Source organism: Citrobacter sp. Cb023 (assembly GCF_030336805.1).
Lineage (GTDB): Bacteria > Pseudomonadota > Gammaproteobacteria > Enterobacterales > Enterobacteriaceae > Citrobacter > Citrobacter braakii.
Window position 1 is genome coordinate 1 of the sequence record NZ_JAOWCV010000030.1, and the last position, 57,671, is coordinate 57,671.

Annotated in this window: 54 protein-coding genes and 4 tRNA genes (1 of these 58 running past the window's edge); 13 read left to right on the forward strand and 45 right to left on the reverse strand. The window is 53.7% G+C overall.

Annotation, left to right across the window (positions count from 1 at the left end):
• Nucleotides 1-100: 100 nt before the first annotated feature.
• From hemG to pepQ, 4 genes are read right to left on the reverse strand one after another with little or no spacing between them, the layout of a single operon-like run.
• Nucleotides 101-646 (reverse strand): menaquinone-dependent protoporphyrinogen IX dehydrogenase, encoded by a 546-nt coding sequence (gene hemG, locus OGW44_RS05755; RefSeq protein ID WP_016155152.1) that lies wholly within the window; start codon nucleotides 644-646, stop codon nucleotides 101-103.
• An 11-nt stretch (nucleotides 647-657) separates the two neighbouring features.
• Complete coding sequence (gene trkH, locus OGW44_RS05760) at nucleotides 658-2,109, reverse strand: Trk system potassium transporter TrkH (protein WP_003017848.1); 1,452 nt, start codon at nucleotides 2,107-2,109, stop codon at nucleotides 658-660.
• Nucleotides 2,110-2,147: 38 nt separating this feature from the next.
• Entirely contained in the window at nucleotides 2,148-2,762 is a 615-nt protein-coding gene (locus OGW44_RS05765; protein WP_047499555.1) for an IMPACT family protein, read from the reverse strand.
• Nucleotides 2,762-4,093 (reverse strand): Xaa-Pro dipeptidase, encoded by a 1,332-nt coding sequence (gene pepQ / locus OGW44_RS05770; RefSeq protein WP_016155150.1) that lies wholly within the window; start codon nucleotides 4,091-4,093, stop codon nucleotides 2,762-2,764. The genes OGW44_RS05765 and pepQ overlap by 1 nt, the downstream gene beginning before the upstream one ends.
• Nucleotides 4,094-4,282: 189 nt before the next feature.
• Between pepQ and fadB the strand changes: the two genes are divergently transcribed.
• Nucleotides 4,283-6,472, forward strand: coding sequence for a fatty acid oxidation complex subunit alpha FadB (gene fadB, locus OGW44_RS05775; RefSeq protein ID WP_046274896.1), 2,190 nt, complete (start codon nucleotides 4,283-4,285; stop codon nucleotides 6,470-6,472).
• A 9-nt stretch (nucleotides 6,473-6,481) separates the two neighbouring features.
• A complete protein-coding gene (fadA, locus tag OGW44_RS05780) occupies nucleotides 6,482-7,645 on the forward strand; it encodes an acetyl-CoA C-acyltransferase FadA (protein WP_016155148.1) in 1,164 nt (387 codons plus the stop codon).
• 213 nt (nucleotides 7,646-7,858) lie between these two features.
• Here the strand turns inward: fadA and OGW44_RS05785 are convergent, their stop codons facing one another.
• The 4 genes from OGW44_RS05785 to ubiD form a co-directional block, all read right to left on the reverse strand.
• Complete coding sequence (locus OGW44_RS05785; RefSeq protein ID WP_185655129.1) at nucleotides 7,859-8,839, reverse strand: LacI family DNA-binding transcriptional regulator; 981 nt, start codon at nucleotides 8,837-8,839, stop codon at nucleotides 7,859-7,861.
• Between the two features lie 7 nt (nucleotides 8,840-8,846).
• Nucleotides 8,847-9,761, reverse strand: a complete 915-nt coding sequence (locus OGW44_RS05790) for an ROK family protein (RefSeq protein ID WP_047416484.1) — start codon at nucleotides 9,759-9,761, stop codon at nucleotides 8,847-8,849.
• Between the two features lie 233 nt (nucleotides 9,762-9,994).
• Entirely contained in the window at nucleotides 9,995-10,696 is a 702-nt protein-coding gene (gene fre / locus OGW44_RS05795; protein WP_003828903.1) for an NAD(P)H-flavin reductase, read from the reverse strand.
• Nucleotides 10,697-10,736: 40 nt separating this feature from the next.
• Nucleotides 10,737-12,230 carry a 4-hydroxy-3-polyprenylbenzoate decarboxylase gene (gene ubiD, locus OGW44_RS05800; protein WP_185655128.1) on the reverse strand — a complete coding sequence of 498 codons (1,494 nt, stop codon included), beginning with the start codon at nucleotides 12,228-12,230 and terminating at the stop codon, nucleotides 10,737-10,739.
• A gap of 204 nt (nucleotides 12,231-12,434) precedes the next feature.
• Between ubiD and rfaH the strand changes: the two genes are divergently transcribed.
• Nucleotides 12,435-12,923, forward strand: a complete 489-nt coding sequence (gene rfaH / locus OGW44_RS05805; RefSeq protein WP_047358740.1) for a transcription/translation regulatory transformer protein RfaH — start codon at nucleotides 12,435-12,437, stop codon at nucleotides 12,921-12,923.
• A gap of 5 nt (nucleotides 12,924-12,928) precedes the next feature.
• Here rfaH and tatD read toward each other — a convergent pair whose 3' ends face one another.
• From tatD to udp, 9 genes are all read right to left on the reverse strand, one after another.
• A complete protein-coding gene (gene tatD / locus OGW44_RS05810; protein WP_185655127.1) occupies nucleotides 12,929-13,711 on the reverse strand; it encodes a 3'-5' ssDNA/RNA exonuclease TatD in 783 nt (260 codons plus the stop codon).
• 41 nt (nucleotides 13,712-13,752) lie between these two features.
• On the reverse strand, nucleotides 13,753-14,544 hold the full coding sequence (gene tatC, locus OGW44_RS05815) for a Sec-independent protein translocase subunit TatC (protein ID WP_016155142.1): 792 nt from the start codon (nucleotides 14,542-14,544) through the stop codon (nucleotides 13,753-13,755).
• A gap of 2 nt (nucleotides 14,545-14,546) precedes the next feature.
• Nucleotides 14,547-15,095: a Sec-independent protein translocase protein TatB gene (gene tatB, locus OGW44_RS05820; RefSeq protein ID WP_169330473.1), complete on the reverse strand. Its 549-nt coding sequence runs from the start codon at nucleotides 15,093-15,095 to the stop codon at nucleotides 14,547-14,549.
• Nucleotides 15,096-15,098: 3 nt separating this feature from the next.
• Complete coding sequence (tatA, locus tag OGW44_RS05825) at nucleotides 15,099-15,353, reverse strand: Sec-independent protein translocase subunit TatA (RefSeq protein WP_003017888.1); 255 nt, start codon at nucleotides 15,351-15,353, stop codon at nucleotides 15,099-15,101.
• A gap of 78 nt (nucleotides 15,354-15,431) precedes the next feature.
• Complete coding sequence (gene ubiB, locus OGW44_RS05830; RefSeq protein ID WP_016155140.1) at nucleotides 15,432-17,072, reverse strand: ubiquinone biosynthesis regulatory protein kinase UbiB; 1,641 nt, start codon at nucleotides 17,070-17,072, stop codon at nucleotides 15,432-15,434.
• Nucleotides 17,069-17,674 carry a ubiquinone biosynthesis protein UbiJ gene (gene ubiJ / locus OGW44_RS05835; protein ID WP_016155139.1) on the reverse strand — a complete coding sequence of 202 codons (606 nt, stop codon included), beginning with the start codon at nucleotides 17,672-17,674 and terminating at the stop codon, nucleotides 17,069-17,071. The genes ubiB and ubiJ overlap by 4 nt, the downstream gene beginning before the upstream one ends.
• Before the next feature lie 13 nt (nucleotides 17,675-17,687).
• The gene (gene ubiE / locus OGW44_RS05840) at nucleotides 17,688-18,443 is read right to left on the reverse strand and encodes a bifunctional demethylmenaquinone methyltransferase/2-methoxy-6-polyprenyl-1,4-benzoquinol methylase UbiE (protein ID WP_003017897.1); all 756 of its coding nucleotides are present in this window, start codon (nucleotides 18,441-18,443) and stop codon (nucleotides 17,688-17,690) included.
• Nucleotides 18,444-18,537: 94 nt separating this feature from the next.
• Nucleotides 18,538-19,968 (reverse strand): DNA recombination protein RmuC, encoded by a 1,431-nt coding sequence (gene rmuC / locus OGW44_RS05845; protein WP_019078423.1) that lies wholly within the window; start codon nucleotides 19,966-19,968, stop codon nucleotides 18,538-18,540.
• Between the two features lie 140 nt (nucleotides 19,969-20,108).
• The gene (gene udp, locus OGW44_RS05850; RefSeq protein WP_006686084.1) at nucleotides 20,109-20,870 is read right to left on the reverse strand and encodes a uridine phosphorylase; all 762 of its coding nucleotides are present in this window, start codon (nucleotides 20,868-20,870) and stop codon (nucleotides 20,109-20,111) included.
• Nucleotides 20,871-21,135: 265 nt separating this feature from the next.
• Between udp and OGW44_RS05855 the strand changes: the two genes are divergently transcribed.
• On the forward strand, nucleotides 21,136-21,942 hold the full coding sequence (locus OGW44_RS05855; protein ID WP_016155137.1) for a dienelactone hydrolase family protein: 807 nt from the start codon (nucleotides 21,136-21,138) through the stop codon (nucleotides 21,940-21,942).
• 102 nt (nucleotides 21,943-22,044) lie between these two features.
• Here OGW44_RS05855 and metE read toward each other — a convergent pair whose 3' ends face one another.
• A complete protein-coding gene (metE, locus tag OGW44_RS05860; protein WP_185655126.1) occupies nucleotides 22,045-24,306 on the reverse strand; it encodes a 5-methyltetrahydropteroyltriglutamate--homocysteine S-methyltransferase in 2,262 nt (753 codons plus the stop codon).
• A gap of 234 nt (nucleotides 24,307-24,540) precedes the next feature.
• On the opposite strand from metE, the gene metR reads away from it, so the two are divergent.
• Nucleotides 24,541-25,494, forward strand: a complete 954-nt coding sequence (metR, locus tag OGW44_RS05865) for an HTH-type transcriptional regulator MetR (protein WP_003017908.1) — start codon at nucleotides 24,541-24,543, stop codon at nucleotides 25,492-25,494.
• Here the strand turns inward: metR and OGW44_RS05870 are convergent.
• From OGW44_RS05870 to pldB, 3 genes are all read right to left on the reverse strand, one after another.
• Nucleotides 25,382-26,281, reverse strand: a complete 900-nt coding sequence (locus tag OGW44_RS05870; protein WP_016157852.1) for a carboxylate/amino acid/amine transporter — start codon at nucleotides 26,279-26,281, stop codon at nucleotides 25,382-25,384. The genes metR and OGW44_RS05870 overlap by 113 nt on opposite strands.
• An 80-nt stretch (nucleotides 26,282-26,361) precedes the next feature.
• Nucleotides 26,362-27,162, reverse strand: coding sequence for a sugar/pyridoxal phosphate phosphatase YigL (gene yigL / locus OGW44_RS05875; protein WP_008787091.1), 801 nt, complete (start codon nucleotides 27,160-27,162; stop codon nucleotides 26,362-26,364).
• A 15-nt stretch (nucleotides 27,163-27,177) separates the two neighbouring features.
• Nucleotides 27,178-28,194, reverse strand: a complete 1,017-nt coding sequence (gene pldB, locus OGW44_RS05880) for a lysophospholipase L2 (protein WP_003017911.1) — start codon at nucleotides 28,192-28,194, stop codon at nucleotides 27,178-27,180.
• A 110-nt stretch (nucleotides 28,195-28,304) separates the two neighbouring features.
• Here pldB and rhtB point away from each other — a divergent pair, with 110 nt between their 5' ends.
• Nucleotides 28,305-28,925, forward strand: a complete 621-nt coding sequence (gene rhtB, locus OGW44_RS05885; protein WP_185655125.1) for a homoserine/homoserine lactone efflux protein — start codon at nucleotides 28,305-28,307, stop codon at nucleotides 28,923-28,925.
• Nucleotides 28,926-28,969: 44 nt separating this feature from the next.
• Here the strand turns inward: rhtB and rhtC are convergent, their stop codons facing one another.
• The 3 genes from rhtC to pldA form a co-directional block, all read right to left on the reverse strand.
• Nucleotides 28,970-29,590, reverse strand: coding sequence for a threonine export protein RhtC (gene rhtC, locus OGW44_RS05890; protein ID WP_016155134.1), 621 nt, complete (start codon nucleotides 29,588-29,590; stop codon nucleotides 28,970-28,972).
• 64 nt (nucleotides 29,591-29,654) lie between these two features.
• Nucleotides 29,655-31,484, reverse strand: a complete 1,830-nt coding sequence (gene recQ, locus OGW44_RS05895; protein ID WP_019078429.1) for an ATP-dependent DNA helicase RecQ — start codon at nucleotides 31,482-31,484, stop codon at nucleotides 29,655-29,657.
• Between the two features lie 88 nt (nucleotides 31,485-31,572).
• Complete coding sequence (gene pldA, locus OGW44_RS05900; protein WP_016157849.1) at nucleotides 31,573-32,442, reverse strand: phospholipase A; 870 nt, start codon at nucleotides 32,440-32,442, stop codon at nucleotides 31,573-31,575.
• A gap of 165 nt (nucleotides 32,443-32,607) precedes the next feature.
• On the opposite strand from pldA, the gene yigI reads away from it, so the two are divergent.
• The gene (gene yigI / locus OGW44_RS05905; RefSeq protein ID WP_003017917.1) at nucleotides 32,608-33,075 is read left to right on the forward strand and encodes an acyl-CoA thioesterase YigI; all 468 of its coding nucleotides are present in this window, start codon (nucleotides 32,608-32,610) and stop codon (nucleotides 33,073-33,075) included.
• Between the two features lie 51 nt (nucleotides 33,076-33,126).
• The gene (gene rarD, locus OGW44_RS05910; protein ID WP_016155131.1) at nucleotides 33,127-34,020 is read left to right on the forward strand and encodes an EamA family transporter RarD; all 894 of its coding nucleotides are present in this window, start codon (nucleotides 33,127-33,129) and stop codon (nucleotides 34,018-34,020) included.
• Between the two features lie 41 nt (nucleotides 34,021-34,061).
• Here rarD and corA read toward each other — a convergent pair whose 3' ends face one another.
• From corA to lptM, 8 genes are all read right to left on the reverse strand, one after another.
• Nucleotides 34,062-35,012 carry a magnesium/cobalt transporter CorA gene (gene corA, locus OGW44_RS05915; RefSeq protein WP_003017920.1) on the reverse strand — a complete coding sequence of 317 codons (951 nt, stop codon included), beginning with the start codon at nucleotides 35,010-35,012 and terminating at the stop codon, nucleotides 34,062-34,064.
• A gap of 154 nt (nucleotides 35,013-35,166) precedes the next feature.
• Nucleotides 35,167-35,223 carry a YsgD/CorL family protein gene (gene ysgD / locus OGW44_RS05920; protein ID WP_212723238.1) on the reverse strand — a complete coding sequence of 19 codons (57 nt, stop codon included), beginning with the start codon at nucleotides 35,221-35,223 and terminating at the stop codon, nucleotides 35,167-35,169.
• Nucleotides 35,224-35,488: 265 nt separating this feature from the next.
• Nucleotides 35,489-37,651, reverse strand: a complete 2,163-nt coding sequence (gene uvrD, locus OGW44_RS05925; RefSeq protein ID WP_016155130.1) for a DNA helicase II — start codon at nucleotides 37,649-37,651, stop codon at nucleotides 35,489-35,491.
• Between the two features lie 88 nt (nucleotides 37,652-37,739).
• Entirely contained in the window at nucleotides 37,740-38,456 is a 717-nt protein-coding gene (gene yigB, locus OGW44_RS05930) for a 5-amino-6-(5-phospho-D-ribitylamino)uracil phosphatase YigB (protein WP_016155129.1), read from the reverse strand.
• Nucleotides 38,456-39,358 (reverse strand): tyrosine recombinase XerC, encoded by a 903-nt coding sequence (gene xerC / locus OGW44_RS05935; RefSeq protein ID WP_185655124.1) that lies wholly within the window; start codon nucleotides 39,356-39,358, stop codon nucleotides 38,456-38,458. Before xerC ends, yigB begins: the two co-directional genes overlap by 1 nt.
• Nucleotides 39,355-40,062, reverse strand: coding sequence for a DUF484 domain-containing protein (locus tag OGW44_RS05940; RefSeq protein WP_131405469.1), 708 nt, complete (start codon nucleotides 40,060-40,062; stop codon nucleotides 39,355-39,357). The genes xerC and OGW44_RS05940 overlap by 4 nt, the downstream gene beginning before the upstream one ends.
• Nucleotides 40,059-40,883: a diaminopimelate epimerase gene (gene dapF / locus OGW44_RS05945; protein WP_016155126.1), complete on the reverse strand. Its 825-nt coding sequence runs from the start codon at nucleotides 40,881-40,883 to the stop codon at nucleotides 40,059-40,061. The genes OGW44_RS05940 and dapF overlap by 4 nt, the downstream gene beginning before the upstream one ends.
• Before the next feature lie 48 nt (nucleotides 40,884-40,931).
• On the reverse strand, nucleotides 40,932-41,135 hold the full coding sequence (lptM, locus tag OGW44_RS05950; protein WP_003017937.1) for an LPS translocon maturation chaperone LptM: 204 nt from the start codon (nucleotides 41,133-41,135) through the stop codon (nucleotides 40,932-40,934).
• A gap of 138 nt (nucleotides 41,136-41,273) precedes the next feature.
• Between lptM and cyaY the strand changes: the two genes are divergently transcribed.
• Nucleotides 41,274-41,594: an iron donor protein CyaY gene (cyaY, locus tag OGW44_RS05955; protein ID WP_080860388.1), complete on the forward strand. Its 321-nt coding sequence runs from the start codon at nucleotides 41,274-41,276 to the stop codon at nucleotides 41,592-41,594.
• A 40-nt stretch (nucleotides 41,595-41,634) separates the two neighbouring features.
• Here the strand turns inward: cyaY and cyaA are convergent, their stop codons facing one another.
• Nucleotides 41,635-44,181, reverse strand: a complete 2,547-nt coding sequence (gene cyaA, locus OGW44_RS05960; protein ID WP_019078435.1) for a class I adenylate cyclase — start codon at nucleotides 44,179-44,181, stop codon at nucleotides 41,635-41,637.
• Nucleotides 44,182-44,576: 395 nt separating this feature from the next.
• Between cyaA and hemC the strand changes: the two genes are divergently transcribed.
• Genes hemC through hemY form a run of 4 tightly spaced genes read left to right on the forward strand, consistent with a single transcriptional unit; the run spans nucleotide 44,577 to nucleotide 48,654 of the window.
• Nucleotides 44,577-45,518, forward strand: a complete 942-nt coding sequence (hemC, locus tag OGW44_RS05965; protein WP_016157846.1) for a hydroxymethylbilane synthase — start codon at nucleotides 44,577-44,579, stop codon at nucleotides 45,516-45,518.
• Nucleotides 45,515-46,255, forward strand: a complete 741-nt coding sequence (hemD, locus tag OGW44_RS05970; protein ID WP_016155122.1) for a uroporphyrinogen-III synthase — start codon at nucleotides 45,515-45,517, stop codon at nucleotides 46,253-46,255. The genes hemC and hemD overlap by 4 nt, the downstream gene beginning before the upstream one ends.
• Nucleotides 46,256-46,276: 21 nt before the next feature.
• Entirely contained in the window at nucleotides 46,277-47,452 is a 1,176-nt protein-coding gene (gene hemX / locus OGW44_RS05975) for a uroporphyrinogen-III C-methyltransferase (protein WP_049040597.1), read from the forward strand.
• A 2-nt stretch (nucleotides 47,453-47,454) separates the two neighbouring features.
• Nucleotides 47,455-48,654 (forward strand): protoheme IX biogenesis protein HemY, encoded by a 1,200-nt coding sequence (gene hemY, locus OGW44_RS05980; RefSeq protein ID WP_016155120.1) that lies wholly within the window; start codon nucleotides 47,455-47,457, stop codon nucleotides 48,652-48,654.
• Nucleotides 48,655-49,113: 459 nt separating this feature from the next.
• Here the strand turns inward: hemY and OGW44_RS05985 are convergent.
• The 12 genes from OGW44_RS05985 to rfbA form a co-directional block, all read right to left on the reverse strand.
• Nucleotides 49,114-49,190 (reverse strand) — tRNA-Pro (locus tag OGW44_RS05985).
• Between the two features lie 41 nt (nucleotides 49,191-49,231).
• Nucleotides 49,232-49,317: transfer RNA gene (locus OGW44_RS05990), tRNA-Leu, on the reverse strand.
• Nucleotides 49,318-49,337: 20 nt separating this feature from the next.
• Nucleotides 49,338-49,413 (reverse strand) — tRNA-His (locus OGW44_RS05995).
• A gap of 56 nt (nucleotides 49,414-49,469) precedes the next feature.
• A tRNA-Arg gene (locus OGW44_RS06000) sits at nucleotides 49,470-49,546 on the reverse strand.
• Between the two features lie 102 nt (nucleotides 49,547-49,648).
• Nucleotides 49,649-51,034 carry a bifunctional threonine/serine APC transporter ThrP gene (gene thrP, locus OGW44_RS06005; protein WP_185655123.1) on the reverse strand — a complete coding sequence of 462 codons (1,386 nt, stop codon included), beginning with the start codon at nucleotides 51,032-51,034 and terminating at the stop codon, nucleotides 49,649-49,651.
• A gap of 278 nt (nucleotides 51,035-51,312) precedes the next feature.
• The gene (gene wecG, locus OGW44_RS06010; protein ID WP_185655122.1) at nucleotides 51,313-52,053 is read right to left on the reverse strand and encodes a lipopolysaccharide N-acetylmannosaminouronosyltransferase; all 741 of its coding nucleotides are present in this window, start codon (nucleotides 52,051-52,053) and stop codon (nucleotides 51,313-51,315) included.
• Entirely contained in the window at nucleotides 52,053-53,408 is a 1,356-nt protein-coding gene (gene wzyE, locus OGW44_RS06015; RefSeq protein WP_016155117.1) for an ECA oligosaccharide polymerase, read from the reverse strand. Before wzyE ends, wecG begins: the two co-directional genes overlap by 1 nt.
• A complete protein-coding gene (locus OGW44_RS06020; protein ID WP_185655121.1) occupies nucleotides 53,405-54,484 on the reverse strand; it encodes a TDP-N-acetylfucosamine:lipid II N-acetylfucosaminyltransferase in 1,080 nt (359 codons plus the stop codon). The genes wzyE and OGW44_RS06020 overlap by 4 nt, the downstream gene beginning before the upstream one ends.
• Entirely contained in the window at nucleotides 54,481-55,731 is a 1,251-nt protein-coding gene (gene wzxE / locus OGW44_RS06025) for a lipid III flippase WzxE (RefSeq protein WP_149382555.1), read from the reverse strand. Before wzxE ends, OGW44_RS06020 begins: the two co-directional genes overlap by 4 nt.
• Before the next feature lies 1 nt (nucleotide 55,732).
• Nucleotides 55,733-56,863 carry a dTDP-4-amino-4,6-dideoxygalactose transaminase gene (gene rffA, locus OGW44_RS06030; protein WP_131380396.1) on the reverse strand — a complete coding sequence of 377 codons (1,131 nt, stop codon included), beginning with the start codon at nucleotides 56,861-56,863 and terminating at the stop codon, nucleotides 55,733-55,735.
• Between the two features lie 4 nt (nucleotides 56,864-56,867).
• Entirely contained in the window at nucleotides 56,868-57,545 is a 678-nt protein-coding gene (gene rffC, locus OGW44_RS06035) for a dTDP-4-amino-4,6-dideoxy-D-galactose acyltransferase (RefSeq protein ID WP_047358754.1), read from the reverse strand.
• On the reverse strand, nucleotides 57,523-57,671 hold the 3' portion of the coding sequence (rfbA, locus tag OGW44_RS06040; protein WP_016155112.1) for a glucose-1-phosphate thymidylyltransferase RfbA. The gene runs 733 nt beyond the window's last position; the window shows 149 of its 882 coding nt (coding positions 734-882); its start codon lies beyond the right edge, outside the window; its stop codon occupies nucleotides 57,523-57,525. Before rfbA ends, rffC begins: the two co-directional genes overlap by 23 nt.

Below are 57,671 nucleotides of genomic sequence, written 5' to 3' on the forward strand. Positions count from 1 at the left end.
TTGTTCCGTGTCAGTGGAGGCGCATTATAGGGAGTTATTTCAGGCTGACAAGGGGAAATTTAAAATAATCTTCCGAGTGCGTATTTTTTATTCTTTGTGCTTATTTTGACAACGTTTTGTGGGTTAATTGGGCGATTTCCCGCGCGAAATCCGCGACCTGTTCCCAATCGGTATACACCACTTCTTTATTGGTATCTGTTTCACCGCCTGACATCTTCATTATCAGTTGGATCATAACGCGGTCATACCAGCGATAGCGTGGATACAGCAAAGCGCCAGCAATAACCGCACTGCGATCAGGCCGCCACGGCGAACTCATCAGGAACTTACGCGCATAGCTGTTAGTTTGCGGCGTGCGTTTCTCCGGTTTACGGGCAACCAAGTTTACGGAGTAGAAGGCACTCGGCATCGCGTTCAGCCGCGTGGCATGCTTTTTCACAAACTCCTGAAAAGCTGCATGGTAATGACCATAGCGAATCGAGGCGCCAATCACCACGCTGTCATAATTTTGCCAGTCAGGCTCCGCGGTACGATGCAAATTAACGACATCCGCCCAAACGCCCAGCTCTTTGAGTTCAGAAGCCAGATACTCGGCGATTTCACGCGTTTGTCCGTCCCGGGAAGAAAAAAGAATCAGTGTTTTCACGTGTTACTCCATTATTCACGCCAGAAAGTAGGGGTAAAGAGTACCAGCAGGGTAAAGACCTCCAGACGACCAAACAGCATATTGGCAATCAGGATCCACTTCGCCACGGGGTTCATACTGGCAAAGTTGTCGGCGACAACCCCCAGCCCTGGCCCCAGGTTATTCAGCGTCGCCACAACAGAGGCAAACGCGGAGAAGTCATCAACACCGGTCGCAATAATCGCCAGCATACTGATAATAAAGACCAGCGCATAGGCAGAGAAGAATCCCCAAACAGCTTCAAGGATTCGCTCCGGCAAAGCACGGTTACCCAGCTTGATACTGTAAACCGCATTCGGGTGGACCAGTCGTTTCAATTCGCGGTTACCCTGCTTAAACAGCAACAGGATTCGAATCACCTTCAAGCCACCGCCCGTCGACCCGGCACAGCCGCCAATAAAAGCAGAACATAGCAACAGCACCGGCAGGAACAGCGGCCAGCGGGCAATACTGTCCGTAGTAAATCCGGCGGTCGTCGCCATCGATACCACCTGAAAAAAAGCCTGGTTGATGGTCGTGAGTGCCGAACCGTAGGTATTGTGTATCCACAGCACCAGCGTACAGACAGCCACCAGCGTCAGCTGCACCCCAATGAACATGCGGAATTCTGGATCGCGCCAGTAGACCTTCAGGCTGCGACCGCTGAGTAAAGAGAAGTGCAGACCATAGTTACAACCGGAGATCAGCAAGAAGATAGCAATAATGGTGTTAATCGTGGGACTGTCGAAATACCCCACGCTGGCATCGTGTGTGGAAAAGCCGCCGATGGCTATCGTAGCAAAGCTGTGCCCAATAGCGTCAAACGCGGGCATCCCGGCAAACCATAGCGCCAGCGCACACGCCACCGTCAGTAATACATAGATAAGCCACAGCGTTTTCGCCGTTTCGGCAATACGCGGACGCATTTTGTTATCTTTCAGCGGGCCCGGCATTTCTGCCCGGTAGAGCTGCATCCCACCGACGCCAAGAATAGGCAGAATAGCCACCGCCAGCACGATGATCCCCATCCCGCCGAACCATTGCAGCATCTGTCGATAAAAGAGGATAGCGTGTGGCAATGAATCCAGCCCCACCAGCGTTGTCGCCCCCGTGGTGGTTAATCCGGAGAAGGATTCAAAAAAAGCGTCGGTTATCGTGAGGTTAGGGCTTTCCGCAAAGATGAACGGTAGCGCACCCACGCTACCCAGCACGGTCCAGAACAAAACGACAATCAGAAACCCTTCGCGCGATTTCAGCTCGCCCTTCTCTTTACGGTTTGGCCACCACAGCATGGAGCCGATCGCCAGAGCAACGAAGAAAGTTTGGGTAAACGCACGCCCTGCCCCATCGCGGTAGATGAGCGCTACCAGTCCGGGGATAATCATTGTCCCCGAGAATAAGATGACCAGTAGTCCAACGATTCGGGTGATGGCGCGAAAATGCATCTCTGCCGCTTCCTTAGTTCTTTAAAATGAGGTGGGGATTATTCTTCAATCGCTAACAATTGCAATGAACCACGACTAAAATCCGCCAGTTTTGCCGAAAATTCATCCACTTTGGCATAAGGAAGCGCCACCCTGAGCCGAACAAAAGCCTGGTAATCACTGGCAACAACTTTACCGTCAAACTGCCCCAGCAAAGCTTCAATGCCTGCCAGCTGACCGTACTCACACTGCAAAGTATATTCGGTTAATGGCGTCTTGCGCTGCGTCGTTAACTGACGCAACGCCTGATTCACGCCGCCACCGTAGGCTTTCACTAGCCCCCCCGTACCCAGAAGGATACCGCCGTAGTAGCGCACCACCACCGCGGTAATCTCACCGATGCCACTCCCCATCAGCTGCGCGAGCATCGGTTTGCCTGCCGTACCAGCCGGTTCGCCATCGTCTGAAAATCCCAGCTGCTGCGAGTCATTGGGCGCGCCCGCCACCCACGCCACACAATGGTGGCGGGCGTCCGGGTGTTCCATTTTGACTGACTCAACAAACGCTTTCGCCGCTTCTACGCCGTCCGTATGGGCGAGCAGCGTAATGAAGCGGCTTTTTTTGATCTCTTCAACGACACTTACCGGCGCCGCAGGGATTAACCAACTGTCCATTACGCCAGTTTTAAATCCCGTGTCATGTTTTCGATATTGTTCTCGTGGACCACCACGTTGTCTTCAATTCGAATACCGCCGAACGGTTTCAGGGCTTCAATTTTCTGCCAGTTGAAGTGTTTGCTGAACTGCCCTTCACGCCACGGCGCCAACAGCGATTCAATGAAGTAGATGCCCGGTTCGATGGTCAGGACCATGCCCGGTTGCAGAACGCGGGTGCAACGCAGGTAAGGATACTTCGACGGCGCGGCCAGATGCGTACCGCTGTCATCTTGCATAAAACCAGCGACATCGTGTACCTGCAGGCCCAGCGGGTGACCAATGCCATGCGGCATAAACGGCCCGGTAAGATCGTTTTCCACCATCGCCTCTTCACTCATATCGGTGATGATTTGATGCTTACGCAGCAGCTTCGCGATGCGCTGATGGAACTGAATGTGATAATCCACGTAGCTGGTACCCGCTTTCATAGTGGCAATCAGCGCCAGTTGCTCGTCATTCACATCCTTCACCAGATGCGCATAGTCGTTGTCGCTTTTCGCCGACCACGTACGCGTCAGGTCTGCTGCATAGCCGTTGTATTCCGCACCGGCGTCCAGCAGGAAACTGCGGATTTCAGACGGAGCCTGATGATCCAGCCTGGTGTAATGCAGAACCGAAGCATGCTCGTTAAGCGCCACGATGTTGCTGTACGGCACGTCAGTATCGCGATGACCGGTAGCAGTCAGGTAAGCGAGGTTGATGTCAAACTCGCTCATCCCGGAACGGAACGCTTCTTCCGCGGCACGGTGTCCATTCACCGCCATTTTCTGTGCTTCGCGCATACAGGCCAGTTCGTAATCTGTTTTGTAAGCACGATAATAATGCAGGTAGTCGATAACCCCTTTCGGGTTGATATTGCTGGCCGCGATATCCAGCTGCAGCGCGCGTTCCGGAACCGGACCGATGTAACCGATATTGCCGCGAGCAGCAGGCAGTTGGCTACCGATACCATCAGCTTTTGGCAGCGCGATGATCTCAATTTCTTCCGTCCAGAAGGAGGTCGGCAGCGGCTCAACGTTGTGCCAGTAATCGACCGGCAGGTAGAACCACAATTTCGGCTTATTCACGCCATCCACCAGCAACCAGCAGTTAGGAACCTGCGTTACAGGCACCCAGGCTTTGAATTGCGGATTGACCTTAAACGGGTAGGGATGATCGTCGAGAAAGACGTTAACAAGTTCTCCTGAGTGAATAAGTAACGCATCCAGCTTGAAGCGCTCCAGCGCGTCGCGCGTCCGTTCTTGTAGGGTAACGATATGATTTTTATAGAGTGCGGCCAGTGATTCCATTTTCTATCCTTCTGTTTTTTTGACCTCAAGTGTCCGCATCTTAGCACATCGGTTTGTGAGTGCGTGATTTCTGCCGAGCGTGATCAAATCGTCATTTCTTTAATCATTCATTTGCATTTTATTAACATAAAACACACACTTCGATTCATCTGGTATGACCAGATCACCTTGCGGATTCAGGAGACTGACATGCTTTACAAAGGCGACACCCTGTACCTCGACTGGCTGGAAGATGGCATCGCCGAACTGGTGTTCGATGCCCCAGGCTCAGTCAATAAACTCGACACGGCCACCGTTGCCAGCCTGGGCCATGCGCTTGACGTGCTGGAAAAACAACCGAATTTAAAAGGGCTGCTGCTGCGTTCTAACAAAGCAGCCTTTATTGTTGGTGCCGACATCACCGAATTCCTTTCACTGTTCCTCGTGCCTGAAGAGCAACTGAGCCAGTGGCTGCATTTTGCCAACAGCGTGTTTAATCGCCTGGAAGATCTGCCTGTTCCGACTCTCTCAGCGGTTAACGGCTATGCGCTGGGCGGCGGCTGTGAGTGTGTCCTGGCGACCGATTATCGTCTGGCTACGCCGGACCTGCGCATCGGCCTGCCGGAAACCAAGCTGGGCATTATGCCAGGCTTTGGCGGCTCCGTGCGTATGCCACGTATGCTGGGTGCGGACAGCGCGCTGGAAATTATTGCTGCGGGTAAAGATGTGGGTGCTGAGCAGGCGCTAAAAATCGGTCTGGTCGATGGCGTAGTGAAGCAAGACAAACTGCTTGATGGCGCGATCGCGGTATTACGTCAGGCGATTAACGGCGACCTCGACTGGAAAGCCAAACGTCAGCCGAAGCTGGAGCCGTTGAAACTCAGTAAAATTGAAGCGGCTATGAGCTTTACCATCGCCAAAGGTATGGTGGCGCAGACGGCAGGTAAGCATTATCCCGCACCGATTACCGCGGTAAAAACCATTGAAGCAGCGGCCCGTTTTGGTCGTGAAGAAGCGCTGAATCTGGAAAATAAAAGCTTTGTTCCACTGGCGCACACCAATGAAGCCCGCGCACTGGTTGGAATTTTCCTTAACGATCAGTTCGTGAAAGCCAAAGCCAAAAAGCTCACCAAAAATGTTGAAGCGCCAAAGCAAGCGGCTGTGCTGGGCGCAGGCATTATGGGCGGCGGCATCGCTTACCAGTCGGCCTGGAAAGGCGTGCCGGTTGTCATGAAAGATATCAACGACAAATCATTAACGCTGGGTATGACCGAAGCGGCCAAGCTACTGAACAAACAGCTGGAGCGCGGCAAAATTGACGGTCTGAAAATGGCGGGCGTTATTTCCACCATTCATCCCACCCTCGACTATAGCGGTTTCGAACGCGTGGACGTGGTAGTTGAAGCGGTCGTAGAAAACCCAAAAGTGAAAAAAGCGGTACTGGCGGAAACCGAAGATCAGGTTCGCCCGGACACCGTACTGGCTTCGAATACTTCCACCATCCCAATCAACGAACTGGCCAGCGCGCTTAAGCGTCCGGAAAACTTCTGTGGGATGCACTTCTTTAACCCGGTGCACCGTATGCCGCTGGTTGAGATCATTCGCGGCGAGAAAAGCTCGGATGAAACCATCGCTAAGGTTGTCGCCTGGGCAAGCCAGATGGGCAAAACGCCGATTGTGGTTAATGACTGCCCTGGTTTCTTCGTTAACCGCGTGCTGTTCCCCTATTTTGCCGGTTTCAGTCAGCTGCTGCGCGACGGGGCGGATTTCCGCAAAGTCGACAAAGTGATGGAAAAACAGTTTGGTTGGCCGATGGGCCCGGCTTATCTGCTGGACGTGGTAGGTATTGATACCGCGCACCACGCGCAGGCGGTGATGTCCGCAGGCTTCCCTCAGCGTATGCAGAAAGATTATCGCGATGCGATAGATGCCCTGTTTGATGCTAACCGTTTCGGGCAGAAAAACGGTCTCGGATTCTGGCGTTATAAAGAAGACAACAAGGGCAAGCCGAAGAAAGAAGAAGATGCCACCGTTGACGATCTGCTGGCAGAGGTCAGCCAGCCGAAACGCGACTTCAGCGATGAAGAGATTATCGCCCGCATGATGATCCCTATGGTCAACGAAGTAGTGCGTTGCCTGGAAGAAGGCATTATCGCCAGCCCGGCAGAAGCCGATATGGCGCTGGTATACGGTCTGGGCTTCCCTCCGTTCCATGGCGGTGCGTTCCGCTGGCTGGATACGCTCGGCAGCGCGAAGTATCTCGATATGGCTCAGCAGTATCAGCACCTTGGTCCGCTGTATGAAGTTCCGGCCGGTCTGCGTGATAAAGCGCGCCATAACGAACCGTATTATCCCCAGGTTGAGCCAGCCCGCCCGGTTGGCAGCCTGAAAACGGCTTAAGGAGTCACAATGGAACAGGTTGTAATTGTTGATGCGATCCGTACCCCGATGGGCCGTTCGAAAGGGGGCGCGTTTCGGAACGTGCGTGCAGAAGATCTCTCTGCACATTTAATGCGTAGCCTGCTGGCGCGTAATCCGGCGCTGGAGCCAACCGCGCTTGATGACATTTACTGGGGCTGTGTGCAACAAACGCTGGAGCAGGGTTTCAATATCGCCCGTAATGCCGCGCTGCTAGCGGAAGTTCCGCACTCCGTTCCGGCCGTCACGGTCAATCGCCTGTGCGGTTCGTCCATGCAGGCGCTGCACGATGCGGCGCGCATGATCATGACTGGTGATGCTCAGGCATGCCTGATTGGCGGCGTTGAGCATATGGGCCATGTGCCAATGAGCCACGGCGTTGATTTCCACCCGGGTATGAGCCGCAACGTGGCGAAAGCCGCAGGGATGATGGGCCTGACCGCGGAAATGCTCTCCCGCATGCACGGCATCAGCCGTGAAATGCAGGACGCTTTCGCCGCACGTTCACACGCTCGCGCCTGGGCTGCAACACAGTCTGGCGCTTTTAAAAACGAAATCATCCCGACCGGCGGTCATGATGCCGACGGCGTGCTGAAGCAGTTTAACTACGATGAGGTTATCCGTCCGGAAACGACCGTTGAAGCGCTCTCCACCCTGCGCCCGGCGTTCGATCCGGTGAACGGAACGGTGACTGCCGGTACCTCCTCTGCGCTCTCCGACGGCGCAGCGGCGATGCTGGTAATGAGCGAAAGCCGCGCCCGTCAGTTGGGTCTGACGCCGCGTGCCCGTATTCGTTCGATGGCTGTTGTCGGCTGCGATCCGTCAATCATGGGTTACGGCCCGGTTCCGGCCTCAAAGCTGGCGCTGAAAAAAGCGGGGCTCTCCACCAGCGACATCGGTTTGTTTGAGATGAACGAAGCCTTTGCCGCTCAGATCCTGCCGTGTATTAAAGATCTGGGGCTGATGGAGCAGATCGATGAGAAGATCAACCTCAACGGCGGGGCGATCGCCTTGGGTCACCCGCTGGGCTGTTCTGGGGCGCGTATCAGCACCACCCTACTCAACCTGATGGAACGCAAAGACGTGCAGTTTGGTCTGGCGACGATGTGTATCGGGTTAGGTCAGGGTATCGCAACGGTATTTGAGCGAGTTTAATCAAAGCATGCCGGGGGCGCTTCGCTTGCCCGGCCTACGAAATGTTATCTCAAAGCCATTGGTGCCAGAACAAGGCGGCAAGCGAATGAATCCCGATGAGCTTACGTATAGTAAGTGATTCGGGTGAATGAGCGAAGCCAACACAGTTATGGTGCCAATGGCGAAGAGAGAAAGTTTAGTTGCCGTTCTTCCCGCCTGTCAGGGGCGGGTTTTTTATTTCCCTGAACTACCACGCACCACTAACTGCACCGGCAGCAGCAGATTCTCTTCCTGATTTTCTTCCAGCAGTAAACGCAGCGCTTCACGCCCCAGCTGTTTTTTATCAACCGCAACGGTAGTCAGCGGCGGATGTGACCAGGCCGCAGCATCAATATCATCAAATCCCACCAGCGCAAGATCTTCCGGGATACGTATACCCTGCTGCGCACACACCTGCTGAACAACCATCGCTGCAGCGTCGTTATAGGCAAAAATGGCATCGGGCGGCTCTGGCAGTCTGAGTAGCTCATTAACCGCATCCACCAGAGATTGCTCGGTATCCAGCAGCGGCGGCGCAACGACGTCATACTCTGGCGGCATTAGCAAACGGGCTTCATACAATGCCTGACGGTAGCCCTTTTCACGCTGACGGATGCTGTAGTGCGCGAGCGTACTGGCAAGAAAAGCAATGCGGCTGCGGCCTTGCGCAATCAGATGTTGCGTGGCCAGATAGCCGCCCAGGGTATTGTCAGGATTCACGCAAGGCAGTCCTGGCGCCCAGAGATCCACCAGCACCAGCGGCAATTTCATCTGTTGTAGCAGCCCAAGCAACTCAGGTTCAAAAAATCCCGCGCAGATCAGCGCATCAGGCTGGTGCAGCATTACCTGCTCACTCACTGCATCGCCTGGACCTATAGAGAGAAAGCTCAGCGCAACCCCCTTTCCGCGACACAGATCTTCTATCCCCAGCAGCAGTTGAGAGTAAAACGGTAAAGCTCGGCTGATATTGTGCTGGCGATGCAGTAAAAACAGGACACGTTTGATTTTGTCTGCGCGCAGGCGTGAAAAATCATAACCCTGCTGCTGCGCCACTGAAATAATGCGCTGTCGGGTCTCTTCACGCAGCCCCGGTTGCCCTTTTAGCGCGCGGGAAACAGCGCCAACCGAGACGCCACAAGCGTCGGCAATGTCTCTGATACGTACAGGTTTCGTCATTTCACTCTCATGGATTTACTATGGCTTGTTGTGCCCCCAGCCAGGCTGCGCCGCGTACGCCGCTGCTGTCGCCGTGGCGGGCCTGAACGATCGGTGTGCGGCACTGTTTACCAAACACGTACTGCGCCACTCGCGCCTGTAAGCCTGAGTACAGTAAATCGATATTGGATACCCCGCCCCCCAGCACGATAACATCGGGATCGAGCATATTCACCACACTCGCCAACGCGCGAGCCAGTTGATCGCAATAGCGTTCCCACAACAAACAGGCGTCTGCATCACCCGATGCTACCCGTTGCATAATTTGTGGCACACCCATATGTTGCGCGGTGTGATTCATATACTGGCGCTCCAGGCCACTACCCGAAATAAAGCTCTCAATACAGTTCAACTGTCCGCAATAGCATGTCACTTCAGCCCCGTCCCGAGATCCGTGGTAGCGCGGCAAGGCATTATGCCCCCACTCTCCAGCACAGGCGTTAGGGCCGGAGATCAACCGGTTCTCGATGCATAGACCACCGCCGCATCCGGTACCGAGGATCACGCCAAATACCACGCTATGCCCACGCCCACTACCGTCCATCGCTTCTGACAGGGTAAAGCAGTTGGCATCATTGGTAACGGGCACTGGCATTCCTAATGCACGCTCGAGATCTTGCGCAAAGGCCTGCTGATTCAGCACCAGAATGTTGGAATTCTTAATCAAACCTTCGCTATCCACCGCACCTGGCACCCCGATGCCAACCGATAAAGGCTGATTAATGGCCTGCATAGCCCTGGCTATCATCTCCGTCACGGCCTGGAAAAAATCACCGTAACGCTGCTTTGGTGTCGCACATCGTTCGCGGTAAACAATTTCACCCGCGTTATCAATCACCACCGCTTCGATTTTAGTCCCGCCGATATCCAGTCCGAGCCTCATGGTTTTTCCTCGTTTGCATCTCACAATGTGATGCGGTTTAGCTTGCCTATTTTGTTTACTAAACACATGGAGAGCTGTCACAAAAACTCAATTTATGTTTGAGTGACGGACATATTATGTTTACTAAAAAATAATTATGATGAGAAAGAGAGGCAATGACGCCGGGCCTGCGCCCTGCTAGTTGGAAGACAGATGATTGATGGATGCGCCGGAAGGGCTCCGGCGCACAGCGCTTAAATGAACGCGAAAGCGTCGCCAAACAGGCGATCTTCACGCGCACTGCGTTCATTACAGAACAGATCGCGCGCGATTTTGGCCATTTCAAAACGACCGGCAATGTAGATATCGTGCTCAGCCAGGGTACCGTAATCCTGCAATACCGCCGTTAACACGGTTCCCGTACGACCACGCCAGCCGTCTTCTGGCTGTTCCACCACTGGCTCAACGCGCAGATTCGGGTGATTAACAGACAACGCTTCCAGTTCGGAGAGATCGTAGAGATGCTTCTCTTCGCGCCCACCCCAGTAAATGGTGATATCGCGGTTTGGATTACGCGCCAGCGCAGTAAGCAGAATGGAACGCACGTAAGAGAACCCTGTACCACCGGCAATCAGGATCAGCGGGCGCTCGTCTTCATCACGCAGCCAGGCTTCGCCATGCGGAATGTCGACCTTGATTTCCCGGTCTTTCAGAATTCGGTCCATCACAGCCATGGCATAAAGATTTAGCTCAGAGGCGCCAACGTGCAGCTCAATGAATCCTTGCTCGTCCGGCGTGGATGCCATGGAGAACGGACGCTTATCCCTTTCGTCCATCACGACCATTAAATACTGGCCAGCACGAAAGGAAAACGCCGCGTCTGGCACTAAACGAACGCGATATACGGTATCAGTGATAGCTTCTACCGAGGTCACTTTACAGCTTAAGGTTGTCATGCGCTCTCTCTGTCGGATCAATAGGCAAAACGATCGCGCCTCAGGCGCTTTTGCCGTCATTAAAGATGGCCAGTTCATCCCAAATTGCGTCAATACGCGCAGTTACTTCAGGATCTTTTTTAATCGGGCGTCCCCATTCGCGTTGGGTTTCGCCCGGCCATTTATTTGTGGCATCCAGCCCCATTTTTGAACCCAGGCCGGAAACCGGCGAGGCAAAGTCCAGGTAATCAATTGGCGTATTCTCTACCAGTACCGTGTCCCGAGCCGGGTCCATACGGGTAGTAATTGCCCAAATCACATCATTCCAGTCGCGTGCATTGACATCATCATCGCAGACAATAACAAATTTGGTGTACATAAACTGGCGCAAAAACGACCAAACACCCATCATGACGCGTTTGGCATGACCAGCGTACTGTTTTTTCATCGTCACCACGGCCAGACGATATGAACAGCCTTCCGGAGGCAGGTAAAAATCGACGATTTCCGGGAACTGCTTTTGCAGAATAGGAACGAAAACTTCGTTCAGCGCCACGCCAAGCACCGCGGGCTCATCAGGCGGACGTCCGGTATAAGTAGAGTGATAAATCGCCTCTTCACGCTGGGTAATGTGCGTAACGGTAAAGACCGGAAAGCTATCTACTTCGTTGTAGTAGCCGGTATGATCGCCATACGGTCCTTCCGGGGCCAGCTCACCCGGTTCGATATACCCTTCCAGCACGATTTCAGCACTGGCGGGCACTTCCAGATCGTTGGAAATACATTTGACCACTTCGGTCTTGGTGCCACGTAACAGCCCGGCAAATGCGTACTCGGATAATGTATCAGGGACGGGCGTCACGGCCCCCAGAATGGTCGCAGGATCTGCCCCCAACGCCACCGAAACAGGGAAGCGTTCGCCAGGATGCGCCGCACACCACTCCTGGTAATCGAGCGCGCCGCCGCGGTGGGACAACCAGCGCATAATAAGCTTGTTTTTGCCAATCAGCTGCTGGCGATAAATGCCCAGATTCTGCCGCTCTTTATGCGGACCACGCGTTACGGTTAGCCCCCAGGTAATCAGCGGTGCGGCATCTTCCGGCCAACAGGTCATAATCGGAATACGGTTTAAATCGACGTTATCACCGGAGTAGATTTTTTGCTGACAAGGCGCACCGCGCAACCGCTTAGTCGGCATGTTCAGCACCTGCTTAAACTGCGGCAGCTTATCAAACAGATCGCGGAATCCTTTCGGTGGCTCCGGCTCTTTCAAAAACGCCAACAGTTTACCGACTTCCCGTAGTGCCGAGACATCTTCCTGCCCCATCCCCATCGCAACACGCTTCGGTGTGCCAAACAGGTTACACAGCACCGGCATGGAATAGCCTTTAGGATTCTCAAACAGTAACGCAGGCCCGCCAGCACGCAGAGTGCGATCGGCAATTTCAGTAATTTCCAGGTGGGGATCCACCTCAAGCGAAATGCGTTTGAGCTCGCCCTGCTGTTCAAGCAGCGTCAGGAAGTCGCGTAAATCGTGATATTTCATGGCGTCCATTGTGGCCTCTTCGTAAGCGCTTCATTATACGGCGTTCATCATTGTGATGCTGTATTTTTGTTAAATTAGCGTGAACTCTGGCGATACATATAAGCCCTGGGAGTATATACCCGTTGGGTTTCAGCCTGCTTTGAGGCGGGTATAATTAACTTAACTCATGGCTTTTGCTATGCTAGCGCTCAGAACAAGCGAATAAGAGTTATTATGCAATCCTGGTATTTACTGTACTGCAAACGTGGGCAACTTCAGCGAGCCCAGGAACACCTGGAAAGACAGGCGGTGAACTGCCTGACGCCTATGATCACCCTGGAAAAAATGGTGCGCGGTAAACGTACCACAGTCAGTGAACCACTATTCCCTAATTACATGTTTGTCGAGTTCGACCCGGAAGTGATCCACACCACCACGATCAACGCCACACGTGGTGTCAGCCATTTCGTTCGTTTTGGAGCGACGCCTGCGACCGTCCCATCCCCCGTTATTCACCAGCTTTCTATCTACAAGCCTGAAGGTATTGTTGACCCGCAAACCCCTCAGCCAGGGGACAGCGTGATTATTACTGAAGGGGCGTTTGAGGGACTGAAAGCGATCTTCACCGAACCGGATGGCGAAGCGCGTTCCATGCTGCTGCTTAACCTCTTGAATAAAGAGATTAAGCAGAGCGTGAAAAATACCGGTTTTCGAAAGATATAAGCCGTTTAGAAGGTCACTTCGAACAGCGTTCTGACGTTGGCATCAATGGTTGCTGACAGCCATTGAGGATCTTCCCCACGCCAGTGAGCAATTCGCTCAAGAATATGCGGCAGGTGCGCCGGTTCATTGCGACGTGACGTCGGTTTAGGCGTTAAGTCGCGAGGGAGTAGATAAGGTGCATCGGTTTCTATCAGCAGTCTTTCCACCGGAATAAACGGCAGCAGCTCCCGCAGTTCCATCCCCCGGCGTTCATCACAGACCCACCCGGTGATACCGATATAAAGCCCTCGGTCCACGCAGTCCTGCATCTCCTGGCGCGAACCGGTGAAACAGTGCAGCACCGCGCCTGGGAGGCTGTCCAGCCACGGCTCCAGCAACGTCAGAAAACGCTCATGCGCATCCCGACAATGCATGAAAATCGGCATCTGCAGTTCAGCAGCAATGCGCAGTTGCGCTTCAAAAGCACGTTCCTGCTCCTGCGGCGTGGAGAAATTGCGATTGAAATCCAGGCCGCACTCACCAATAGCGACTACCTTCGACTGGTTTGCCAGCGTGATAATCTCGTCTTCCGTTGAGGATTGCCATTGGCTGCTGTCATGCGGGTGCACGCCAGCCGTGGACCAGCACTGCGGATAATGCTGCGCCAGCTTTAACGCCTGCTGGCTTTCGTGAAGGTTTGTTCCGGTCAGAAGCATACCGTTTACGCCCGCAGCAAAGGCGCGCGCCACGACCTCATCCCGGTCTTTCGCAAATTGTGAACTGGTTAAATTAACGCCAATATCAAACATGCTTCCTCCCATATGACAACCGCCCTGACGGGCGGTTGAATTTATTCTTCAGTTTTCTCGGTGGCTTCGGCTTCTTTTGCTTCTTCAGCCTCGTTGTCCTCATCCCGCGTACGTCGCTTACCGACATAGAAACGAGAGAAGAAAACACCCACCTCGAACAGGCAGTACATCGGTATCGCCAACAACGTTTGCGAGAAGACATCTGGCGGAGTCAGTAGCATCCCGACGACAAAGGCACCCACCACAACATAAGGACGCTTTTTGCGTAAATCATCTGGCGTCGTAATGCCCATCCAGCATAGCAGCACGATGGCGACAGGCACCTCAAAAGAGACACCGAAAGCCATAAATAGCGCCATTACAAAGCTGAGATAGCTGGCAATGTCCGTTGATACCTGCACGCCTTGCGGAGCCGTGTTGGCCAGAAAACCAAACGCTAACGGGAAGACAACAAAATAGGCGAATGCCATGCCGATGTAGAACAACAACGAACTGGAGACCAGCAGCGGAACAACCAGACGGCGTTCATGTTTATACAACGCTGGCGCAATAAATGCCCACACCTGGTAGAGGATCACTGGCGCTGACAGGATCAGCGATACCATGAAGGTCAACTTGATTGGGGTAAAGAACGGCGAAGCCACATCGGTGGCGATCATCGTTGCACCCTGCGGCATCTGTTTAATCAACGGCGCCGCGACCATATGGTAAATGTCGTTGGCAAAGTAAACCAACGCCAGAAAGATCACGATTACCGCAATGATGCAGTTCAGGAGTCGCTTACGCAGCTCAATAAGATGCGTGATGAGCGGTTGGGTATCTTCTACAGCCATGTTTACGGTTTATCACTCGACGAGGGGGAGGATTCGGCAACAGGTGCGACAGCTTTCTTTTCTGCATCCATTAACGTAGCGGAAGTGTTTTCCGTTGGCTCTGGCGTTTTAGCACCCGTGGATTCCGGTTTTTGCTCCGGCGAACTGGCCTGGTTTTCAGCGGCAGCAGGGGTGACCCCTTCTCGCTGCGCTTCAGCTTCTTTCACCACCGGATTATGGATAGAGTGCGCTTCATCGCTCTCTTTCTCAGGATCGTGCACACTGTAAGAACGCTTCATCGACTCTGCCGCTTCACGCAGCTCATCCATTGAGGCTTTCAACTCCGGGGTCAGATTTGTCAGGCTCGCTTTCTCTACTTTCTTCAGGCTGTCCTGAAACTCCTGAAGCTTAAGCTCCTGGGTCAGTTCATTCTGAACAGTAGTTGCCAGGGAACGCAAAGCACGAACCCAACCAGCAACCGTTTTTACCGCTACAGGTAAACGTTGCGGCCCCAGGACGATGAGGCCGATCACGAACACCAATAACAGTTCGCTAAAACCGATATCAAACACGGATTATACCTGCTCTTTATCTTGGCTTTTGGCGTCTTCTTTTTTCACTTCGCCCTGCTTATCGGTAATGGATTTAGCAGTAAAATCAGCGTCCTGGCTGGTTTTATCTTGCTTTGGCTCATCATCACCCATTGCTTTTTTGAAGCCTTTAATCGACGCGCCAAGATCGGAACCGATGGAGCCGAGTTTCTTGGTGCCAAATAGCAGTACAACGATGACGGCAATGATCAACAACTGCCAAATACTGATACCACCCATACATGTTCCTCTGTCATAGATGATGAATTAATAAGGCCGTAGTATACGTTACACGACCTGCCTAGGGCGATGAAAAATTCAGCGCATTTTGCGCCAGCCGATCAACCAGGCTAAGACGCCGCCGGCCATTAACCAGCCCGGCATAAGCCCCCACTCAGGACGGCTTACCAGCAGGAATGTTCCACTGAGCAACAATGTTGCACCAATGCCCAATAAATAACGGGATTGTCCCTGACGTACATGATTCGCGTGAAGCTCGCGGGCAATCTTATCAACACTGTGCTGTAAATATTTGCCCTGGCGCAAACTGTCATACACCAGTTCAGGTATTTCTGGCATTTTTTCGACCCAGAACGGTGCTTTTTCTTTAAATGCCCTAACAAGCGCCGGAATACCGACCTGATCTTTGATCCAGGATTCGAGGAAAGGCTTGGCCGTTTTCCACAAATCTAACTGCGGGTAGAGCTGACGTCCGACACCTTCAACGTACAGCAGCGTCTTCTGTAGCAATACCAGTTGAGGCTGAACTTCCATATTGAATCGGCGCGCTGTGTTGAACAGATTTAACAGCACATGACCAAAGGAAATCTCCGCCAGCGGTTTTTCGAAAATCGGCTCGCACACGGTACGAATGGCAAATTCAAACTCTTCTACGTTAGTATCCGGCGGAACCCAGCCAGAATCCACATGCAGTTCAGCAACTTTGCGGTAGTCGCGGTTAAAAAACGCGATGAAGTTTTCAGCAAGATAACGCTTATCTTCTTTGTTTAAAGAACCCACAATCCCACAATCAATACCAATGTATTTCGGGTTTTCGGGATGCTCATAACTCACGAAAATGTTCCCAGGGTGCATATCCGCATGGAAAAAGCTGTCGCGGAATACCTGAGTAAAGAAGACCTGAACACCGCGTTCAGCCAGCAGCTTCATATTGGTGCCGTTCTTCTCAAGCGAGGTGACATCTGAAACGGGAATACCGTAAATGCGCTCCATCACCATCATGTTCTGACTGCAATAGTCAGAGTACACTTCCGGGATGTACAGCATTGGGCTGTCTTCAAAATTACGTCGCAGCTGAATCGCGTTCGCCGACTCGCGCAGCAGATTCAGCTCATCAATCAACGTTTTTTCATATTCACGGACCACTTCTGTCGGTCGCAGGCGGCGGCCGTCTGGCATCAGGCGAGGTACCCAGCGAGCAAGGCGGTAGATCAGTTTCAAATCCGCTTTAATTACCGGCAGTATGTCCGGGCGGATAACTTTGATCACCACCTCTTTCCCATTCGATTTCAGTCGCGCGGTGTGAACCTGAGCAATAGACGCGGATGCCAGCGGTGTGATCTCAAAATCATCAAACCATTCCTCGACGGGCAGCCCACCCATCGCCTCTTCGATTTGTTCTTTCGCTCTTTGCCCATCGAATGGGGCTACCCGATCCTGCAATAACGCTAGCTGATCGGCGATGTGTGGCGGGAAAAGATCACGGCGGGTAGAGAGCATTTGCCCGAACTTAATCCACACCGGGCCGAGCTCCTGTAAAGCCAGTCTCAGCCGTTCTCCCAGCGGTTTGTCTTTATGTCGGTTGGGCATCCAGAACAGCGTGTAACGCCACAGCCGGAGTGGCAGCGTGATACGCATTTTGGGGATGAGTTCATCAAGACCGTAGCTTAAAAAAGTGCGAATGATGAAATAAAGGCGCCGTACTTCACCTGGCGTCATTTGGCCTCCAGTTTTTCCAGCCGTTTGGCCAGAGATTCGACCGCACGCTCAACGGCTGCCGTTTCTTCTGCAAACCATGCAACCTCAAGCGGACCTGGAGCCATACGCCACTCTTCGGTGATCGCTTCGGCAACATAGCGCTGCTGGCGTTGAATGTTGTGGCACAGGAACTTCGCTCCACCACGCAAAACTTTGCTGACCCCTTCCGCGACGATATCGCCGGTATAAGGTGCTAACAGTTCTGCGGGATCAAACTCCGCCAGATCGGCCAACGCGACAAAGTTCTGTACCACCTGGATATCGCCCTGAACCTCCAGCTCACCACTGCGGATAAGCGTGGTGAGTTGCTGCCGGTCGCGTAATTTCGGTAACACGCTGGCATGTGTGATTACGGTGCAATCGGCTTCGCCTTCCCATGCCCCCAGCACATCGACCTGGCGCTCACTAAACACCAGCACTAACGGTGTTGAAAATCCTTTTAGCTCAACACGCAGCACTTTGCCCTGTAAACGCGTTCTGGCTGACTTGAGCGCAGGAGAACGATACAGAAAGGTGTTAAGCAAATTTTCAACGCCGGCGGTCACTAAGGGTTTTAAAGGCATCCCCAATCTCCTGTCAGAACTTGTAACCACGATGCAGCGCAACGACACCTGCCGTCAGGTTGTAGTAATCAACGCTTTCGAACCCGGCATCTTGCATCATTGCTTTTAAGGTGTCCTGATCGGGATGCATGCGGATGGACTCCGCCAAATAGCGATAACTGTCTGCATCGCTTGCCACCATAGAACCAATGCGCGGCAAAACGTGGAAAGAGTATGCGTCGTAGGCTTTGCTCAGCGGTTCGATAATCGGCTTGGAGAACTCCAGCACCAGTAGACGTCCGCCCGGCTTCAACACGCGATACATAGATCGTAATGCTTTGTCTTTATCCGTTACGTTGCGCAGACCGAAAGAGATGGTGATGCAGTCAAACGTGTTGTCTGGGAAAGGTAATGCTTCCGCATTCGCCTGAACGTACTCAACGTTACCCACGACGCCGATATTACGCAGCTTTTCGCGACCCATTTTGAGCATTGAGTCGTTGATATCCGCCAGCACAACTTTGCCAGTTTCGCCTACCATGCGAGAGAATTTCGCCGTCAGATCGCCCGTACCGCCCGCTAAATCGAGAACGGTTTGCCCGCGACGCACGCCACTGCAGTCAATGGTGAAGCGCTTCCACAAACGATGAATGCCAAATGACATTAAGTCATTCATAACGTCATATTTAGACGCCACAGAATGAAAAACGTGGGCCACCATGTCAGCTTTCTGCTCTTTAGCGACGGTCTGAAAGCCAAAGTGCGTCGTTTCTTGTGAATTATCCACCATCTCAGTGCCTGCTCATCCAAAAAATGTTCAAGAAGTGTAACAGATTGGGCCAATTTGCCCTACCCTTCTGCCCGGTTCAACTACCCCAAACGGACTAGTTTGATTGCTGGTTTACCGCTTCATCATCAGGGTAAGGTTCATCCTGCTGCGTTTCAGGGACCGAACGCAAGCGGTACTCTTCATCCTGCGTAGTGGCTTGTTCAGCCAGTTCAGGATTAATCTCGCGCTTAATTTCCACGCCTAAACTGCGAAACGCTTCTGCCTGCGACAGGACGTTTCCACGACCTGAAGAGAGTTTTTTCATCGCCTGTCGGTAGTTATCCTGAGCTTTATCCAGGCTTTGGCCAATTGCCGACATATCATCCACAAACAATCGCATCTTGTCATAAAGTTTGCTGGCCCGATCGGCAATCTGTTGCGCATTACGACTCTGATGCTCGTAGCGCCACAAGTTGGCAATCGTGCGCAATGCCACCAACAACGTGGTAGGGCTAACCAGCATAATGTTATTTTTAAGGGCTTCGGTAATCAGTTCAGGCTGTCTATCGAGCGCCAGTAAAAAAGCAGGCTCAACGGGGATAAACATCAGCACATAGTCAAGTGTGCGCAGCCCAGGAAGCTGCTGATAGTCTTTGCGCCCCAGCAGACGGATATGGTTTCGTACCGAGGCGATGTGCTCCTGCAACGCGCTCTCGCGGGTGTATTCATCTTCAGCATTAAAATAGCGTTCATAGGCGACCAGCGTCATTTTCGCGTCGATCACCACATCTTTGCCCTGCGGTAACCGGACGATAACATCTGGCTGCATCCGCGAACGGGCGTCGTTCTCAATGCTGACCTGGGTTTCGTATTCATAGCCTTCGCGCAGACCGGAAGCCTCAAGCACCCGGGTGAGTACGACCTCGCCCCAGTTGCCCTGCGTTTTGTTATCGCCTTTTAATGCCCGCGTCAGGTTTACCGCTTCCTGCGCCATCTGCGCGTTCAGTTGCTGCAGATTACGAATTTCGTGCGCCAGAGTATGGCGTTCTTGCGCCTCTTTACCAAAGCTATCCTGAACCTGGCGTCGAAAACCGTCCAGTTGTTCGCGAAGCGGTGTAAGCAGACTGTTCAGGCTTTGGCGATTTTGCTCATCTACACGACGGTTGCTGTGCTCGAAAATACGGTTCGCCAGATTTTCAAACTGTTCGCTCAGACGCTGTTCGCTGTTGATCATCTGGCGGATTTTATCTTCCGCGTGCTGCTGCGTCGCTTCCAGACGGGTAGTGACTTCTCGAAGATCGGCTTCCAGAGAGGTGTTGATGCTGTGCAGACTGCGCAATTCGTTATTGAGTAGTTCGCACTCATCGCGCCAGTGGGCTTCCTGTGAGAGCTGCTGGCGGGCGGCGCTTAGCGCAATATCCAGTTCGCGTCGTTCTTCGATGAGGTCAGCACGGATCCGATCGGCATGCGCTTTTGTTGCCAGCCACCCCACCAGCAGCCCAGCGGCTAACGCCAGCACGGCACTCATCATAATTGAAATATCCACAACGCCCCCTTACAGCAACGACTTACCCGCACAAAATAGAATTGTGCTGTATAAACGTCCAGTTTAAAAGGAATTTCCTGCGAGGCACTACGCAAAATAAAAAGGCCGAACGCGTCGGCCTTTTTGAATAGACGGGAGAATTACAGTAAACGACGCGCAGCTTCCACCACGATTTTCACCGCGTGGCTTTCTGTTTGTTTCATCGTTTCCGCATTAGGGATCTCTTGCTGAGTACGGTTCACGATAACCCCCGCGACCATACCAGCACGCAGACCCTGGCTTGCACACATGGTGAGCAGCGTAGCAGATTCCATTTCGTAGTTCATGACGCCCATAGACTGCCACTCTTCCATTGAGCCTTTGAAACGGCTCACTACGCGACCAGAGAAGGTGTCATAACGCTCCTGGCCCGGATAGAAGGTATCAGAAGACGCGGTAACGCCTACGTGGGTGGTGGCGCCGATAGATTTCGCCGCTTCCACCAGCGCGGTGGTGCACTCGAAGTCCGCGACGGCCGGGAATTCCATTGGCGCGAAGTGCAGGCTTGCACCGTCCAGACGGACAGATGCTGTGGTGACCAGTACATCACCTACGTTGATATGTGGCTGGATGGCGCCAGTCGTACCGATACGCAGGAAGGTACGAATGCCCAGCTGTGCCAGTTCTTCTACGGCAATAGAGGTTGACGGACCGCCGATACCGGTAGAGCAAACGATCACGGCTTTACCATCCAGCTCAGCACGCCAGGTAGTGAACTCGCGATGAGATGCCAGCTTAACCGGCTTATCCATCAGCGCGGCGATCTTTTCCACACGCTCCGGGTCGCCAGGGACGATAGCGAGCTGAGCCCCTTGTAAATCGTTCTTAGTGAGGCCGAGATGAAAAACATCAGACTTAGACATAAAAACTCCTCTGTGAATCGGTTTTGTCAGAAGAAGCAAAAACACACTTTACCGAAGGCATGAACATATTTTCGTGACAGTCATCACTATGATGTAAATCAATTGCATTCCATTACCATAAAATAGTGACTTGAATCACATAAATGATGCGATGTAAGGAAGCCCTGCACAAAAGATAGACCGTTTAAGGCAATGTGGTTCGTTGCATGTGTCTATAGTTAACAATGCGCTTTTTGGCTGAATATTTAAGGGTACGGAGAATACCATGACAACACGACAATCTGGCTTTGCACCTGCTGTATCTCCACCGACGTCTACCACGGTTCACACTCCGGATAACGCCATTATCGCCGGTGTAACGTCCATACCTTCACAAGGCGATGATATGCCAGCGTATCACGCACGACCAAAACAGTCCGATGGCCCGCTGCCAGTGGTCATTGTCGTGCAGGAGATTTTTGGCATTCATGAACACATTCGTGACGTTTGCCGCCGTCTGGCTCTGGAAGGGTATCTGGCTATCGCACCAGAGCTCTATTTTCGTGAAGGCGATCCCAATGACTTTGCCGATATCCCCACGTTGCTCAGCAGCCTTGTCGCCAAAGTGCCTGACTCTCAGGTATTGGCCGATCTGGATCACGTCGCCAGTTGGGCTTCTCGTAACGGAGGAGATGCCCACCAGTTGATGATCACCGGATTTTGCTGGGGTGGACGCATCACCTGGCTGTATGCAGCTCATAATCCGCAGTTAAAAGCAGCGGTAGCGTGGTATGGCAAACTGGTGGGCGATAAAACCCTCAACTCGCCGAAACATCCTGTTGATATCGCGACCGATCTTAACGCCCCCGTTCTGGGACTTTATGGCGGCCAGGACACCAGTATTCCGCAAGATACCGTTGAAACAATGCGTCAGGCGCTGCGCGCCGCCAATGCAAAAGCGGAAATCGTGGTCTATCCCGATGCCGGACATGCGTTTAACGCCGATTATCGTCCGAGCTATCACGAAGAATCCGCGAAAGATGGCTGGCTGAGAATGCTGGAGTGGTTCACACAATACGGCGGGAAGAAATAAACGTTAATTGCCCGGCGGCGACTACACCTTACCGGGCCTACAACTCTTGCTATTTCCTGTAAGCCGGGTAAGCGCTTGCGCTTCCCGGCCACCGGCTCTGAATTACGCCTGACGCAGGTTCTGCGCAGCTTTAACCATGTTTGCCAGCGCGGCGCGGGTTTCCGGCCAACCGCGCGTTTTCAGGCCGCAGTCCGGGTTCACCCACAGACGCTCGGCCGGAATACGCTGCTCGGCTTTCTTCAGCAGGGCTTCAATCCACTCCACGCTCGGGACGTTCGGCGAGTGAATATCGTATACGCCCGGCCCGATTTCGTTCGGATAGTCGAACTCTTCAAACGATTCCAGCAACTCCATATCAGAGCGTGAAGTCTCAATGGTGATCACGTCCGCGTCCAGCGCCGCAATGGAGTCCATGATGTCGTTGAACTCGCAGTAACACATGTGGGTGTGGATCTGGGTTTCATCCTTCGCCACCGCCGCGTTAATGCGGAAGGCTTCCACGCCCCACTCCAGATACGCCGCCCAGTCGCTGCGGCGCAGCGGCAGACCTTCGCGCAGTGCCGGTTCGTCAATCTGGATGATGCCAATACCCGCCGCTTCCAGATCCGCTACCTCATCACGCAGCGCCAGCGCAATCTGCTTAGCGATGGTTTCACGCGTCACGTCTTCACGCGGGAATGACCAGCAGAGAATGGTCACCGGACCGGTCAACATGCCTTTTACCGGTTTGTCGGTCAGCGACTGGGCATACTTCGCCCACTCCACGGTGATCGCTTCCGGGCGGCTGACATCGCCAATAACCACCGGCGGCTTCACGCAGCGAGAGCCGTAGCTCTGCACCCAACCGTTCTGGGTAAAGACGAAACCGTCCAGGTGCTCGCCAAAATATTCCACCATGTCGTTACGTTCGGCTTCACCGTGCACCAGCACGTCGAGCCCCAGGCGTTCCTGTTCAACAATCGCCTGTTTGATATGTTCCGCAATACCGGTGCGGTAGTTACCGGCATCCAGATTGCCCTTTTTGAAGTCCAGACGCAGGCCGCGAATTTCCGTGGTTTGCGGGAATGAGCCGATAGTGGTGGTCGGCCATGCCGGCAGATTAAAGCGGGCACGCTGCGCTTCGGCGCGAACCGGGTAAGCGTTGGCACGTTGGCTGTCCTGGGCGGTGATCTCCGCCAGACGTTTTTCCACTGCGGCGTTGTGTACGCGGGTAGAGTGACGACGAGCCTGGATCGGTGCGCTCCACGCCACAATTGCCGCCGTATCACCGCTGTTCAACGCATCACGCAGCAGCGCCAGCTCGCCGCATTTTTGTAAGGCGAAGGCAAACCAGCTCTTCACTTCTGCATCAAGGCGGGTTTCCACGCTGAGATCGATTGGGCTGTGCAGCAAGGAGCAGGAAGAAGCTACCCACAGGTCACGTTTACCGACGATATCTTTAATTTGCGCGTATTTTTCGCTGAGATCGGCACGCCAGACGTTGCGACCGTTCACCAGCCCCGCTGACAGCAACCAGTCGGCAGGCAGACGCTTGTGCAGCTCGGTCACTTCATCTTTACCGTGCACGAAGTCAACGTGCAGCCCCTGCACCGGCAGCGCGGTAATGGTATCCAGGTTTGGCGTTACGCCTTCGAAGTAGGTGGTCAGCAGCAGCTTCACCTGACCCGTCAGCGCGTCATACGCCGGTTTGAAGGCGTTCAGCCAAACCTGAGGCAGCTCCAGCACCAGAGCCGGTTCATCAATCTGCACCCACTCAATACCGCGTTTCGCCAGCTCAGCCAGCACCTGCTGGTAAACCGGCAGAATATCGTTCAACAGGCTCAGGCGGTCAAACTGTTCGCCCTTTACTTTCCCCAGCCACAGGTAAGTTACCGGTCCCAGCAGCACAGGTTTCACCTTGTGACCGAGCGCCAACGCTTCATCCACTTCATCCAACAGTTGGGTCCAGGTCAGTTTGAACTGCTGACCTTTGGTGAACTCTGGCACCATGTAGTGATAGTTGGTGTTAAACCATTTGGTCATTTCTGCCGCCGCCGCGGGCTCCCCGGTTGGTGCGCGGCCACGGCCAATGCGGAATAAGGTATCGATATCGACCGAGCCGTCTTTATTTTGATGACGAGCCGGAACGTTGCCGAGCAGCAGGCTGGTGGTCAGCACGTGATCGTACCAGGCAAAATCGCCCACTGGCAGCAGGTCAACGCCCGCCTGCTTCTGCTGATCCCAGTGACGGGCACGCAGCTCGCGGCCAACGGTTAGCAAATCTTCACGGGAAGAATTTCCCGCCCAGTAGCTTTCTTGCGCTTTTTTCAGCTCGCGACGCAGGCCAACGCGAGGGAAACCGAGGGTGTGATTAAGTATTGTCATTTTTCTTCCTCTAATTATATGTAAATCCTATTTATTTTTAATTTAGGGAAGGTGGCAAGTTTATTCATCCCAGGAGCTTACTGAAGTAAGTGACCGGGGTGGAAAAACACAGCCAACGCACCATAAATTTAAAAGACGGAGGATTTTAGCCATCCAGATGTTTACACATCCATAATTGACAGTTACTGTATATTCCTCAAGCGCAATTTGTTCATGCCGAAGTGAAGGACTTTCATGATCGAGATTAAACACCTGAAAACGCTCCAGGCGTTGCGGAATAGTGGTTCGCTGGCGGCCGCAGCGGCGACGTTGCATCAGACCCAATCCGCCCTCTCTCACCAGTTCAGCGATCTGGAACAGCGCCTTGGCTTTCGACTTTTTATCCGTAAAAGCCAGCCTCTGCGCTTTACGCCGCAAGGCGAAATTTTGCTGCAGTTAGCAAATCAGGTGTTGCCGCAAATTGGTCGTGCGCTGCAGGCCTGCAACGAACCGCAGCAAACCCGGCTGCGGATCGCTATTGAATGCCATAGCTGTATTCAATGGCTGACGCCCGCGCTGGAGAATTTTCGTGCCAACTGGCCGCAGGTGGAGATGGACTTTAAATCCGGCGTGACGTTCGATCCGCAACCAGCGCTACAGCAGGATGAGCTGGATCTGGTGCTGACATCCGACATTCTGCCGCGTAGCGGACTGCACTACTCGCCGATGTTCGATTTTGAAGTCCGCCTGGTACTGGCGCCGGACCATCCGCTGGCCAGCAAGACGCAGATCACGCCGGAGGATTTAGCCAGTGAGACGCTGCTTATTTACCCGGTGCAACGGAGTCGACTGGATGTCTGGCGGCATTTCTTGCAGCCTGCGGGCGTTAGTCCGTCGCTGAAGAGCGTGGATAACACCCTGCTGCTGATTCAGATGGTTGCAGCCAGAATGGGTATTGCAGCTTTACCACACTGGGTGGTGGAGAGTTTTGAACGCCAGGGCCTGGTGGTGACCAAAACCCTGGGCGATGGATTGTGGAGTCGGCTGTACGCCGCCGTGCGCGATGGCGAGCAGCGACAGCCGGTCACGGAAGCGTTTATTCGCTCAGCGCGGAATCACGCCTGCGATCACCTGCCGTTTGTACGGAGTGCGGAACGACCCACTTTCGATGTACCCACAGTGAAGCCACTATCACAGCCGCACCAATGATGAAGCTTGGCCAGTGAGGCTGTTGATGCCAGATAGCCAGGTTAACCAGCAGCCCGGCCGGCACATGCATATTGTTCATGATGCCCAGCGTCCCCGCATCCACCTGGGTCGCGCCGTAGTTCCACATAAAGTAACCAATGCCGGACGCTGCCACGCCAAGAAAGACCAGAATTCCCCACTGTAGCGTGGTTGCAGGCATTTTCTGCGCATTCCCCAGCATGAACCAGGCCACTACCGCCACCATAAAGGCCCCCATGTAAAACCAGGCAAAGGCGTTGTGCTGCGGCATTGGCCGCGTTTCCATCAGACGCTTGTAGCCCACCATGCCAATAGCAAAGCTGATATTGGACAACTGCACCAGCAGCAGGCCGGTCCAGAAGTGGCTGGTCACCTGATCGTAACGAATGATCCCCGCACCAATCACCGCCAGCAACGCACTGAAGGCGTAGCTCCAGCGCAGACGACGTCCGCTCATCAGGTCATAAATCAGCGTAATGTAGAGCGGCGTCAGCACGGTAAAGAGCAGCAGTTCTGATACCGTCAGGTACAGATAGGCGTGAAAACTCAGCATATACATAATGCCAAGCTGCATGGCGCCCACCAGCATATACAGCGCGATGGTTTTTACGCTATGCCCACGGGTACGTAAAAACGGCAGGAACACCAGCGCCGCCAGCCCAACGCGCACCAGCACCGCAAAATAGCTATCGACATGACCGGCAAGGTACTCGCCAAACAGGCTAAAGGAAAAGGCCCACAGAATTGTGGTAATGATGAGTAACGCCACAATGGATGTCTCTTAACAAAAGGTACGCCCATTGTAGCGAAGTTTTAAGTTGACATCTGGTCAACTAACGAACAAAAACATTACTGCAAAAACAGCTCACGCAGATAATGCGGCACGGCATCGTCGGCATTAAGACCAATGACTTCCAGTTCCGGATGCAGATCCTTCAGGCGCTGGTGAGCGTTGCCCATAATGCAGCCTTTGCCCGCCATGGAGAGCATTTCCGCGTCGTTCATCCCGTCGCCAAAAGCGATACAATCTTTCAGGCTATAGCCCATAGCTTTCGCCACCGCTTCCAGCGCATGGCCTTTCGATACGCCGCCAGCCATGACTTCCAGGCAGGTAAGCGTAGAGAAACTGACGTTGACGCGGTCGCCCCAGCGGGCGTTAATCGCCTGTTCCAGCGGCAGCAGCCTTTCGTGAGAATCAGTGGTGAAAAACACCTTACTCACGCCTTCCGGCTCCAGTAGCGCAGGTTCAAACAGTGAATAGTTAAACACTGCTTCTTTGAAGAAGCGCATTTCGTCTGGGCGATGGCGGTTCATAAACCACTCATCATCACGATAAACGTTGGTCACGATGTCCGGGTTTGCATTCACTACGCCAAACAGGTCGCTGGCAATGTCGCGATCCAGGTTATGCGAAAACACCAGATTCCCGTCAGAATCATGCACACGCGCGCCGTTGGACGTGATCATGTAGGTTTTAATGCCGAGGTTATCGCGAATTTGCCCCACATCAACATGATGACGGCCAGTCGCAAACACGAAGTTAACGCCACGAGCGGTCAATAACTTCAGCGTCTCTTTGGCATAAGGGGACAGGGTATGGTCGGGAGAAAGCAGCGTACCGTCTAAATCAGACGCAACAACCTGATACATAAGAAAATTCAACCTCTAGGCAAAGCGGGTTCCGCTGGATGAGTTATGCTTGTCGAAAAATTCGACAATAGCGTTAAGCGCGACTGAGCGCATTGCGTCCTTTTCAAAAAGGATCTCATGGTACGCGCCTTTGATGACCAGCGGCTGCCCCCCTTCTACGGGATGACCCGCTGCGGCGCGGAGTTCACAAAAACGATCGTGCATGCGGTTATCTACCACACGCTCTTCTTCGGCCTGAATCAGCAGCGTCGGCGTCGCGTCGTCTCCTGCTCCAGCCAGAACCTGTTCGCCTGCCAGAATACCTTCACGTACCCAGTGGTAGGTGGGGCCGCCAACGCGCAGCCGTGGCTCATCCGCATAGAAGCGTAGATTGCGCCGATAGCGCTGTCGACTATGGGTTAACGCATTCATACCGAATGGCAGCGCCCGCCAGCGCCCGGTCCCCATCGCATAACCTTCGCGGATCCGCGGATGCCCTTCAGCCCAGTCCAGAATGTGGCGTACCATCCAGTCGGGAAAGCGCATCACAATACCAAACATCGGCGCGCAAAGCGCGATGGCATCACACTGATTCGGGTGGCGCTGCAAGAATAACGTGGCTATCGCTCCGCCCATTGAATGCGCCAGTATATAGCGCTTTCTCCACGGACCGGGTAGCACTTCCTGCTGCCAGAAGGCGGTTAAATCGTCGACATAGTCATTAAAGTTATCGACATGACCGCGATGCGGGTCCGAAAGCATACGCCCGGAACGCCCCTGGCCACGGTGATCGATAATGAGGACGTCAAAACCAGAATGAAACAGGTCATACGCCAGTTCAGCGTATTTCACGTAGCTTTCAATGCGTCCAGGACAGACGACGATGACGCGATCGTTTTTTTCTGCGTGAAAACGCACAAAATGGACGGGGATATCATCCACGCCCGTAAATTCCGCTTCTTCCCGCTGACGCCAGAAATCTGTCAGTGGCCCCATGGAAAAAGCAGCAAACGCGTTTTCTCTTGTTTCCCAGTCTTTTTGCTGCTGAAACATCGGGTATCCAGCCTCGCTGACCAAGTAAAATCGTTTTTTTCGCCGTCGCTGACACAACCTAACGGCAGTAGCGTATTGTGGCATAAAAATAGACAATCCGGGAGTTTCTCATGACCTTTGAATGGTGGTTCGCCTACCTGTTGACCTCTATTATTTTGAGCTTGTCTCCAGGCTCTGGCGCAATCAACACCATGACCACCGCCATCAGTCACGGTTATCGCGGTGCCAGCGCGTCGATCGCTGGTTTACAGACCGGGCTTGGCATTCATATCGTTCTGGTTGGTGTAGGACTGGGAACGCTATTTTCACGTTCGGTTATCGCATTTGAGGTGCTGAAGTGGGCGGGGGCGGCCTATCTGATTTGGCTGGGTATTCAGCAATGGCGGGCGGCGGGTGCTATCGATCTGAACACCATGGCGAATACGCAATCGCGCAGCCGCCTGTTTAAACGCGCAGTCTTTGTTAATCTGACCAATCCCAAGAGCATCGTTTTCCTTGCAGCCCTGTTCCCGCAGTTTATCCTGCCGCAGGAACCGCAGTTAATGCAGTACTTGGTGCTTGGCGTCACGACCATCGTGGTCGATATCATTGTGATGATCGGTTACGCGACGCTGGCCACGCGCATTGCTGGCTGGATTAAAGGGCCAAAGCAAATGAAAGCGTTAAACAAAGTGTTTGGCTCGCTGTTTATGCTGATAGGCGCCTTGTTAGCCTCGGCACGGCATGCCTGATGAAGGCGCCGGAGGCGCTTGCGCTTATCCGGCCCGGAAGGAACTTAACGCGAAATAATCAGGTGGATACCGAAGCCCGCAAACAGCGCACCGGCAAAACCATCAATCCACTTCGCCAGACGCTGATAGCCACGACGCATTTTCGGCAGTGCAAACAGGCTGGCGACTACGGTAAACCACGCCAGCGTTTCCACGATGATCAGGGCAAAGATCCCCCAGCGTGCGCCCGTTCCCACGTTATCGCCAACGAACAATGAGAACACGGAGCCAAAATAGATAATGGCTTTAGGGTTCGCCAGGTTGGTCAGCAGCCCCTTCAAAAAGCTGCGTCCGCTCTGTGCCAGCTCAACTTGCGGAGTGGGAGTCGCAACATCCTGTTTTTTAAATGCACCACGTAGCATCTGATAACCCATCCAGCACAGATACAGCCCCCCGCCCACCATAATAATGGTGTGCAGCCAGGCCATTTTTTCGATAATCAGATGTAGGCCGAGCAGCGCTACGCCAGCCCAGACCATGACGCCACAGGTAATACCCAGCACGCCCATCATGGCTTCTTTGCGCGAACGGCTAACCGCTGTTTGAGAAACAAAGAAAAAGTCGGGACCAGGGCTCATCAGCGCAACGATATGCACCAACGCAACGGTGAAAAATAGCGTTAACATAAAAATGACTCGCGGGGGAAATAGTTCAGTGAGTCACCATCCTGGCACTTTTTTGCCTGGCTGACTACTCTTCGTCGTCACCATCAACGTGCGCGCGAATAAGCGCCATAAACTCTTTGCCAAAACGCTCAAGTTTACGCATCCCCACGCCATTAACGCTCAGCATTTCGCTCGGTGAAACTGGCATCTGCTCAGCCATTTCAATCAGCGTGGCATCGTTGAACACTACATACGGCGGGATATTTTCTTCATCAGCAATGGCTTTACGCAGCTTCCGCAATTTGGCGAACAGTTTGCGATCGTAATTGCCACCGAAGGATTTCTGCATCGCTCGCGGTTTCAGCGCCACAATACGCGGTACCGCAAGCTGTAGCGCAACATCACCACGCAGTACCGGACGCGCGGCTTCGGTTAGCTGTAACGCGGAGTGATGAGCAATATTCTGCGTCACCAGCCCAAGATGAATAAGCTGGCGGATAACGCTTACCCAATGTTCGTGGCTTTGCTCACGACCAATGCCATAGACAGGCAGCTTGTCATGGGCCAGCTCGCGAATTCGCTGGTTATTCGCTCCGCGCAGAACCTCCACGACATAACCCATACCAAAGCGTTGATTAACACGGTAGATAGTCGACAGCGCTTTGCGCGCATCCATGAGTCCGTCGTACTGTTTTGGCGGGTCGAGACAGATGTCGCAGTTACCACACGGCTCCTGACGCCCCTCGCCAAAATAGTTCAACAGCACCAGACGACGACAGGTTTGCGCCTCGGCAAACGCCCCCATCGCATTGAGCTTATGCCGTTCGATATCCAGCAGTTGTCCGGCGGGTTTCTCTTCGAGGCAACGGCGCAGCCATGCCATATCAGCCGGATCGTAAAACAGCATTGCTTCCGCAGGCAGGCCGTCACGCCCGGCGCGGCCGGTTTCCTGGTAATAGGACTCGATGTTGCGCGGAATATCGAAATGCACCACGAAGCGTACGTTGGGTTTGTTGATTCCCATGCCAAACGCCACGGTCGCTACGACGATTTGCAGGTCATCACGCTGGAATTTCTCCTGCACTTCTGCACGTACAGCGTTTTCCAGCCCGGCATGATAAGCCCCGGCGCTAATGCCTCGGCTTTGCAGACGCGCGGCGGTGTCTTCTACTTTAGCGCGACTGTTACAGTAAATAATACCGGACTTACCGCGCTGCTCTTGCACGTAGCGCATCAGTTGATCGAGCGGCTTAAACTTCTCCATCAACATGTAGCGAATATTCGGGCGATCAAAGCTGCTGATCTGAATTAACGGGTCGTTGAGCCCCAGCAGACGCACAATATCCAGCCGGGTTGTCTCGTCCGCGGTCGCGGTCAGCGCGACAAACGGCAGAGTTGGGAAACGCTGACGCAACTGCCCCAGCGCGGCGTATTCCGGGCGGAAATCATGCCCCCACTGCGAAATACAGTGCGCTTCATCAACCGCCAGCAGCACCGGGTTCCAGTGCGCCAGATTTTCAAGGAAGTTATCCAGCATCAGGCGTTCGGGCGCAATGTACAGTAAGCGAATCTGCCCGCTACGACAGCCTGCCATCACCTCAAGCTGCTGCTCACGACTTTGGGTGGAGTTCAGACACGCGGCCGCCACGCCGTTGGCAAGCAGTTGATCGACCTGATCTTTCATCAGAGAAATCAGCGGAGAAACAACAACGGTGAGGCCGTTAAGCAATAATGCGGGAATTTGATAGCACAGGGATTTTCCGCCACCGGTCGGCATAACGACCAGGCAGTCGCGACCAGCGATCACGGTATCAATGATTTCTTCCTGACCAGGGCGAAACTGTTGGTAGCCAAAGGTTTCCTGCAAAACCTGTTTAGCGCCCATTTCCAGATTCAACACTTCCGCCTGCGCCACATTAACCCCATTAGCCTGAAATAAAAACAGGCGCTATTTTCAGCGCCTGAGAGAGAAACTGCAATGATTAAAATACTCTCAATACCTGTCAGAAGATATCGTTAAGCATTACACCCACGCCAACACGGGTCTGATTGAAGTTGTAGTCAATCAGTGATTCGCCGTAGCCGCTGTAGACCTGGGTATAAAGACGCACATGCTTGGTAATGGGATAACTGGCCCCCAGCTCTGCGCCGCCGTAGCCGGTATTCCAGTTGTACTGGCCTTTCACACTGATCACCGCGTCACCCAGGTGATAACCCATTTTCAACTGATAGTAGCCCATATATTTGGTGATATCAGGGTTATCGTCAGTGCTGCCGATAACGTACCACGGCTTAACTTCCACCAGCCAGTTACCGTTTTCAGCCATCAGCCGGGTGTAAAGGCGGTTCCAGCTACGTGAGGTGGGGTCGGATCGACCATTGGAGTCATGGTTATAGCCCATTTCAACATCGCGGAGCGTCCAACCGGCAAAACGATAGTCGGTGGCGAAACCGAGGAACAATTGCGGTTCATAGTTGGTTTCGCGAAACGGTGCAGACTCTTCACTGTTCGAAAGCTGCCACCAGGACTTCTGGGTATAGGAACCGCCGAGTACCGAGTTCGGGCCTAATATTCCTCGCCAGAGCGGAAACGCCAGGCTTAGCTGAAACTTAACCTCATCTTTGCGCGCATTTTCGGACCAGCTATAGCTGCTGATCGCCTCTTTATTCATGTCGCTGGTATTGGTGTAGATGAGATAGTTGGTCTCATAAGGATAAAGCGTGAAAGGGTTGTCATGCTCCTGCAGCATGTTGGCGATAATACTGCCGCGAACCGCCGGTGCATCATGAATCTCTTTCACTGTCGCTTCCTGCGCATACGCGGTCAACGGCAGCATGACTGCTGGTAGTAACCATCCCAGAATCGCCCGCATCGGTAATGTTCTCCTGAACCAAAATATTGATGAATTGTATAATTATCTGGCAAGTATTCTACATACTTAGCGAGCTCCTCGTTAGTTATCCCGTCCTAAAGTAGAAAACAACAAATAATAAGCATAATATCAACATTTCATTAACCATTGAGATGTAGGGATCGTATGTCTGCCGTACTTACTGCTGAGGAAGCGCTGAAGTTAGTGGGTGAAATGTTTGTCTATCATATGCCGTTTAACCGGGCGCTGGGTCTGGAGCTTGAACGCTATGAGAAAGAATTTGCTCAATTAGCCTTTAATAATCAACCGATGATGGTCGGTAACTGGGCGCAAAGCATTCTGCATGGCGGCGTGATCGCGTCGGCGCTGGACGTTGCCGCCGGGCTGGTGTGCGTTGGCAGTACGCTGACCCGCCATGAGACGATCAGCGAGGACGAACTGCGTCAGCGAATGTCACGTATGGGAACAATCGATTTGCGCGTTGATTACCTGCGCCCGGGGAGAGGAAATCGCTTTACCGCTACCAGCAGCCTGCTGCGGGCGGGGAATAAAGTCGCCGTTGCGCGCGTGGAACTGCATAACGAAGAACAGCTTTATATTGCCAGCGCAACCGCCACTTATATGGTGGGGTAAGTGCCCAAAAAAAGGTAAACTGCTGTTACATTTCTGAAATGAGTTTTCCCGATGGATGCTAAACAAACGCGGCAGGGCGTGTTACTCGCTCTTGCTGCTTATTTTATTTGGGGTATCGCTCCTGCCTACTTCAAGCTGATTTACTATGTCCCGGCGGATGAGATCCTGACGCACCGCGTCATCTGGTCATTTTTCTTTATGGTGGTACTGATGAGCATCAGCCGCCAGTGGTCGGGCATCAAAACGCTGCTACAAACGCCAAAGAAGATCTTCCTGCTGGCGCTCTCTGCAGTGCTCATCGGTGGAAACTGGCTGCTGTTCATTTGGGCGGTCAATAATCATCATATGCTGGAAGCCAGCCTGGGCTATTTTATTAACCCGCTGGTGAATATTGTGCTGGGAATGCTTTTCCTCGGCGAGCGCTTTCGTCGCATGCAGTGGCTGGCGGTACTGTTAGCCGCCTGCGGCGTACTGGTACAGCTGTGGACCTTCGGATCGCTGCCAATCATCGCGTTGGGCCTGGCGTTCAGCTTTGCTTTCTATGGTCTGGTACGCAAGAAGATTGCCGTCGAAGCACAAACCGGCATGCTGATCGAAACCCTGTGGCTTTTACCTGTTGCGGCTATCTATCTGTTTGGCATCGCGGACAGCCCAACCAGCCATATGGGGCAAAACCCCATGTCGCTCAATCTGCTGCTGATTGCTGCGGGTGTCGTGACCACCATTCCGCTGCTGTGCTTTACCGGCGCGGCGACCCGCCTGCGTCTGTCCACGCTGGGTTTCTTCCAGTATATCGGACCCACGCTAATGTTCCTGCTGGCCGTCACTTTCTACGGTGAAGTTCCGGGAGCGGATAAAATGGTCACGTTTGCGTTTATCTGGGTGGCGCTGGCAGTTTTCGTGATGGATGCGATTTATACGCAACGACGGGTACGTCGGAGCTGAAGAAGTGCCGGATAAGGCGTAACCGCCATCCGGCACAGCCATTACAGCCAGTTCTTGCGCTTAAAGTACAGATACGGTGCCAGACCCGCGAGCATCATAAAGACAATCGCCCCTGGGTAACCGAAGCTCCAGTGCAGTTCCGGCATGAACTCAAAGTTCATCCCGTAGCTGGAAGCCACCAGCGTCGGCGGCAGGAACACCACAGAGACCACCGAGAAGATCTTGATGATGCGGTTCTGCTCGATATTGATAAAGCCCATCGCCGCCTGCATCAGGAAGTTAACCTTCTGGAACAGTGATTCGTTGTGCGGCAGCAGGGATTCGATATCGCGCAGAATCTCACGCGCCTGTTCCAGCTGACTCCCCGGCAAACGCGCTTTACGCACCAGGAAGTTCAGTGCGCGCTGGGTATCCATCAGACACAGGCGGACCTTCCAGCCAATATCTTCCAGTTCCGCCAGCGTCGAAAGCGCTTCGTCATATTCATCGCCCTGACGCCCTTCCATGATCACACGGCTGAGTTTTTCCAGGTCGCTGTAGATGTTTTCGATCTCATCCGCCAACTGTTCAATTTTAGTTTCAAACAGGTCGAGCAGCAGCTCGTAGGCATTGCCATCCACCATCGCCTGATTACGCGCACGCATGCGGTACAGGCGAAATGCCGGCAGCTCGCGCTCGCGCAGAGTAAACAGGCGACCTTCGCGAATGGTAAATGCGACGGTTGAGTTACCCGCGTGATCGTCGGCATCTTCATAGAAGAAGAAGGAGTGAATGTGCAGACCGTCTTCGTCTTCAAAAAAACGCGCAGATGCTTCGATGTCTTCCAGTTCAGGGCGCGTAGCCAGATTCTGGCCCAAGTCCTTTTGCACACGGTTTCGTTCTTCGTCATCCGGCTCGACTAAATCGACCCAAACCGAACTGGCCAGGTGCTCGATTTCGTCTGCCTCAAGGCGAGTTAAACGATTGTTTTCCAGTTGAAATGCGCTCAGCATGACCGGGACTCCCAATGCAAAAAATTATCGGACAGTTCGGAGGGCACACAGAAACAAATTGGGTTTCAGACCATTAAACAGCCTGACTCAGCGCGACGGGAAAAAACAGAAGGTCGCTGACAACCGCGAAGGCTATCAGCAAAAAGGGATAGCCTTAGGAGTTGATCCTGGATGACAGGATAATGAGCCAGTATCTACTGGGTGTGTCCAAGGCGAATGTCCTCTTAGCGTAATCGTGCGCGCATGTTACGCCAGCAAAATTTTGACGTCAACACGCAACAGATGGCGAAAAAGTAATAATTTCCCCTTATACAAAAAGGTTAGCAGAGGGGAATTATTTATCTATGATTTCAGAATATTAACCGACAGATAGCGGGATGGTGGCTTCGCCTTGTCCGGCCTGGAAATCAAAATGTTACCCGGTCTGTAGGCCGGATAAGACGCGCCAGCGTCGCCATCCGGCAAAGCCAAACCGATCAAACCGTTTCCAGTCTGGCGTAGGCTGCCACCAGCCATTTGATCCCTTGCCCCTGGAACGCGACCTGCAAACGACTGTGCTCACCGCTTCCTTCCAGATTGACGATGGTGCCCTCACCAAACTTAGCGTGGCGCACGCGCTGGCCGAGCTTGTAGCCGGTATCATTTTCCGCCATTGGCGTGCCCATCCGCTGATGGCTCACCGGGCGGCTAACCGTGGCGCGCAGGCGAACCTCTTCAACGCACGCTTCCGGCAGTTCGCCGATAAAGCGCGACGGACGGTGGTAAACCTCTTTGCCGTACAGACGACGCGTTTCGGCGTAGGTCAGCGTCAGCTTTTGCATCGCGCGAGTCACGCCTACGTAAGCCAGGCGGCGCTCTTCTTCGAGGCGCCCACCTTCGTCCAGCGACATCTGGCTGGGGAACATGCCTTCTTCCATACCCACGATAAATACCTGGGGGAACTCCAGACCTTTCGCCGAGTGCAGCGTCATCAGTTGTACCGCATCCTGCCAGGTATCCGCCTGCCCTTCGCCTGCTTCCAGCGCGGCGTGAGACAGGAACGCCTGTAGCGGCATTAAGTCTTCGTCTTCTTCGTTGTAGCTGAACTGGCGCGTTGCCGTCACCAGTTCGTCTAAGTTTTCGATACGCGTCTGACCCTTCTCGCCTTTTTCCTGTTCGTACATCATGCGCAGGCCGGAGTCTTTAATCACCCGGTCAGTCTGCACGTGCAGCGGCATATCGGCGGTCTCCTGCGCCAGCGCATCGATCAGCTCCATAAAACGCTGTAAGGCGCTGGCGGCGCGACCCGCGAGGGCCTTTTCCTGCAACAGCTCACGACAGGCCTGCCACAACGTAAGCTGGCGGTCACGGGAGGTCTGACGCACCACATCTAATGTACGATCGCCAATCCCGCGGGTTGGCGTATTCACCACACGTTCGAATGCAGCGTCGTCATTGCGGTTAGCGATCAGGCGCAGGTAGGAGAGCGCATCTTTGATTTCCTGGCGTTCGAAGAAGCGCATCCCACCATAGATACGGTACGGCATGCTGGCTTGTAACAACGCCTCTTCCAGCACGCGCGACTGGGCGTTGCTGCGATAAAGAATGGCGCACTGTTCCAGCGCACCGCCGTTGTCCTGCCAGGTTTTGATACGATTGACCACAAAACGCGCTTCATCGAGTTCGTTGAACGCGCAGTACAGTGAGATTGGTTCGCCGTCGATGCCATCGGTCCACAGCTTTTTACCCAAACGCCCGTTGTTGTTTTCAATCAGGGCGTTGGCCGCGCTGAGGATGTTGTTGGTCGAGCGGTAGTTCTGCTCCAGGCGAATAGTTTCTGCGCCCGGGAAATCCGTGAGGAAGCGCTGGATGTTTTCCACCTGCGCCCCGCGCCAGCCGTAGATCGACTGGTCATCATCGCCAACGATCATCACTTTGCCGGTATCGCCCGCCAGCAGGCGGATCCAGGCGTACTGAATGTTGTTGGTATCCTGGAATTCGTCCACCAGGATATTGGTAAAGCGTTCGCGGTAGTGCTGCAGGATATGCGGCTTGTTGAGCCACAGTTCATGGGCGCGCAGCAACAGCTCGGCGAAATCCACCAGCCCCGCGCGGTCACACGCTTCCTGATAGGCCTGATACACCTTTTGCCAGGTTTGCTCAACCGGGTTGCCATAGCTCTGCAGATGGTGCGGGCGCAGCCCTTCGTCTTTCTGGCTATTGATAAACCACATCGCCTGACGCGGCGGCCACTGCTTCTCATCAAGATTCATCGCCTTGATCAAACGCTTGAGCAAACGCAATTGGTCTTCGCTGTCGAGGATCTGGAAATCCTGCGGCAGGTTCGCATCCATATGGTGCGCGCGCAGCAGGCGGTGCGCCAGACCGTGGAATGTACCCACCCACATACCGCCCTGGCTGGTTCCCATGATCTGGCCAATACGGTGGCGCATTTCCGCCGCTGCTTTGTTGGTAAAGGTCACCGCCATAATGGAGTATGGCGAGTTGTTCTCTACCGTCAGTAACCAGGCGATACGGTGCACCAGCACGCGAGTTTTACCACTCCCCGCGCCGGCCAAAACCAGCATGTTGCTGCGTGGCGCGGCCACCGCTTCACGCTGTTTATCATTAAGGCTGTCGAGCAGGTAAGAAACGTCCATTGGCACCGCCGCGTAAAAGTAGGTAAGGCGGATAAGCGTAGCGCCATCCGCCAAAAAGCTGGGTATATATACAGAGTTCTGCTGGTGATTATATCAGCGAGGTCAGAGATGCCAACTGTGAAATTTCGATATGCGGCAGCAAACGGCTGTCTGCGGTTTGCATCAGGTCGGCATTTTCCGGTTTGATCCAGCAGGCCTGCATACCGCAACGGATGGCCCCCGCCACGTCTGTCGTCAGGTCATCGCCCACATGCAGAATCTCAGCCACAGGCATTTTCAGTTTATCCGCCGCCAGCGCATACATGTCGCTGAACGGTTTTGATCGCCCGTCGGGACCGGCGCGCAGCACAAACTCAAAGTAATCGCCCAGGCCGAACAGTTCTGGCTGTGCGTTACCGTTGGTGATCGCCACCAGCGGCCATTTGCGGGCCAGCGCCTTCAGCGTGTCATGCGTCGCCTGCGGGACGTCAATGCGGCTACGCCATTTGGCGAAATTCATCATCGCCGCATTTGCCCCCATTCTGGCTTCTGCTTCTGACAATCCCGCCTCCAGCATAGCGCGCTCTACGGCGCGGTGACGCCATTGGGTAACGTCGTGGTAGATTTCCGGCTCGGCGTCGCGAACGGCCTGACGTAAGCGCTGTAGGTCGCTATTTTGCAGCGAATTCAGCGCCGGATGGTAATTCTGTACAAACGCGAGCGCTTCCTGCTCGGTGCGTGTGATAACGGGACGGTTATCGTAAAGGGTGTCATCAAGGTCAAAGGTGAGCGCAGAAATGCGCCCCAAAGGCCGGTAAAAACGCATTATTTCCCCCGTTTGGCGCGTGGATGCGCCGCATCGTACACTGAAGCCAGGTGTTGAAAATCAAGATGGGTATAGATTTGGGTAGTGGAGAGATTAGCATGCCCCAATAACTCCTGTACCCCGCGCAGATCGCCGCTCGACTCCAGCATATGCGTCGCAAAAGAGTGGCGCAATTTGTGGGGATGTACGTGGCTGTTCAGCCCCTGTTTGATCCCCCATTCCGCAAAGCGTTTTTGCACATTACGCGCAGAAATGCGTTTGCCCAGTTTTGACAGGAATAACGCATCGTCATCGCTGCCAAATAGCCCCCGCAGGTCCAGCCAGTGCTCAATCCACGCCACGGCATTGCGGCCAATTGGCAGGCGACGTTCTTTACTGCCCTTCCCCATCACCCATACTTCGCCGGTGTCGAGATCGAGATGTTTAATATCCAGCCCAACCAGTTCAGACAAACGCAGCCCTGCGCCGTACATCACTTCTAACATTGCCCGATCGCGCACGGCGAGGGGATCGTTGAGGTCGATATCCAGCAGACGATTAACGTCGTCGACATCGATATTTTTAGGTAGATGACGCGGTGCTTTCGGCGCGGAAACACTTTTTGCGGGATTGGCTTTCAGCTCGCCCTGATTAACCAGCCAGTCAAAGAAACTGCGCAATGCGGAGAGACGCAGCGCCAGGCTCGCCGGCCCCAGCCCTTTACGACGGCTGCGCACGGCAAAACTGCGTACCATCGAAGCGTCACATTGTTGCCAGCTTTGCAGACCGGTCTCTCCGGCTAACGCAATGATGGCATCAAGCTGACGCTGATAATTCAGCAATGTGATCGGGCTAAGCTGGCGCTCAACGCCCAGATAGCGTAAAAAGCGCGCCACATCCTGAGAAAGGAGTGAATCGGTCATACGCGTTCAATCCAGCGCTCCAGCAGCTCCGGCAACATCAGCGAGATTTCCTGCAGTAATTGCGTACCTTGCCCCTGCTGGTAATGATTAACGTCGCGACTGCTGAACAGCATCACGCCCAGGGATCCATCTTGCCCCAACATCGACATCGCCACCGAGCCTATCGCTTTCGCCTCGGGCATCATGACCAGAAGTTCCGGGCCATTGAGCGGTCCAAGATAGTGTAGTGACTGGCCCAGACGCTGAATACGCAGCGGTTCAAAAGCCTGACGGCTTAATGCCAGATGAGTGAATTTTGATGGCGCACCAAGTCGCCAGCGATCCGGGAACAGACGAACCGTCGCCCCAGCCAGCCCTAACTCACGCGCCCAGCGATGAAATCGCATCAGCATGTCGTCAAGACTGCTGGCCGATACCAGCCGGGCTTGCAGATTTAACAGACGATAGAACAGGCTTTCATTGGCGTTGGCTTGTTTCATCAACAACGCCATATTCTCTTCCAGCACGTTAATATGATTACGTGCCCGCGCCATATGCCATTCCACTAAAGAGACCGTGCCCCGCACCGGGTGTGGAACACGCATCGCTTCAACTGCCTGGGCATTACGGATAAAAAACTCAGGATTACGTTGCAGGTAATCGACGACCGCCCGGTCGTCCAGCTCCATGAGCGTTTCCTGTAGTTCTTCCCCTGGTTGCTTCATAAGTGAATAAATCCGTCGTAGACATGTGCCGCCGGGCCAGTCATATACAGCGGATGACCCGGACCTTTCCAGGCGATATCAAGTCGACCGCCCGGTAATTCCACCCTCACTTCTTCTGCCAGCAGGCCCTGCTGGATACCAACCGCAACAGCGGCGCACGCACCGCTGCCGCAGGCCTGCGTTTCACCCGCGCCGCGCTCATAGACGCGCAGCCGGATGTGCTCGCGCTTTACCACCTGCATAAATCCGATATTGGCGCGTTCAGGAAAGCGTTCGTGACTTTCCAGAACCGGCCCCAACGTTTCTACCGTGGCCGTATCAACATCATCAACCTGAATTACGCAGTGCGGGTTCCCCATTGAAACCACGCCGCACAATACTGTCTGTTCAGCCACGCGCATAATATAGGTCTTCTCTGCTTTGTTGGCGCGAAACGGAACCTGCGCGGGTTCAAAATTGGGTTCACCCATATTCACCCGTACCAGCTCGTCGTCGGTTACGGTTAATACCATACGACCATTAGCGGTACTGACGCGAATATCACGCTTATTGGTCAGCCCTTTCAGGCGAACAAAGCGGGCAAAACAGCGGGCGCCATTGCCACACTGTGACACTTCACTACCGTCAGCATTAAAAATACGGTAGTGGAAATCCAGCTCCGGATCATACGGAGGTTCAACCACCAGCAGTTGATCAAATCCAACGCCGAGATGCCTGTCGGACAAGCGGCGGATCAGCTCTGGTGAGAAAAAGACATTCTGCGTTACCGCGTCGACGACCATAAAATCGTTGCCAAGGCCATGCATTTTAGAGAATTGCATCATTCACTCCGTTCACGCGGGTACAGAAATATACATCTATTCCTGCCGTCAGTAATTCACCTGAGAAGGCCCGTCACTAATCCCACGATCGTTTTTCTCTGGCGTGGTGGATTGTGATTGCGGCTGAACGCTCTTGGTCGGAGGCGGCGCGGTTTTATCTGCTGGCGGGAAATAGAGCGGGCCTTTTAGCCCACAGCCCGTCAGGCTGAACAGAGTAAAAATGACAGCGAGTGGCTTTAACACGTTTTTCATTATCGATTGCCTGTAAAGTTCATGCTTTCTGTTTTCTATCATCGCAGGAGAAGGCGTAAAAGCAAGAGTTAGCCTGTAATCTGCAACGCGTTTTGTTTCAGGTTATACTGCCGTCATCACGAAAAACAGGATAAGAAAATGAACGACAGTGAATTTCATCGCCTTGCTGACACCCTGTGGATGACCATTGAAGAGCGTCTGGACGACTGGGACGGCGACAGCGATATCGATTGTGAGATCAACGGCGGCGTGCTGACCATCAGCTTCGAAAACGGCAGCAAAATTATTATTAACCGTCAGGAGCCGCTGCATCAGGTGTGGCTGGCGACCAAACAGGGCGGCTACCACTTTGACCTGAAAGACGACGAGTGGATCTGCGATCGTAGCGGCGAAACGTTCTGGGATCTGCTAGAACAGGCGGCGACACAGCAGGCGGGTGAAGAGGTGAGCTTCCGTTAAGTTTTATTGCCGGATACGCTTCGCTTATCCGGCATCATGCTCACGAGAAATACTGCTGCAACAGCGGAGTGTCGTTTTCCTGACTGACGGGCGGCACGGCGCTAATCGGCTGGGTACGGAACGGGATCACCTGCGCGCGCCCGTCGGTTTTCACAATCTGATAGAACTGCGGCAGGTTAAAGTTGATGAAGCTGGAGCCGTAGGTAAAGCGATCGTGCGACGACGAGTAGAAACGGCTGACATCGCGTACCAGCTCCTCTTTGCTACCTTCGCAGTGGTGATACACCTCAGCCCGATTACTCTCATCCAGAATGTAGATATTAAAGCCCTGCTCATCACCCGTTTCTTCGAAAAAGAACTGAATGATCCCTTCGCTGGCAAAACCGTCAACCACTGACGGGAGTTTCACATGATTGGTCTCAACCTGAACGGAAAGCCCGTGCAGTTTGTTATGTGAAATCGCGCCATAAAATTCAATCGCGTTTTCCAGCTTCTGTACCGAGACATTCAGGCGCTCGAAGAACAGACCCCAAGTCTGACCGGAAACGCGCAGCGCTTTGAAGCGTCCGGTTTCCTGACGGGTGCTGGAGAGGCGCAACTCGATGCACTCAGACACCAGTTGCTGCACGCGGGTGCGAATTAAACCGCGCAGATGCTGGCTATAGCAGAAAACCTCGACGCTATCCGGCGGCGCGGCATCCTGGTGCATTTTGCCCAGAATCGTTTTTAACGCTTCAATCATCGCCTGCTCACCGTTGAAGTGCAGCGTACGCACTTCATTCCACGAGTTGCGGTACAGCAGGTCGACGCTACCCACCAGGCAATTTTGTTCTTCGCCAAAGCTGAAGACGTCCAGCTTACGGAAATCAAAATGTACCACCTGATTGCGAAATGCTGCCGTCGGGTCATATTCAAGGTTAACGATAATCGCCAGGTGGCGAATCTCGCACGGGCTATAGAGCGCCTTCGGCGTTGGCGCTGGCAATCGCAGCGGGAAGTGGTGCGACACGTCGGCGACCATTTCTTGCAGCTTCGGCAAATCAACAATGCCGTTGCCCTTAATAAATAAATGCGTACGCGAGGTCAGCAGGCCGTTGAACCAGGCCCACGCCACCAGTTTATTGAGGTAGCGGTTATATTCCAGCGGCTGATGGCTGATGATCGAGTCCATGTTAGGCGCGCGGTTATAGAGATACCAACCCGAACGGTTGGCACGGCCCGGCGGCACATGGATAAAGGTCAGATTCGGTTCCGAGAGATCCGGAGATATCTGCGGGTTCACCAGCGTTACTTTACCTGGTAATGCTTCAAACGCGGCATACAGCTTACGGGTCAGCACGCCGATATCCTGCGGGCTGGCGCTCACGCTGAGGTTATTTCGGCGGGCAAAACGGATCAGGTTACGATAGCTCTGCATCATCGCATCGAGCAGTTCGTTATGCGCTTCGCGTACCTGGTCAATCTTCCAGTTAGCGCGGTTATCCAGCATGGTCAGACGGGCGTCATCCCAGCCCCACTCTTTCACTAACTGACTTAATACTTCACGACGCCAGCCCACGCAGGCGCGCTCGCGGCTCAGTTTCTCACACACTTTTAAGTAGAAACATCGACGCACTAAATCCAGACGAGTCGGGTCTTCGATCGCCGTGAGGTACTCGGTAACGCGCTCCAGCATCATGCAGTAAGGGTCGAGACCAAAAGAGACGATCTCGCCATCGTGCAGGCGCTGTTTAATATCTTTCGCCAACAGGCGTGGATTGGGGTATTCCCAGGAATAAGCTTCCAGCAGCAGCGTTTTCAATACCGCTTTGTACGGGGAGTCGATACTCTTGTACAGCTGCCAGAGGCTGGCGCCAAAGTACTCTTCGGCGGAGAGCGAACTGAGTCCGCCGAGATCCAGCCATTCGTTTGGCGTTAACACCCCCTGTGCGTAAAGCGTCATGACGTAATCGTCGTAATGCTCTTCTTCGTCGCCCGGCACCATATTCCACAGAATACGTTTACCCGCGAGACGCACAGCGGTGCGATAGAATTCATCAAGCAGCAGGATATGCTGCGTCGAGCCACAGTCTTCACCACCCAAACTGCCGCTTTCATTGTGGCGGAAACGGTTTTCATCAATCAGGAAGAAGCTAACTTCCACGCCCAGCGAGGCGGCCCAGCTTTCCAGCAGGCTACATTTACGCTGCAGCAGCTGGCGCTCTTCGCTATCCAGCCAGGATTGATGGCAGACCCAAATATCAAGGTCAGAGGAACAGCTTTGCCCTACCGAAGAGGTGCTGCCCATTGAGTAAACGCCGGTGATAGGCAGTTCGCCCTTGGGAGGATCCTGCGGTGACATACCGCGGTACAGTTCCAGTTCGTTCAGGTAGTGGCGTTGGGTTTCATCAGGCGTGTAAAGGCATATGCCTTTGGGAACGTTACCATCAAGGTAACCCGGCATCAGCGGATGGTGGTAGTGCAATAATGTCGGCAGCAGACTGTATACCTGCTGGAAGGCAGGTCCCATGGCAGCAAGCGCGCGATCCACACGCAGTTGATTTATGGCATCCAGTCTCTGTTTCAGAGTCTCAATATAGAGGTACAAGACGTATCGCCTGATGTTGCTATCCGTCATGTTGTCGATTGCTGCGGCACAAGCGCTCACAATAATCGTCATCAATTCGGATAAACCGTATGTCAAAAATAACCGTTACCTGTTTTTTCGCCCATATTTTTATATGCTGTACAGCCGAAAAAATGGTCTAAAACGTGATCAATTTAACACCTTGCTCATTGACCGTAAAGAAAGATGCGCTACATACAAGTGTAGCACCGTTCGTTACGTGTAAATTCCTTCATACGGTCGGGAGGTTTCTCGTCATTATTCACTGCCAGTGATGATGCAGCGCCTTTTCCTCTCACTCACGTTTGAGCGTAACGCTGACATCCCTTTGATAAGGATGTTAGGATGGTCAATGATTGATAATGACGGTAACAAGCATGTTAGACAATGTTTTGAGAATTGCCACACGCCAAAGCCCCCTTGCGCTCTGGCAGGCACATTATGTCAAAGACGCCTTAATGGCAAACCACCCCGGTCTGATCGTGGAACTGGTTCCGATGGTAACCCGTGGCGATGTGATCCTTGATACCCCGCTGGCGAAAGTCGGGGGGAAAGGGTTGTTTGTTAAAGAGCTAGAAGTCGCGCTGCTGGAAAAACGCGCCGATATCGCCGTGCATTCCATGAAGGATGTGCCGGTTGAATTCCCTGACGGTCTTGGACTGGTCACCATTTGCGAGCGAGAGGATCCGCGTGATGCTTTCGTCTCAAATAAGTACAACACGCTGGATGAACTCCCGGCAGGCAGTATCGTCGGGACATCCAGTTTGCGTCGCCAGTGCCAGTTGGCAAAGCGTCGCCCGGATCTCGTCATCCGTTCACTGCGCGGTAACGTAGGTACGCGTCTGAGCAAACTGGATAACGGCGATTATGACGCCATTATTCTGGCGGTCGCCGGATTAAAACGTTTAGGTCTTGAGTCGCGAGTCCGCACCGCTCTGCCGCCGGAAGTCTCCCTACCCGCTGTCGGGCAAGGCGCAGTTGGCATAGAATGTCGACTGGATGATATGCGCACTCAGGCGCTGTTAGCGCCGCTCAACCATGAAGAGACGGCGCTGCGCGTCAAAGCCGAACGCGCCATGAATACCCGCCTGGAAGGGGGATGTCAGGTCCCTATCGGCAGTTATGCAGAACTCATTAACGGTGAGATTTGGCTGCGGGCGCTGGTCGGCGCGCCTGACGGTTCGCAGATGGTATGCGGAGAACGTCGCGGCGCCGCGCAGGAAGCTGAACAGATGGGCATCTCTCTGGCTGAAGAGCTGCTGGAGAACGGTGCGCGCACCATTCTGGCTGAAGTTTACAACGGAGAAGCCCCCGCATGAGTATTCTGGTCACCCGCCCGTCTCCCGCAGGGGAAGAGTTAGTGAGCCGTCTGCGCACACTGGGGCAGGTGGCCTGGAGCTTTCCGCTCATCGAGTTTTCGCCCGGTCGGGAACTGGCAACGCTTGCTTCCCGACTGTCGGCGCTGACGGAAAACGATCTGGTCTTCGCCCTCTCGCAGCACGCCGTCACCTTTGCAGATGCCGAGCTTCAGCAACAAGGGAAAAGCTGGCCCTCCCTTCCGCGTTATTTTGCCATTGGTCGCACAACGGCGCTGGCGCTGCATACCGTTAGCGGTTTCAATATTCACTACCCTCTGGATCGGGAAATTAGCGAAGTCTTGCTACAATTACCTGAATTACAAAATATTGCGGGAAAACGCGCGCTTATATTACGCGGCAATGGTGGCCGTGAGCTGATAGGTGAAACCCTGACAGCACGCGGAGCTGATGTCGATTTTTGTGAATGTTATCAACGCAGTGCAAAATATTACGATGGTGCAGAAGAAGCGATGCGCTGGCAATCTCGTGGTGTGACCACGGTGGTTGTCACCAGCGGAGAGATGCTACAACAGCTCTGGTCGCTCATTCCGCAGTGGTATCGTGAGCACTGGTTACTACGCTGTCGGCTGCTGGTCGTCAGTGAGCGTCTGGCGCACCTCGCCCGGGAACTGGGCTGGCAAGATATTAAGGTCGCTGATAACGCCGACAACGATGCGCTACTACGCGCATTACAATAACTCTCATAATGGGATGCCATAATGACGGAACAAGAAAAATCCTCCGCCGTGGTTGAAGAGACCAGGGAGGCCGTGGAAACCACGTCACAGCCAGTCAATACTGAAAAAAAGAGTAAGAACAGCACTGCGCTGATTCTGAGCGCTGTGGCGATTGCTATTGCGCTGGCTGCAGGCGTTGGGCTGTACGGTTGGGGGAAACAGCAGGCAACAACGCAGACAGCAACCAGCGATGCGCTGGCGAACCAGCTTACAGCGTTGCAAAAAGCGCAAGAAAGCCAAAAAGCTGAGCTGGAAGACATTATTAAACAGCAGGCAACGCAGCTGGATGAAGCCGCTCGCCAGCAAGCCGCGCTGGTCAAACAGCTTGACGAAGTCCAGCAAAAAGTCGCCACTATCTCCGGCAGCGATGCCGGGACGTGGCTGCTGGCGCAGGCTGATTTCTTGGTGAAACTGGCCGGTCGCAAATTATGGAGCGATCAGGACGTTACTACCGCTGCGGCGCTGCTGAAAAGCGCTGACGCCAGTCTGGCGGATATGAATGACCCAAGCCTGATTACCGCCCGTCGCGCGATTACCGACGATATCGCGAGCCTCTCTGCGGTGACTCAGGTCGACTATGACGGCATTATCCTGAAAGTGAATCAGCTCTCTAACCAGATTGATAACCTGCGTCTGGCCGACAACGACACCGACGATTCGCCGATGGATTCCGACAGCAGCGAGCTTTCCAGCTCGATCAGCGAATGGCGCGTCAATCTGCAAAAAAGCTGGCAGAACTTTATGGACAGCTTTATCACCGTTCGCCGTCGTGATGAAACCTCCGTCCCGCTGCTGGCACCGAACCAGGACGTTTACTTACGTGAAAATATCCGTTCTCGCCTGTTAGTGGCCGCCCAGGCCGTGCCGCGTCATCAGGAGGAAACATATCGCCAGGCGCTGGAAAACGTCTCCACCTGGGTGCGCGCCTACTACGACACCGACGATGCAGCCACCAAAGCTTTCCTTGAAGAGGTAGACCAACTGAGCCAACAAAGCATCAGCATGGACGTACCGGAAACGCTGCAGAGCCAGGCGCTTCTCGACAAGCTCATGCAGACCCGCGTACGTAATTTACTGGCACAGCCTGCCACAGCGCCGGTTGCAGCAGCTCCTGCGCCTTCAGCTGAAACTCCGGCAACTGCGCCGCAAGGAGAATAATGATGCTAAAAGTATTATTGCTCTTTGTGCTATTGATCGCCGGGATCGTTGTCGGTCCAATGATTGCCGGTCACCAGGGCTACGTACTGATCCAGACGGATAATTACAATATCGAAACCAGCGTGACGGGTCTGGTGATCATTCTGATCGTCGCAATGGTCGTCCTGTTTGCGATTGAATGGCTGCTGCGCCGAATTTTCCGCACTGGCGCGCATACCCGCGGATGGTTTGTCGGTCGGAAGCGTCGTCGCGCCCGTAAGCAGACCGAGCAGGCGCTGCTCAAGCTGGCAGAAGGCGATTATCAGCAGGTTGAAAAGCTGATGTCGAAAAACGCCGATCATGCAGAACAGCCGGTAGTGAATTACCTGCTGGCGGCAGAAGCTGCTCAACAGCGCGGTGACGAAGCTCGTGCCAACCAACACCTTGAGCGTGCTGCCGAACTGGCCGGAAATGATACGATCCCGGTAGAAATCACTCGCGTTCGCCTGCAGCTGGCACGTAATGAAAATCACGCCGCACGCCACAGCGTAGATAAACTGCTGGAAGTGACGCCACGTCATCCGGAAGTGCTGCGTCTGGCTGAACAGGCCTACATTCGTACCGGTGCATGGAGTTCGTTACTGGATATCATTCCATCCATGGCAAAAGCGCACGTGGGTGATGACGAGCACCGCGCGATGCTGGAACAGCAGGCATGGGTTGGTCTGATGGATCAGGTTCGCGCCGATCAGGGCAGCGAGGGGCTACGTGCATGGTGGAAAAACCAGAACCGTAAAACCCGTCACCAGGTTGCCCTGCAGGTAGCAATGGCTGAACATCTGATTGAGTGTGACGATCACGATACGGCGCAGCAGGTCATCATTGATGGTCTTAAACGCCAGTATGACGACCGCCTGGTGCTGCCGATCCCGCGTCTGAAAACCAACAACCCGGAACAGATAGAAAAAGTGTTGCGCCAGCAGATTAAAGCCGTCGGCGATCGCCCATTACTGTGGAGCACGCTGGGCCAGTCGCTAATGAAGCACGGCGAATGGCAGGAAGCCACGTTCGCCTTCCGTGCCGCTCTCAAACAGCGTCCAGATGCCTATGACTACGCCTGGCTTGCTGACGCGCTGGACAGACTGCATCAGCCGGAAGAAGCCGCCACCATGCGTCGTGATGGCCTGATGTTGACGCTGCAGAACAACAATCCCCCGCAGTAATTCCCTCTTGCCCGGTGACGCTTCGCTTACCGGGCCTACCGTTATTTCATATACACCAAATCATTCGAGATGCTTCGAGGCGACTTGAAGGATGAGGTGTATATGCATAAAAAAACGCCCGCTCTTTTGGAGCAGGCGTTAAACAGGTCTGTATGACAACATAAATGGGTGCTTCACTCAACGTTATGTCCATGGTGTTTGATGAGGCCAGAGCGACATCTGTCTGTGGACGATAAGCACCGTAAACGGCTCTGCATCATTCCTGAGTTTATGAGGCCAGATGGCGAACATAAGAGATGGAATGAGCATCTACCCGTATATTATTGCACAAGGCATGCCACGATTGCACTGCAAAAACAATGGAACCGGACTTTTTAAGACATCAGGAAATTCGGGGAAATAAAGGCTGAGAAGGGAAAATCAGAAAACAAAAAACCCCGCCGAAGCGGGGTTCAAAATTGGTCGGCGAGAGAGGATTCGAACCTCCGACCCACTGGTCCCAAACCAGTTGCGCTACCAAGCTGCGCTACTCGCCGTTTTACTGCTTTTTGAATTTTTAGTTCAATTCTTTAAGTCGTGGTGCGAGGGGGGGGACTCGAACCCCCACATCCTAAGGACACTAACACCTGAAGCTAGCGCGTCTACCAATTCCGCCACCTTCGCATTTCACAACTTTAAATTAATGGGGTGGCTAATGGGATTCGAACCCACGACAACTGGAATCACAATCCAGGGCTCTACCAACTGAGCTATAGCCACCACTGCAAATCTTTTACGCGGTATTAAAACCACCGCAGCTCCGGCACCCTACTAAATGGTGCGCCCGACAGGATTCGAACCTGAGACCTCTGCCTCCGGAGGGCAGCGCTCTATCCAGCTGAGCTACGGGCGCTTAGCGCCGTTGCGGGGCTGGATATTACGGAGGTCTCGGTCTGCTGTCTAGTGCTTTTTTAAAATAAATTATCGTTTGGTCATGGTTTGTGCGTTTTGTCGCTTATTCCTGCAATTTTTGGGCTGTGCCATGACGATTCAGGCCAAAAACCTTATAAATGAGCGTCACGGCCAGTAAGAAGAGAATGCCAACAAACAGCGACATTCGGGTATCTTCATTAAAGTACATGCCGATTAATACGCAAATCAGGAACGCCATCGTCAAATAGTTCGCCCACGGGAACAGAATCGAGCGGAAGGGATGACTGGCGATCGCCGCTTTATGCGCCTGACGGAAACGTATCTGGCTTATCAGGATCACAAACCACGGCACCATCCCCGGCAGCACGCTGGCGCTATAGACATAAACGAACACACGCTGCGGGTTGGGAATGATGTAGTTCAGGCACGAACCAACCAGCAGGATCGCGATAGAAATAGCCACGCCGGCAACCGGCACGCCCTGGCGCGAAACTTTTCCAACAGCGGCAGGTAGCTGGCGATTCTTTGCCAGCGCGTAAAGCATACGCCCACAGCTGTACATCCCACTGTTACAGCCCGACAGCGCCGCCGTCAGGACCACAAAGTTAATAATCCCTGCCGCGGCGGTAATACCAATCTTGGCAAAGGTGAGAACAAACGGGCTACCGTTACTGCCAATCTCATTCCACGGGAAAATAGTGACGATAACAAAAATCGCACCGACGTAGAAAATCAGAATACGCCACAGCACTTTCCCTACTGCACTACGCAGCGTGACCTGCGGATTCTTCGCTTCACCCGCAGTAATGCCGATCAGCTCCACGCCCTGGTAAGAAGCCACGACAATACACAATGCCGTCAGGAAGCCCTTCCAACCACCAGCAAAGAAGCCGCCGTGCTCAGTCAGGTTGCCAAAGCCGATCGCCTGACCGCCATTGCCTAAACCGAAGAAAATCACCCCTAATCCAATGACGATCATCACAATGATGGTGGTCACTTTAATCATGGCAAACCAGAACTCAATTTCACCATACAGACGAACCGCGGCGAGATTTGCCAACGCAACCAGTCCGACAGCAATCAGTGCGGGTATCCATTGTGCCATTTCCGGGAACCAGAACTGGACGTACACCCCGATGGCGGTAATCTCCGATATCCCCACCGCCATCCACATAAACCAGTATGACCAGGCGGTGAGATAACCAAAGAAGGGGCTCATATAACGATGGGCGTAAACAGCAAATGAACCGGCAACCGGCTCGAGGAATAACATCTCCCCCATAGAACGCATAATGAAAAAGACGAACAGCCCGGCGACAATGTATGCCAGCAGAACCGAAGGTCCCGCCCATTTCAGGGTACTAGCGGCCCCCATAAATAGCCCGACGCCAATTGTCCCCCCAAGGGCAATTAATTCGATGTGACGAGCCTCCAGCCCACGCTGTAGCTCAGGTTTGTTCTCGGCCATAAATCCTCTTGTTGTGTTTGCATACTGTCCGGTATTACCGGTTCTCGTTATGGGTACATCTTGTTATGCCATAACAGGCCATACGGCACCGACCGCTTAACGGTTGGCGTCAAAAACACCACGGCACTGCAATGATTGTTGCGAATGGTTTCCTAAAATCGCTTAAATGGCAATTAAAGCATTCAAAAAATAAATAGATTGTGCGAGAAAGCAGCGATTATGTTGTGAATAAGTAGCGTAATTAGCAGATCACGCTACTTATCAGAGGAGAGAGGGCGTCAGAGGTTGCCGGTATAGTGCCAGCGGAGATAGCGTAATAAGCGAAGTTGACGAGTAATACGGCTTGGCTGCGACAATAAGCGATACAGCCACTCCAGCCCCAGAGTCTGCCAGATTCGCGGCGCACGCTTAACGTGACCGGTAAAGACGTCGTAGGTCCCACCGACGCCCATATACAGCGCTTCAGGGTGAGTCTTCCGGCAGTCACGCATAAAGATCTCTTGTTTCGGCGAGCCCATCGCCACCGTCACAATCTGCGCACCGCTGTCGTGGATACGTTCAAACAACGCCTGACGCTGGTCCGGGGTAAAATAACCGTCCTGACTGCCTACAATGTTCACGCGCCACTGGGCACGCAGTTTGGCTTCCGTTTGCGCCAGAACTTCAGGCTTGCCACCAATCAGGAAGACAGGCGTTCCTTCCTGCCCGGCTCGCGCCATAAGCGCTTCCCAAAGATCAGCCCCTGCCACGCGTGAAACCTGCGCCTGCGGGAATTTTTTGCGCACTGAGCGCACCACGCTAATCCCATCCGCATATTTGAACTCAGCGGCGTTGATCAGATCCCGCACTTCAGGGTTATCTTCTGCCGTCAGCATCTTCTCAGCGTTGATTGCCACCAGCGTTCCTGACCTGAGATGTCCCTCGGCAAACAGGTAATTTAGCGCATGCTGCATATCGCGCCAGCCAATCAATTGTAGCCCGCGCAGCGAGTAGAGTGGCGCAGTTGTGTTATCTGTCATTACGATCCTTCAATCTGTGTCCGGGGCAGCGATTTGATTCGTTTATGGATGAGTCCCGCACTATCGAATAGCCAAAACAGCAGTTTTGCCACCAGCAGACACACGCCGAAAATCACGAGGAAAAAGACCACTCGCGAGACAAACGAATCCAGCCCTTCACGTGCCAACACGATCATATTGAAAATAGCGCCAAAACAGAAACTGTGCAGAATCGCCGCCTTGTAGCGATTGGTTTCGCGGTTGCCTAACTCATACAGCCAGTCAAACCACTTGATGATGAGTCCAACGACAATCGCGCCTAACGGGATAAACAGCGCCCCGCCCATCACCACCAGTGAACCAATTAACGTCGGCGAAATCGCCAGACCTGAGTGGTTGTTCAACACTTCCCAGGTAAAGTAGTTCGCTGAGTTGAGGACGATACTCGGCCGCCCAGGCCACAGCCAGGAGGGGATAAAGACGTAGAAGTCACGGACAATCGGCGCCAGCCCCTGAAACTCAATATTGTGGTAATTTTGCAGCAACAGCGCCAGATTCTCCCACGGCGAGAAGGTGTCGCGCGTGAGGTACAGGAAAGTATAAAACGCCTCGTCGCCGCTAACGTTCATCCCATAGCGCTTCAGCGCCAACCAGAACATCCCGACGATACCCAGCACGCCCGCGGCGGCCAGCATCCACAGCGAAATCCAGCCGCGAATGATGCCGATAAACAAGAAGATGGCAAACGCAATGATGATATTGGCGCGCGTCCCGCCAACAATCATATAGGTCAGCAAACCAAACGCGACGGTACTCACCAGGAAGAATAACCACGCTTTGCTGTCCTGACGCAGGAAATAGACCACCAGCATTGCCGGAATGAAGAAGTAGAAGAAACGCTTCAGAGCGACCCCAGAGACTTCACTGGAAAAAATTTGGCTGTAGGATTGCAGTCTGAACAGCAGGAATCCGTTGTGCATAAAGAAGACGCCCACGCTCACCAATGCAATCGCCATCAGGATAACCCAGGTCAAATGCGCTTCAACGCGATTGATGGTAAATAGCGGCCTGCGTGGCTTATCCTCGACTCGCTTGCGAAGGCGGGTTTTATACGTCACGTAGTAGACGGCATAGAAACAGGCGGCTGACAGCAAGGCCTGCAGCAGGATCTCCGGCGGAGCAACTGCCACATCAAAACGGAACACCAGTATGCTGGTCAACGGGAATCCGAAGAAGAACGTCAGCAAAAACAGCAGTGAGAAGAAAACATTGAAGTTAAAACGCACGCGGCGGAATTCAAACCAGGTCAGCGTGGCGATAAACAAGGTGGAGAGCAGCCATACCACCAGCAGACCGCTAAATTGCATCAGGCTCATACGGTTTCTCCTGAAGCAATACGCAACGCGTTGTGCCACGGCTGCAGATAATTCGGGCTAAAGAAGGTGATTGAATTTTTATCTACCGATGCCAACTGGCGCTGCGCTTCGCGTACGACGCCTTCATTGAGCTCATCAGTGGTAAATAACACCGGGAGATTCTGTTCCACCATATCCTGCCAGAAGGGATTTTCACGGTTGAGCACGCACGGGATACCGGCCTGAATCAGTAAACACAGGGTACCGATCCCCTGCTGACGGGCAAAAATAAAGTAACCCAAATCACACTGACGTAATAATGTCAGATAGGCATCAAATTCCAGCTTTTCACTTAAAATTTGCAGATTCTCAGCGCTAAACAATGCCAGGCCGGCCTGACGAACCTCGTCGATATAAGCCACATTATTGGCGGGGTACCCCATCGGTACAATCACATTCACCGTGTCGCCGAACTGCTGATGGACGGCGCGGAGCGCGGCAATATGCTCATTGCTGCGATCGCCAGAGTTGCCAACCAGCACCGTCATCTTGCCGCTGCGCTGACACGCGTTGCTCATATTATTGAGCGAGGGATCCATCCGCGTTGGGAAATAGAGCAACTCGCCACGCACGCGCGGATGCTGTTCGGCGAAATAGCTCAAATCACCCCGCGTGGCAAATACGCAGCCCACGCGATTCTGCGCCATACGGCGAATGGGGTAAAACAGGCGAAATTTCAGTCCACTGGAGACTTCATATAAATCCGCGCCCCAGATATGCCAGTAAAACTGCTCCGGTTTAATTCCCCCGCTCAGCAGCGCTAACCACAGGCTGGTGTTGAACTGACCGTGGAAGAAAAAACGCTGTTGGCGATCCGCTTTTGCTTTCGCGATAACCGCTTCAGCCAGCGCCTTTTTCCCACCATAGAAGCTTAGCGATAACGCCGGGCAGTTCTCACTGAATCCGGCATCCTGACCTGCAACCATAAACGTGCGCGCGTGCTCGCTCATCGCGGCCAGCGAGTCGTTGAAAAACCGCAGCACGGTTTGGTTATGGTGAGGGATATCCGATCCCAGAACGTGAATCAGTACAGTCATACCCGCCTACGCCAGAGTAAAAACACGCCACAACAAAGAGAGAAATAGACAATGTACGTTGCCATGTAAGCCTGTGCCGCGCCCAGCGCACCATGTGCAGGGATCAGCCAATGTGCAAACGCCATCAATAACATGAACTGGCTAATTTCTGCCAAGATATAAAACCGTAGCGACGCTTTCGCGATCACCAGATAACCAAAAACATAGGCGCCGACTTTCAGCACATCACCGACCAGTTGCCAGGCGAACAGGTCGCGCATGGCGGTGAATTTAGCGGAGAAAAGCAGCCAGATAGCAAAATCGCGCAGTAGCCAGACGGTAAAGCTTGCGGCAGCAACCGCCGGCAGCACGAATTTCAACGACTTGATCACTTCGCGTGTAATGTCGCGCTTTTCAGTCAAACGCGACAACGTCGGCAGCAAGTAAACGCTGAATGAGGCGGTGATAAATTGCAGATAAGCATCGGAGATACTGCTCACCCCCTGCCAGATCCCCACATCATCCCAGCTGTACTGCGCCGCCAACAGGTTTCGCATCATCACGTATGCCACTGGCAGCGTTACGGAGGTAATCAGCGCCATCAGCGTAAACTTGCTTAACTGCCCTGCCAGACCGTTATCCCACGAGGGTTTCAGGTAATGCAGGGGGATAGTCCCACGCTTAATCAGCATTATCGCGGCAGGTATAACGACCAGCGCAGGTACCAGCGCCAGGCCCAGCAAGGCGCCTTCATACCCTCCCAGGCGATAACAGCCATAATAAGCCGCTACACCCACCAGGCTCCCCACAATCAACGACAGCGCGTTACCCGCCGCATCGCGGAAGCCCTTCATCAGCGCCAGCAGCAGGTTCGCCCAGGCAATGCCCATCTGCACCAGCGCAACCAGTCGAACCAGCCCCTGATAATGAGTATGACCAAATAATCCCTGACTGATAGGTGCGGCCGCCAGCAAAAAAATCACCGCCATCAGCGTAGAGAATCCCAGCACCATCGCGGAAGATGTTCCGACCACCTTACGGAGCCGGGCCGGATCGTCATGATGCTGCGCAACGTATTTCGTGACGCCATTGAAAATGCCGGCCCCCGCCAACACGCCAAGCACGGTGACCATCTGGCGGAAGTTACCCGCCTGCCCCACGCCTGCCGGGCCAAACGACACCGCCAGCAACTTCACAACCAGCAAACCTGCGCCAATTTTTACCAGCGTACTGGCCGCCGTCCATAAGGACGCTTTTGCAAGCGACATATCAGGCGAAGTAGTTGAGTAAGGTCGTAATGACTGTTCGCTGGTTCACCGGCGACAGATTGTAGAACAGCGGTAAACGCAGCAGGCGTTCGCTCTCTTTGGTGGTGTAACAATCAACACCGGCAAACACGCCGAATTTATCCCCAGCCGGGCAATCATGCAGCGGGATATAGTGGAACACCGCCATAATTTCAGCTTCTTTCAGGAAGTTAATCAACGCCGTGCGATCGTCGATATCACGCAGTTTGATGTAAAACATATGGGCATTCTGTACGCAACCCTCCGGTATCGAAGGCAGCTCAATACGCCCGGCACGCGCCAGCGGTTCCAGGGCATCGTAATACTTTTGCCACAGCGCCAGACGCTGCTGGTTAATACGATCAGCCGCTTCCAACTGCGCCCACAGATAAGCCGCCTGCAGATCGGACATCAAATAGCTGGAACCGATATCACGCCAGGTATACTTATCTACCTGGCCGCGGAAAAACTGACTACGGTTAGTCCCTTTTTCACGGATGATTTCTGCACGCTCGACTAATTTTTTATCATTAATCAGCGTCGCTCCACCTTCCCCGCCTGCGGTATAGTTTTTGGTCTCATGGAAGCTAAAGCAGCCGATGTGACCAATCGTACCCAGCGCACGCCCCTTGTAGGTCGACATGACGCCCTGGGCGGCATCTTCCACCACATACAGGTTATGTTTAGTGGCCAGCCCCATGATGGTATCCATTTCGCAGGCCACGCCCGCGTAATGTACCGGCACAATAGCGCGGGTTTTATCGGTGATCGCCGCTTCAATCAGCGTTTCGTCAATGTTCATGGTATCCGGGCGAATATCAACAAAGACGATTTTCGCGCCGCGCAACACGAAGGCATTGGCCGTCGAGACAAACGTGTAGCTCGGCATAATGACTTCATCGCCAGGCTGGATGTCCAGCAACAATGCCGCCATCTCAAGCGATGCGGTGCAGGAAGGCGTCAGCAGCACTTTCTCGCTGCCAAAATGCTGCTCCAGCCACTGCTGACAGCGACGGGTAAAGCCACCGTCACCACACAGTTTGCCGCTATTCATCGCAGACTGCATGTAATCGAGTTCAGTTCCCACCACCGGCGGTGCATTAAATGGAATCATCGTGTCACCTGTATAACCAATACGCGGTGCTTTCCACATTCGCACCACTGTGTATATAACGTTTAAGCGCGGCGGTGTTACCCATTTGGGTCGCCACGCGCAATGTTGTTTTACCGCGGGCCTGTGCCCAACAAAGCGCGGCCTGCATCAGTTCTGCACCCGCACCACGCCCGGCCAGCAGGCCAATTCTCGCCTCGGTCGCATTCAGTTCACGCAGCGAGACATAGCCACGAATCTCACCAGTCGGTTTACGAAAAATGAGGCATTGATGATCAAACGTCCCCAGCACCGCGTTTTCAATCCACTGTGCGTAGAAACGCGCGCTGGCATCTTCGGCATACCACGGGGCGCGAAAACGGCTTTGCGCAAATGCCTGTCCTGCCAGATGGCGTAATACCGGGATATCCGTAGGTTGCGCGACCTGCGCACCGGGGTCGCCGCTGGCACACGTTACCGGCAGTACAAAATCGACTTCACCTTCTACCAGTGAGAAGCCCAAATGCTGCAGAGCATCTAATTCATGGCTATTTGCGGCAAGTATTTTTGCTTGTACACGCGACCAGGGCAGCAACGCATCCGCAGTTAGAACCGGTGCGCGTTGGTCAAAACGGACAATGGCGCTATTCACGCCAAAGAACGTATTTTCCCAGCTAAGCGGCTCAATACTGGCGCGGACGAGCACGGAGCAGCTCCAGCAGGTATTGACCATAACCCGTTTTGGCCAGTGAACTGGCGGCACGCTTCACGCCTTCGTCATCCAGCCAGCCGTTACGCCAGGCGATTTCTTCCAGACAGGCTATTTTAAAGC

Coding starts and splice junctions, on each gene's coding strand:
- tatA (WP_003017888.1), bottom strand. CDS start 15,353: ATGGGTGGTATCAGTATTTGGCAGTTGTTGATCATTGCCGTCATCGTT.
- thrP (WP_185655123.1), bottom strand. CDS start 51,034: ATGGCCGAGAACAAACCTGAGCTACAGCGTGGGCTGGAGGCTCGTCAC.
- OGW44_RS05790 (WP_047416484.1), bottom strand. CDS start 9,761: ATGAGGCTCGGACTGGATATCGGCGGGACTAAAATCGAAGCGGTGGTG.
- OGW44_RS05785 (WP_185655129.1), bottom strand. CDS start 8,839: ATGACGAAACCTGTACGTATCAGAGACATTGCCGACGCTTGTGGCGTC.
- ubiJ (WP_016155139.1), bottom strand. CDS start 17,674: ATGCCTTTAAAACCCTTAGTGACCGCCGGCGTTGAAAATTTGCTTAAC.
- ubiE (WP_003017897.1), bottom strand. CDS start 18,443: ATGGTGGATAATTCACAAGAAACGACGCACTTTGGCTTTCAGACCGTC.
- rarD (WP_016155131.1), top strand. CDS start 33,127: ATGGATGCTAAACAAACGCGGCAGGGCGTGTTACTCGCTCTTGCTGCT.
- cyaY (WP_080860388.1), top strand. CDS start 41,274: ATGAACGACAGTGAATTTCATCGCCTTGCTGACACCCTGTGGATGACC.
- hemD (WP_016155122.1), top strand. CDS start 45,515: ATGAGTATTCTGGTCACCCGCCCGTCTCCCGCAGGGGAAGAGTTAGTG.
- OGW44_RS05855 (WP_016155137.1), top strand. CDS start 21,136: ATGACAACACGACAATCTGGCTTTGCACCTGCTGTATCTCCACCGACG.
- OGW44_RS05940 (WP_131405469.1), bottom strand. CDS start 40,062: ATGAAGCAACCAGGGGAAGAACTACAGGAAACGCTCATGGAGCTGGAC.
- tatD (WP_185655127.1), bottom strand. CDS start 13,711: ATGTTTGATATTGGCGTTAATTTAACCAGTTCACAATTTGCGAAAGAC.
- tatC (WP_016155142.1), bottom strand. CDS start 14,544: ATGGCTGTAGAAGATACCCAACCGCTCATCACGCATCTTATTGAGCTG.
- OGW44_RS06020 (WP_185655121.1), bottom strand. CDS start 54,484: ATGACTGTACTGATTCACGTTCTGGGATCGGATATCCCTCACCATAAC.
- metE (WP_185655126.1), bottom strand. CDS start 24,306: ATGACAATACTTAATCACACCCTCGGTTTCCCTCGCGTTGGCCTGCGT.
- OGW44_RS05765 (WP_047499555.1), bottom strand. CDS start 2,762: ATGGACAGTTGGTTAATCCCTGCGGCGCCGGTAAGTGTCGTTGAAGAG.
- rfaH (WP_047358740.1), top strand. CDS start 12,435: ATGCAATCCTGGTATTTACTGTACTGCAAACGTGGGCAACTTCAGCGA.
- corA (WP_003017920.1), bottom strand. CDS start 35,012: ATGCTGAGCGCATTTCAACTGGAAAACAATCGTTTAACTCGCCTTGAG.
- rffA (WP_131380396.1), bottom strand. CDS start 56,863: ATGATTCCATTTAATGCACCGCCGGTGGTGGGAACTGAACTCGATTAC.
- yigL (WP_008787091.1), bottom strand. CDS start 27,162: ATGTATCAGGTTGTTGCGTCTGATTTAGACGGTACGCTGCTTTCTCCC.
- xerC (WP_185655124.1), bottom strand. CDS start 39,358: ATGACCGATTCACTCCTTTCTCAGGATGTGGCGCGCTTTTTACGCTAT.
- hemY (WP_016155120.1), top strand. CDS start 47,455: ATGCTAAAAGTATTATTGCTCTTTGTGCTATTGATCGCCGGGATCGTT.
- dapF (WP_016155126.1), bottom strand. CDS start 40,883: ATGCAATTCTCTAAAATGCATGGCCTTGGCAACGATTTTATGGTCGTC.
- hemC (WP_016157846.1), top strand. CDS start 44,577: ATGTTAGACAATGTTTTGAGAATTGCCACACGCCAAAGCCCCCTTGCG.
- wzxE (WP_149382555.1), bottom strand. CDS start 55,731: ATGTCGCTTGCAAAAGCGTCCTTATGGACGGCGGCCAGTACGCTGGTA.
- wecG (WP_185655122.1), bottom strand. CDS start 52,053: ATGACAGATAACACAACTGCGCCACTCTACTCGCTGCGCGGGCTACAA.
- udp (WP_006686084.1), bottom strand. CDS start 20,870: ATGTCTAAGTCTGATGTTTTTCATCTCGGCCTCACTAAGAACGATTTA.
- rhtC (WP_016155134.1), bottom strand. CDS start 29,590: ATGTTAACGCTATTTTTCACCGTTGCGTTGGTGCATATCGTTGCGCTG.
- fre (WP_003828903.1), bottom strand. CDS start 10,696: ATGACAACCTTAAGCTGTAAAGTGACCTCGGTAGAAGCTATCACTGAT.
- fadB (WP_046274896.1), top strand. CDS start 4,283: ATGCTTTACAAAGGCGACACCCTGTACCTCGACTGGCTGGAAGATGGC.
- wzyE (WP_016155117.1), bottom strand. CDS start 53,408: ATGAGCCTGATGCAATTTAGCGGTCTGCTGGTGGTATGGCTGCTCTCC.
- rhtB (WP_185655125.1), top strand. CDS start 28,305: ATGACCTTTGAATGGTGGTTCGCCTACCTGTTGACCTCTATTATTTTG.
- pldB (WP_003017911.1), bottom strand. CDS start 28,194: ATGTTTCAGCAGCAAAAAGACTGGGAAACAAGAGAAAACGCGTTTGCT.
- fadA (WP_016155148.1), top strand. CDS start 6,482: ATGGAACAGGTTGTAATTGTTGATGCGATCCGTACCCCGATGGGCCGT.
- hemX (WP_049040597.1), top strand. CDS start 46,277: ATGACGGAACAAGAAAAATCCTCCGCCGTGGTTGAAGAGACCAGGGAG.
- ubiB (WP_016155140.1), bottom strand. CDS start 17,072: ATGACGCCAGGTGAAGTACGGCGCCTTTATTTCATCATTCGCACTTTT.
- uvrD (WP_016155130.1), bottom strand. CDS start 37,651: ATGGACGTTTCTTACCTGCTCGACAGCCTTAATGATAAACAGCGTGAA.
- trkH (WP_003017848.1), bottom strand. CDS start 2,109: ATGCATTTTCGCGCCATCACCCGAATCGTTGGACTACTGGTCATCTTA.
- lptM (WP_003017937.1), bottom strand. CDS start 41,135: ATGAAAAACGTGTTAAAGCCACTCGCTGTCATTTTTACTCTGTTCAGC.
- ubiD (WP_185655128.1), bottom strand. CDS start 12,230: ATGGACGCCATGAAATATCACGATTTACGCGACTTCCTGACGCTGCTT.
- yigI (WP_003017917.1), top strand. CDS start 32,608: ATGTCTGCCGTACTTACTGCTGAGGAAGCGCTGAAGTTAGTGGGTGAA.
- metR (WP_003017908.1), top strand. CDS start 24,541: ATGATCGAGATTAAACACCTGAAAACGCTCCAGGCGTTGCGGAATAGT.
- yigB (WP_016155129.1), bottom strand. CDS start 38,456: ATGCGTTTTTACCGGCCTTTGGGGCGCATTTCTGCGCTCACCTTTGAC.
- pepQ (WP_016155150.1), bottom strand. CDS start 4,093: ATGGAATCACTGGCCGCACTCTATAAAAATCATATCGTTACCCTACAA.
- pldA (WP_016157849.1), bottom strand. CDS start 32,442: ATGCGGGCGATTCTGGGATGGTTACTACCAGCAGTCATGCTGCCGTTG.